Raw genomic sequence first — 57443 nt, 5'->3', positions numbered from 1 at the left:
AACCCGCGCAGTTCCTCTGTGAACCCGCGCAGCTCCGCGGAGAGTTCGCCTGCCACTGCCGTCATGCCACCGCCCCACACCCTGTCCACGCCGACCGCGGTACGTGTCCGTAACTTGACACTGGCGAATGTGACAGTAGTTAGAGGCTGCGTCAATAGCCGGGTGCGACGCCTGTGGACAACCGGTCCGTTGTGGACGGCCGGCACCCCCGGACGGGCGGCCCGGCCGGGCAGCGGCGAGAGACGGCATTCGACCTCAGGGGGACCCCTACGGGCCCGTACGACTGGAGTCTGACGCGGATCCAGCTCCGTGGTCTGACGACCGCTGTGGCATGCGCCACTACCTTCGAAACGTGACTGTGATCGCGACCGAAAGCCTGAGCAAGCGGTTCCCCCGGGTGACCGCGCTTGACCGGCTCTCCGTGGACGTCGGGCCCGGTGTGACCGGACTCGTCGGAGCCAATGGAGCCGGCAAGTCCACACTGATCAAGATCCTGCTGGGTCTGTCCCCCGCCACCGAGGGCCGCGCCGAAGTGCTCGGACTCGACGTCGCCACCAAGGGCGCCGCCATCCGCGAGCGGGTCGGGTACATGCCCGAGCACGACTGCCTGCCGCCCGACGTCTCGGCCACCGAGTTCGTCGTCCACATGGCGCGCATGTCCGGCCTCCCGCCGGCCGCGGCCCGCGAGCGCACCGCGGACACCCTGCGCCACGTCGGCCTGTACGAGGAGCGCTACCGCCCCATCGGCGGCTACTCGACGGGCATGAAGCAGCGCGTGAAGCTCGCGCAGGCCCTCGTCCACGACCCCCAGCTGGTCTTCCTCGACGAGCCGACCAACGGCCTCGACCCGGTCGGCCGCGACGACATGCTCGGGCTGATCCGCCGGATCCACACCGACTTCGGCATCTCGGTCCTGGTCACCTCGCACCTCCTGGGCGAGCTGGAGCGCACCTGCGACCACGTCGTCGTCATCGACGGCGGCAAGCTGCTGCGGTCCAGCTCCACCACGGACTTCACCCAGACCACCACGACCCTCGCCATCGAGGTCACCGACACCGACGAGCACCCGGACGGCACCCGCGCGGTGCGCGACGCGCTGGACGCGCGCGGGATCGAGACCCACGACGGCAGCGGCCTGCCGGGCGCCGGGCACATCCTGCTGCTGACCGCCGAGGGCGAGGAGACGTACGACCTCGTCCGCGACGTCGTCGCCGACCTCGGCCTCGGCCTGGTCCGCATGGAGCAGCGCCGGCACCACATCGCGGAGGTCTTCAAGGACAGCGACGAGCAGCGGAAGGAGGCGGTCGGCCATGGCGGTTGAGCAGCCCACGGCCCGGGAGGCCGAGCAGACCCGGATCCACAACATCGGCTACCGCAACTACGACGGACCGCGCCTGGGCCGCGCGTACGCCCGTCGCTCGCTGTACTCGCAGTCCCTGCGCGGTGCCTACGGACTCGGCCGCTCGGTCAAGTCCAAGGTGCTGCCGATGCTGCTGTTCGTCGTGATGTGCGTCCCCGCCCTGATCATGGTGGCGGTCGCGGTCGCCACCAAGGCGAAGGACCTGCCCGTCGACTACACGCGATACGCGATCATCATGCAGGCCGTGATCGGTCTGTACGTGGCCTCGCAGGGACCGCAGGCCGTCTCCCGCGACCTGCGATTCAAGACCGTCCCGCTGTACTTCTCGCGCCCCATCGAGACCGCGGACTACGTGCGGGCCAAGTACGCGGCGCTGGCCTCGGCTCTGTTCGTCCTCACGGCCGCGCCGCTCGTCGTGCTCTACGCGGGAGCGCTGCTGGCGAAGCTGGACTTCGCCGACCAGACCAAGGGATTCGCACAGGGGCTGGTCTCCGTGACACTGCTGTCGCTGCTCTTCGCCGGGATCGGCCTGGTGATCTCCGCGGTCACGCCGCGCCGCGGCTTCGGCATCGCGGCCGTCATCGCCGCCCTGACCATCTCCTACGGGGCGGTGTCCACCGTCCAGGCCATCGCCTTCGAGCAGTCCAGCACCGGCGCCGTCCCGTGGCTCGGCCTCTTCTCGCCGATCACGCTGATCGACGGGGTGCAGACCGCCTTCCTGGGCGCCACCTCCGCGTTCCCCGGAGGGGAAGGACCCTCGTCCGGGCAGGGCCTCGTCTACCTCATCGTCGTCCTGGGGCTCATCGCCGGCTGCTACGGCCTCCTGATGCGCCGCTACCGAAAGGTCGGGCTGTGACCACGCTCAACATCGACCACGTCTCACGCTGGTTCGGCAACGTGGTGGCGGTCAACGACATCACGATGACGATCGGCCCCGGAGTCACCGGCCTGCTCGGCCCGAACGGCGCGGGGAAGTCCACCCTCATCAACATGATGGGCGGCTTCCTGGCCCCCTCCACGGGCACCGTCACCCTCGACGGCGAGCAGGTCTGGCGCAACGAACAGATCTACCGGCACATCGGCATCGTCCCCGAGCGCGAGGCGATGTACGACTTCCTCACCGGCCGCGAATTCGTCGTCGCCAACGCCGAGTTGCACGGCCTCGGCGACAAGGCAGCCCAACGCGCGCTCGCCACGGTCGAGATGGAGTACGCGCAGGACCGCAAGATCTCGACGTACTCCAAGGGCATGCGGCAGCGCGTGAAGATGGCGTCCGCGCTCGTCCACGACCCGTCGCTGCTGCTGCTCGACGAGCCGTTCAACGGCATGGACCCGCGTCAGCGCATGCAGCTCATGGACCTGCTGCGGCGCATGGGCGACGAGGGCCGCACGGTGCTGTTCTCGTCCCACATCCTCGAAGAGGTCGAGCAGCTCGCCGCGCACATCGAGGTGATCGTCGCCGGACGGCACGCGGCGAGCGGCGACTTCCGGCGCATCCGCCGCCTGATGACCGACCGCCCGCACCGCTATCTGATCCGGTCCAGCGACGACCGGGCGCTCGCCGCGGCGCTGATCGCCGACCCGTCGACGTCGGGCATCGAAGTCGACCTGGCCGAGGGTGCGTTGCGCATCCAGGCGGTCGACTTCGGCCGGTTCACCGCCCTGCTCCCGCGCGTGGCGCGCGAGCACGGCATCCGGCTGCTCACGGTCTCGCCGTCCGACGAGTCCCTCGAGTCCGTCTTCTCGTATCTCGTCGCGGCGTAGGAGGCCGAAGATGTACGACCCCACAGTCGCCCGGCTCACCTACCGTGGCCTGCTCGGCCGGCGCAGGGCCCTGATCCTGTGCGCCCTGCCCGTCCTGCTCATCGTGATCTCCGCCGCCGTACGCGGCTTCACCGGCGCCGACGACCAGGTGGCCTCGGACGTGCTCGGCGGTTTCGCGCTCGCGACGATGGTCCCGATCATCGGCGTCATCGCGGGCACCGGAGCGATCGGCCCCGAGATCGACGACGGCTCGGTGGTGTATCTGCTGGCCAAGCCCCTCAAGCGGCCCACGATCATCTTCACCAAGCTGATCGTCGCCATCGCCGTCACCATGGCGTTCTCGGCGGTGCCGACGTTCATCGCGGGCCTGATCCTGAACGGCAACGGCCAGCAGATCGCCGTCGCCTACACCGTCGCCGCGCTGGTCGCCTCGATCGCGTACGCCGCCCTGTTCCTGCTCCTGGGGACCGTGACCCGGCACGCGGTGGTCTTCGGACTCGTCTACGCCCTCGTCTGGGAGGCACTCTTCGGGTCGCTGGTGTCCGGCGCGCGCACGCTGAGCGTCCAGCAGTGGGCACTCGCCGTGGGCCACAAGGTCACCGGCGGCGACCTCGTCACCTCCGACGTGGGCCTGCCGACCGCGACGGTGCTGCTGATCGCGGTCACCGTGCTGGCCACCTGGTACGCGGGGCAGCGGCTGCGGTCGCTGACGCTGGCCGGCGAGGAGTGAGCGGGTTCCACGCGCGCGTGCCGGCCGTCACGGTGCACGCGCGCGTGGAACCCCGCCGAGGCCGCCCGTTCACCGGGCGGCCTTTTCTTGACATCGGCTTCACCTGCGCCCGGGCACACTGGGCCGAGGGGATGCGTTGCTAGGAGGACGGGGATGTCCGCTGAGGAACTGAAAGGCGACGGGGAACCCGGGGACGTCTGGGACGACCTCGTCCTGGACGAGGACTTCATACGGTCCGCGGATGCGGCCGAGCCCTCGGCCCGCGCCCGTATGCTGGCCGCCCGCTGGCGCGAGGGAGGGCCCGACCCGCAGCCCTGGCGGTCCGACGAGCCGCCCGCGGGATGGTTCTTCAGCAAGGCGCGACGGCGCAGGTGGCGCCGCCGCTGACCGCGTCTTCCGGCGGCCGCCGCGTACCGGGCCGCCGCCGGGGGTCGGGTGGCCCTGGATCCAGCACTGGGTGCGAGCCCGGCATTTATTCGGTGGCGTCCAAATCGACGCCGGGGCACAGTAGTTGTGTCCACGCCGCCGCATCGAGCCGGCGCCATGTTCTGGGAGAGGAGCGCGACGATGTTCATCAGGAGCAGTTCGTCGAGCTCCCGACAGGGCAGCCCGCGGCGGGTTCCGGAGTAGTTACCCCTCCGTCGAACCCACCCCGCACGGGGGGCTGCCCGGGGCGGCCGCTTCGAGCGCGCGTCACGCGCGGGCCGCCCACCCGGAGGATTGGCCGAGAGGTAAGGCACCGGCTTGCTAAGCCGTGGTCGGGGTCGTCCCCGCGCGCGTTCGATCCGCGCATCCTCCGCAAGAACGCACCGGCGGACGGCTGATGCCGCCGCGTCACGGCCGGCACGACAGCGGACGGCCGATGCCGTCTCCCCGGCCGGCCGGCCGGTCGGTCGGCGTCGGTCAGCGCCCGACCTGCAGCGCGGACCTCGCCCCTGCCGCGCAGCTCCTGGCTCCGCGGCGCAGGTCCCGCTCCCGCGTTCGGCAGGAGCTGGGACCGGACCGAGGACGGGCCTAGCCCAGCAGGCGTTCCAGGACCACCGCGATGCCGTCCTCCTCGTTCGAGGACGTCACCTCGTCCGCGACGGCCTTGAGATCGTCGTGGGCGTTGGACATGGCCACCCCGTGCGCCGCCCAGGCGAACATCGGAATGTCGTTGGGCATGTCGCCGAAGGCGATCGTGTCGGCCGCCTTCATGCCGAGCCGACGGGCCGCCAGGGACAGCCCGGTGGCCTTGGAGAGGCCGAGGGGCAGCAGTTCCACTATCCCCGCACCCGCCATCGTGACGCCCACCAGACCGCCCGCGACCTCCGTGCCGACGGCGGCGAGCTCGTCGTCGGAGAGCGTCGGGTGCTGGATGTACACCTTGTTCAGGGGAGCCGACCAGAGGTCCGCCGCGTCCCTGATCGGCACGGTCGTCAGCGGGCCTTCCTGCACCCGGTAGCCGGGGCCCACGACGACCTCGCCGTCGAGCCCGTCGCGGCTCGCGGCCAGCAGGAGCGGCCCGACCTCCGCCTCGATCTTGGCGAGCGCCAGACCGGCCAGCTGCCGGTCCAGCGTCACCGACGTGAGCAGCCGGTGCGCCCCCGCGTCGTAGACCTGCGCGCCCTGGCCGCACACCGCGAGGCCCTCGTAGCCGAGGTCGTCGAGGATGTGCCGGGTCCAGGGCACCGCGCGTCCGGTGACGACGATGTGGGCCGCGCCCGCCGCGGTCACCGCGGCGAGCGCCTCACGTGTGCGCCCGGACACCGTCTCGTCGGCACGCAGCAGCGTGCCGTCGAGGTCGGTCGCCACGAGCTTGTACGGGAACGACCCGCTCGGTCCGTCCGGCTCGTGCGACGCCCGCGGCGCGGTCGAGCCGTGCGGCGCGGTCGAACCGGTCGCTCCAGATGTGCCGGTCACTTGGAGATCGGCTCCAGGACCTCACGGCCGCCCAGGTACGGGCGCAGCACCTCCGGCACCCGGACGGAGCCGTCGGCGAGCTGGTGGTTCTCCAGGATCGCGACGATGGTGCGGGGGACGGCGCACAGCGTGCCGTTGAGCGTGGCGAGCGGCTGGACCTTCTTGCCGTCGCGCATGCGGACGGACAGGCGGCGGGCCTGGAAGCCGTCGCAGTTCGACGCCGAGGTCAGCTCGCGGTACTTGCCCTGCGTGGGGATCCACGCCTCGCAGTCGTACTTGCGGGACGCGGACGCGCCCAGGTCGCCCGACGCCACGTCGATGACCTGGAACGGCAGCTCAAGACCGGTCAGCCACTGCTTCTCCCAGTCCAGGAGGCGCTTGTGCTCGTTCTCCGCGTCCTCCGGGTCGACGTACGAGAACATCTCGACCTTGTCGAACTGGTGCACGCGGAAGATGCCGCGGGTGTCCTTGCCGTAGGTGCCGGCCTCGCGGCGGAAGCACGGCGAGAAGCCGGCGTAGCGCAGCGGCAGCTTGTCGGCGTCGAGGATCTCGTCCATGTGGTACGCCGCGAGCGGGACCTCGGAGGTGCCGACCAGGTAGTAGTCGTCCTTCTCCAGGTGGTACACATTCTCCGCGGCCTGGCCGAGGAAGCCGGTGCCCTCCATGGCGCGCGGGCGGACCAGCGCGGGCGTCAGCATCGGGGTGAAGCCGGCCTCGGTGGCCTGCGCGATCGCCGCGTTGACGAGGGCGAGTTCCAGGAGCGCGCCGACGCCGGTCAGGTAGTAGAAGCGCGAGCCGGACACCTTGGCGCCGCGCTCGACGTCGATGGCGCCCAGCGCCTCGCCGAGCTCCAGGTGGTCCTTGGGCTCGAAGCCCTCGGCGCCGAAGTCGCGGATGGTGCCGTGCGTCTCCAGGACGACGAAGTCCTCCTCGCCGCCGACCGGGACGTCGGGGTGCACCAGGTTGCCCAGCTGAAGGAGGAGCCGCTTGGCCTCCTCGTCGGCCTCGTGCTGCTCGACGTCGGCCGCCTTGACGTCGGCCTTGAGCTGCTCGGCCTTCTTCAGCAGCTCGGCGCGCTCGTCGGGGGAGGCCTTGGGGATCAGCTTGCCGAGCGCCTTCTGCTCGGAACGCAGCTCGTCGAAGCGGACGCCGGACGACCTGCGCCGCTCGTCGGCGGAGAGGAGGGAGTCGACGAGGGCGACGTCCTCTCCACGGGCGCGCTGGGAGGCGCGAACACGGTCGGGGTCCTCACGGAGCAGGCGAAGGTCAATCACCCCTCAAGGCTACCGGTGCGCGGTTCCGGCCAACGACTCGATATTCCGGTCCGCCGGTTCTGTGGCGTTATGAGGGGAATGCCGGACTGAATCTTTTGATCATGAGTCGGCGTCAAGGAAAAGGGTCGTACTCCCTGAAAGGGGGCAGGTGGCGGCTCGTCGGTTGACCGGATTTCCTTGTGGTGGCAGGGACTTGGTGCCTGGTTGTCCACAGGAATCCACAGCCCGCCAGAGTTATCCACAGGCTGTGCGGAAGATCTGTGGACTTCGGAAATGATCATTCCGAGGGGTGGGCACGGGTTGAGGAATTCCCGGTTCAAACCCTGCGTACACGCACTTTCGGGTGTAAATGATTCGCTCCATAGAGTTGATCAATGGAAAAGGGTGGACGAAGGGTGACGTGCGGGACTGTGGAAGAAGTTGGGGCCTGTAGGCCGATTTGTCGACGATGCAGTATTTCGTTGTCGACTTGTCCCCAGGTCGAGAACCGTGCCTGTGGATAACGTCTGTGGATGACGAAAATCTGCAGGTAGGACGAGTGATCAAGGGCGCACGGGCCGGTGGACAGGGATGACGTCGGGAGCGGGCGGGCCGCCGGGGGCGCGCCGACGGCCAGGAGCGATCGGCTCTCGCGCACCGAACCGGTGGAAATGAGCCGCACGGACTGTTTACGGCGTGTTCGGGAACGATTCGTCCATTCGATTCCCGGCATCGGCCCACGGCCTTTGGCCGCCCTGGCCCGAACCCGCGCTCCCAGTGGCCGCCCGCGGAACGGCGCCTTTCAGAAGCGGCCGTCCTGGCAGCGCGCCAGCCAGTCGGAAGCGGCGGAGAATTCGCTGTCCGACGTGCCGGCCCGGGGTGCGCGTACGTCCTTGGGGTCGACTTCCGCCCGGGGGTACGAACCGAGGAAGCGCACCTGCGGGCAGACCCGCTTGAGCCCCATCAGTGCCTCGCCCACCCGCCGGTCGGAGATGTGGCCTTCGGCGTCGATGGCGAAGCAGTAGTTGCCGATGCCCTCACCGGTCGGCCGGGACTGCAGCAGCATCAGGTTGACGCCGCGCACCGCGAACTCCTGGAGGAGCTCCAGCAGGGCGCCGGGGTGGTCGTCGCGCTGCCAGATGACCACGGACGTCTTGTCCGCGCCGGTCGGTGCCGAGGGCCGGGCCGGCCTGCCCACCAGCACGAAGCGTGTCTGCGCGTTCTCCGCGTCGTGGATGCCGGTCTCCAGCGGCTCCAGGCCGTACGTGGCCGCCGCGAACTCGCCCGCGAAGGCCGCGTCGTACCTGCCCTCCTGGACCAGGCGCGCGCCGTCGGCGTTCGACGCGGCGGACTCCCACAGGACGTCGGGCAGGTGCGTCCTGAGCCAGTTGCGCACCTGCGGCTGTGCGGCGGGGTGCGCGGTGACCGTCTTGATCTCCGACAGCTTCGTGCCGGGCCTGACCAGCAGTGCGAAGGTGATCGACAGCAGCACCTCGCGGTAGATCATCAGCGGGGCGCCCGCGACCAGCTCGTCGAGGGTCGTGGTGATGCCGCCCTCCACCGAGTTCTCGATGGGGACGAAGGCGGCCTCGGCCTCGCCGTTGCGGACGGCGTCCAGCGCGGCGGGAACCGACACCACAGGGACCAGTTCCCGGGTGGCAGCCTCCGGGAGCGTGCGCAGGGCGACTTCGGTGAAGGTGCCTTCGGGACCGAGATACGCGTAGCTGGCTGGCATGACCTCACCCTAATGGGCCTTGAACAACCAGGACGACGCGTGTGGAAACGGGACCCCCAGGGGTGATCAGCCACCCCCAGGGGCGCAGCCACCCCCAGAGGTGATCCGGGACCTCTGACGGCGATCCGGAACCCCTATGGGCGATCCGGGGACGGCCGGGCGGTCAGCCCTCCAGCAGGCGCTGCCCCACGTACTCGCCCGTCGCCGCCCCGCCGGGCACCGCGAACAAGCCGCTCGACTCGTGGCGGACGAAGGTGGAGAGCGCGTCACCGCGGTCGAGCTTGCGTTGGACGGGCACGAAGCCGCGCAGCGGATCGGCCTGCCAGCAGACGAAGAGCAGGCCCGCGTCGGGCACCCCGTCCGTGTCGATGCCGTCGTGGAAGGAGAACGGGCGGCGCAGCATCGCGGCACCGCCGTTCTGGTCGGGCCGGGTGATCCTGGCGTGCGCGTTGATCGGGACGACGAGATTGCCGTCGGCGTCGGTCTTGTCCAGGTCCATCGGCGTGGTCTCGGTGCCGCCGCTGAGCGGGGCGCCGGTGGCCTTCTTCCGTCCGATGACGTCCTCCTGGGCGCCGGGCGAGAGCTTCTCCCAGTCGTCGAGGAGCATGCGGATACGGCGGACGACGGCATAGGAGCCGTTCGCCATCCAGGCCGGCTCGCCCGCGTCGGGCACGAAGACGCGGCGATCGAAGTCGGACTCGGACGGCTTCGGGTTGCGGGTGCCGTCGACCTGCCCCATCAGGTTGCGAGCCGTCATGGGCCGGCCGGTCGCGCCGGGCGAGCGGTTGAAGCCGTTCATCTGCCAGCGCACCCGGGCCGCGCTGCCCGCGTCCTTCTGGACGGCGCGCAGGGCGTGAAAGGCGACCAGGGCGTCGTTCGCTCCGATCTGCACCCACAGGTCGCCGTTGCTGCGCGCCTTGTCGAGGTGGTCGGAGGAGAAGTCGGGCAGCGGGTCGAGCGCCACGGGGCGCTGCTTCTCCAGGCCCGTACGCGCGAAGAAGCTGTGGCCGAAGCCGAAGGTGACCGTCAGGGAGGAAGGGCCGGCGTCGCGTGCGACATCCGTGTCGTCCTGGGCGGCAGGCTCGCCCGCCATCAGCCGCTGGGCGGTCGCCGACCAGCGGCGGAGCAGCGCGGCGGCCTCCTTGCGGCCCGCGCCCGCCGCCAGGTCGAAGGCGACGAGGTGGCCGCGTGCCTGGAGGGCGGTCGTGATGCCCGGCTGATGTTTCCCGTGAAACATCACCGCGTCCGAGCCGACCGAGGTCAGCGGCGCTGTCGACGCGGCCTTCTCGGCGCTCGGAGCGGCCGCGTATCCGGCGGCGCCCCCGGCCGCGCCCAGGGCGAGACCGGTGGCGCCGGCGGTGCCGAGCAGCCGGCGCCGCGAGACGCCGCCCTTGGCGGCAGCCTCGGGGGAGGAGACGGCGTCGGGAGTGGACTGGTCGGGCATGGTGGGGTTCAGCCGATCTGCGCGTTCTTGTTCACGGTCGCCTGGTCGATGTCGGAGGTGCGCACGGTCACCGCGATCTTCCAGTCGCCCGCCATGGGGATCTGTACTCCGCTCGCCGACCAGTGTCCGGTGGCGATGCGGTCGGGGGTCACGGGCAGCGGGCCGATGTCCTTCGCCGCGAGGGTGAAGGCGACCTTCACCTCGGGGACGTCGAAGGCCTTGCCGTTGGGCCGCTGCACGAAGACGTGCATCTCGTTGCCGCCGACGCGGGCCGGGTCGAGGGTGAGCTCCACGGTGCCCTTGCCGTCCTCGCCGCCGGTGTCGAACGGGATCTTCAGGGACAGCGGGCCCGAGCGCTGGGACGCGGAAGCGGTGGCCTGCTGGGCCGCCTCCTCCGTACGCCCGGGCTCGGTGGAGGTCAGCACGGTCGTGACCGCGAGCAGGACGACGGCGACACCCGCCTCCGCGAGCACCGAGCGGCGCAGACCCGAGCGGTGCGGGTCGGCGTCACGGAGGCGCTTGTCGCGCGCGGTGGCGACGGCCGCCCGCTGCCGGGCGAGCTGCGCGGCCCGCCGGGAGTCCGCCGGGACCGTCTCCCGCGTCTCCTCGCGCTGTTCGGCCACGTCCTCGGCCGCCGAGCCTCGTTCCTCCGAGGCCGGCGCCTCGGACAGCCGGCCGGTCCAGCGGCGTGAGATCCAGGCGATGCCGACGAGGACCGCCACCAGTGCGATCTTGACGAGCAGCAGTTGTCCGTACCTGGTGCCGGTGAACGCGGACCAGGAACCGAGCTGGCGCCACGACTGATAGATCCCGGTGGCGACCAGGGTGACGACGGCGCCGAACGCGAGGCGGGAGAAGCGCCGCACGGCGGCCGTGTCGATCGCGTCCTCGGCCGGAGCCCGGAACAGCGCCGTCAGCAGGGCCGAAAGCCCGCCGAGCCATGCGGCGACGGCCAGCAGGTGCAGTACGTCGACGGGCATCGCGATGCCCGGCTGGAGGCCGGTCGAGGCGTGCTCGGCCATCGCCCAGGTCGCGGCCAGGCCCGCCGCGACGACGGTGCCGCCGATCGCGAGGCCGAAGGTGAGGTCCTTCTTCTCGGCGGCTCTGTCCGCGGCCTCGGCGGCCCGGGCGGCCGCCACGGTGGCCTCGTCGTCGCCCTCACTGGATCCGTCGGTCCCGTCGGCCGCGCCGGACGCCCCGGCCTCGGGTTCGTCCCGCTTGACGTACGCCCCGAAGAGCACCGCGATGAACAGCGCCGCGGCGGCGAGCAGCAGCAGCCGGGACACCAGGGCCGCGCCCGACTTGGTCTGGAGCACCTGACCCAGCAGGCTCAGGTCGAAGATGTCGCCGATCCTGCCGGAGCCGACGTACGAACCGCGCAGGAGCAGCAGCGCGAGCGTGGCGCCGGTGAGGGCGAGCCAGCCGGTGACGACGAGCCGCTGGACCGGCCGGACACCGGCACCGCGCTGCCAGCAGGCCAGCACGAAGGCGGCTCCGCCGACCAGGAGGACGAAGCCCGCGTAGGAGACGTAGCGCGCGATGCCGTAGAGCACGCCGACGGTTCCGCCGCCCGCGCCCTGGTCGGACAGGGCGACGGAGGTCTGCGAGGGCGCGCCGACGGAGAAGGTGAAGGCGCCGGAGACGGGGTGACTGTCCTCGGACACCACCTGGTAGGTGACGGTGAAGGTGCCGTCGGGCAGCCCCGAGTGCAGCTTCACGCCGTACGTGGTGCCGCTCAGGTTCGTGGCCCGGCCGGTGTCGACCCGCTTGCCCTTGGGGTCGAGCACGCGGAGCGAATCGTCCGAGAGGGCGACCTTCTCGGAGAAGGTGAGCGACACCTGGGTGGGCGCCTGGTCGACCACCGACCCCTGCTTCGGGTCGCTCCCGGTCAGCGCGGCGTGCGCGGAGGCGGGCGCGGCCCCGGCCAGGAGCGCGCCGGTGACGGCGAGGAACAGCAGCAGGAGGGTCCGGAAACGGGGGGCGATGGTCTGCGTCAAGGTGGTCGCTCCCTCAGTGCCCGGTCTTCGGTGTGTACGTCGCGGACTTCACCGGCATGGATATCTTCACTGTGCCGGATTTGGCGAAGTGCAGTTCCACGGCCACCTTCTCGCCCTGCTCCGGCTTGCGGGTGAGCTTCTCGAACATGAGGTGGTTGCCGCCGCTCGCGAAGTTCAGCGTGCCCTTGGCGGGCACGGCGAACGACTTCTCCTCCTCCATCGCCCCGCCCTGGGTGGAGTGCAGTGTGACGTCGTCCGAGAGGCTGCTGGTGACCGAGGTCAGGGTGTCGGCGCCGCCGGTGTTGCTGACGGTGAAGAAGCCGGCCGCCATGGTGGCCATGCTCGGGGCGGGCATGTACGCGCCGGTGACCTTCAGCTCGGGCCTGCCCGCCGAGGAGCCGCCGTCGCCCGAGCCGCAGCCCGCGAGCGTGGCCGCGGTGGCCACGAGGACCGCGCACGCGGCGAGCGGACGCGAGGCCCGGCCGGGACGGCTCACGGGTTCTCCCCCTTGATGAGCTCGGGCAGGTCCTTGGTGTAGTCGTCGACGGTGGCGTCCTCGCCGTACAGCACATAGCCGCCGTCGGTCTTCGGCGAGAACGCGATGACCTGGGTGCCGTGCACGGAGACGAGCTTGCCGTTCTTGTCCTTCGACGTCGGCTCGATGGAGATGCCCAGGGTGCGCGCGCCGGCCTGGATTGTGGCGAAGTCGCCGGTGAGGCCGACGAAGTCGGAGTCGATGCCCTTGAGCCACGTACCGAGGGCGGTGGGGGTGTCGCGGCCCGGGTCGGTGGTGACGAACACGACGCGGAGCTTGTCCTGTTCGGCCTTGGGCAGCTGCTTCTTGGCGACGGCCAGGTTGTTCATCGTCAGCGGGCAGACGTCGGGGCAGTGCGTGTAGCCGAAGTACACGAGCGTCGGCCGGCCCTTGGTCTGCGCGCGCAGGTCGTACTTCTTGCCGTGCGTGTCGGTGAGCACGAGGTCCGGCTTCTCGAACGGCTTGTCGAGGATCGTCGCCGCCTTGGCGGAGCCGGTCTCGGCGGACACGTCGGCGACGGGCTTGTTGCCGTCGTCGCCGCTGCCGCAGGCGGAGAGGGTCAGGGTGGCGGCGGCGAACAGGGCGGCCACGGCATACGTCTTCTTGCGCATAGAAAAATGTCCCAGATGTGTGCGCTCCGGCGCGCACCGGGGGGTCGTACCGGGCCCGAAAGCCCAGGTCGTACGACGTCCCGATGCGCACCGAAGGGATGAGCCTCGGTACCGCGCGCCGTCTCAGGCGGCGGTGCGGCGGCGGCCGGCCATCACGCCGTACGCCACGCCCGCCACGCCGACGACGATGCCGACGATGCCGAGCACGCGCGCGGTGGTGTCGCTGCTGTCGGACGACGCCTCGGTGGTCTTCTCGGACTCCGCCTTCGCGTCGGACGAGTGTGACGCGTCGGAGGCGTCCTCGGCGTCGGCGGAGCCGTGGTGGCCGCCCTCGGACGCGGCGGAGAGCGCGAGCACCGGAGCCGGGTTCTCGGGCTCCTCCTGGCCTTCCTGCTGCGGCTCGATCCAGCGCACGACCTCCTTGTTGGAGTACGTCTGGACGGCCTTGAAGACCAGTTCGTCGGTGTCCTCGGGCAGCGCGCCGATGGAGAGCGGGAACTTCTGGAAGAAGCCCGGCTCGACGCCCTTGCCGGTGGCGGTCCAGGTGACCTTGGTGACGGCCTCGTCGATCTTCTGGCCGTGCACGGTCAGCGGCTTGTCCAGCTTGGACTTGGTGACCTTCACGTCCCAGCCGTCCAGCTTCTGCGGCATGACCGAGGCGAGCGGGTGGTCGGTCGGGAAGTTGACCTCGAGCTTGGTGGTCGAGGCGTCGTCGCGCTCGTTGGGGACCTTGAAGTTCACGACCGCGTAGTCGCCCTTGGCGGCCGTGCCCTCGGGCTGGACGCTGACGTGCGCGAAGGCGGGCACCGACAGGGTGAGGACGGCCGAGGCGGCGACGGCAGCGGCGGCGGCGATACGGGAAGGCTTCATAGCAGGGGACACTCCACTTTCAGTCCGTTGGCAAGGGGGTGCGCGTGCGCGACGGGCACGCGCGCGCGTGCCGCACGACGGCGTGGCCCCTTGGCGGAGTGACGCGTCGTGTCAGGCGGCGAGGACGAGTGCGGTGGAGGACGGTGGTCCGCGCCGGACGACGGTGTGCTGGAGTGCGCTCGCCTGCGGCTTCAGGGGCGCGAGCAGCGCGGTGCGCGGTGCGCGGACCGCTTCGGGCGCTCCCGGAAGACCCGCGCGCAGGGCGCGTACGAGCGCGAACGCGGAGCGCAGGGACCGTACGAGCGCCGTCTCCGCGACCCCGTGGGCGGACAGCCGCATGAGACGCAGCAGCGCCAAGTCCCCGCGGCGCAGCACCCATCCCGCGGCGACGGCCGCGAGGACGTGGCCGAGCAGCATCGGCAGGGAGGGCAGGACCGACATCGATGAGCCGGCCGTGGCCGCCATGGCGTCCGCCGGGTGGTGCATGGACGGGCTCATGCCGGTCGTCGTGCCCGTGTCGATCCGCGCCTCGGCGAGGATCCGCTGGGCCTGTGCCGGACTGATCGCCGCCGCGGCCGTGCCGCACACGAGGCGCGCGGCCCGCTCGACGAGCGAGGCGTCGGACATCGGCATGCCCGACATGGCGTCCGTGGACGTCGCGCCGGCGTGCTGACCGAGTCCGAACAGCGTGTGCAGCGCGGTCTGTCCGGCCGCGAGGACCGCGGCGATGCCCGGGAGTGACCGCTCGCGTCCCGCCAGTGCGGCGGCGACCGCGAAGACCGCGAGGAAGCCGGCCCCGAGCGTCCACAGGGGGACCGAGGCACAGGAGGCGAGACCATGACCGGCCGCGGCCAGCGCGACGCAGACCGCGGCGAACACCGCGGCCCTGAGCATCCGGAGGTCGAGTCCGGAGCGTGCCGAGCGCTTGTGGGGGGCAGTCATGGCGGGCTCATCATCCCACTGGCCCGGCCCGTTCGGTACGGCAGGTCCGCCAGGTGGTGTTCGACCGGTGGGTCACCGTGTGCGGGTTCTTGGACGCACATACACCGATCCTCGGCACCCGCGCGTCCGCCGTATGGGCGGTATCACCTCGTGCAGGCGATTGCGTGCGCGTGCTTGCGGCAATACGTAACGGTATGTCGAGCCGCGGCCGGGAGGCTGGAGCATGAGCATCTGGTGGTCACTCCATCTGCGGCGCGAAGCTGCGAGTGTTCCGCTCGCCAGACGCCTGCTGCTCGGCACGATGGAGAGCGCGGGAGTCGACCCGGACATCTCGTACGACCTCTCCGTCGCCCTCACCGAGGCCTGTGCCAATGCCGTCGAGCACGGCGGCGGCACCGCGAACGGCCCTTCCTCCGAGGCCTACCGGGTGACCGCCTATCTCGACGGCGAGCGGTGCCGCATCGAAGTCGCCGACTCGGGCCCGGGTTTCCCCGGCGGCCGTGTTCGTCCTCCGATCCGTCCGGCGCGCGGTGACAGCGAGCACGGGCGGGGGCTGTGCCTGATCCATGAACTCGCGGACCATGTCGAGATCGACAGCAGCCCCGGCAGGGCAGGCGCCGTCGTCAGCTTCGACAAGATCCTCAAGTGGAAGAAGGACCCCTCTTTGCTGCCGGCGTAGCGCCGGGCGCGGCGGAGCGGCGCGTGCCCCGCCCCGGCTCGTGACGCATCCCCCGGCCCGAGCCTCCCGAAGCGGGCATGTCCCGCCCGGGAAATCCCGGAGTCCACAGCGCGGTCACAGCTCTCCCCCAGGTCCCTGACGGCCGGCGTTCCTAGATTCCCGGCATGAGGGGAAGCCGCCAGGACGAGACGCTCGCCGAGGCCGCGGTGGCGGCGCTGACGCGACAGCTGGAGCTGGCACCCAAGCCCGGACTGCCCGACCCGCGCGATCTGCGCGCCCGAGCCACCCGGCAGGACCACCGCTCCCTGCGCTGGTCGGCCAAGGCGCTGGCGCCCGGCCTCGCGGCCATGGCGGCCGCCGCACGCCGTACCGGCCGTGCCACCCCCGGACTCCGCGCGGAACTGGGCGCGATCGGCCGGTCCACGGAACACTCGGTGGCCCTGGCCGGCGGCGGGCACCGGGGCGCCCTGTGGGCGCTCGGGCTGCTCGTCGCGGCAGCCGCCCTGGAACCCGGCGCCACCGGGACGGAGGTCACGGCGGTGGCCAAGCGGATCGCGGCGCACGCCGACCGGCGGGCACCGCGGCGGCCCTCCCGGGGGTCGACCGTCTCCGCGACGTACGGGGCGGCCGGCGCACGGGGCGAGGCACGCGCCGGATTCCCGCACGTCCGCCGGGCGTTGGACGCGCTGTCCGCCACCCGTTCGGCCGGTGCGCCGGAACCCCGCGCCCGGCTCGACGCCCTCCTCACCGTCATGTGCACGCTCCAGGACACGGAGCTGCTGCACACCGCCGGACCCCACGGCCTGCGGCACGTCCAGGCGGGCGCCCGCGCGGTGCTGGACGCCGGCGGCACGTCCACGGAGGCGGGCCGTGCGGCCCTGGCCGCCTTCGACGCCGACCTGCACGCGCGCGCGTGGAGCCCGCGAGGCAGTGGAGCGCTCCTCGCGGGTGCCCTGTTCGTGGACTCGCTGCCCGTGACCGTCAGGTCGTGACGCCCGTGACCGTCAGGTCGTGACGCCCGTGACCGTCAGGTCGTGACCGGGACGCCGCGCCCGCCCGCGGCCGGATCGGGGCATGCGTCCGACGCCGGTTGCCGCGGGCGGCGGGAGCGTGCCGCGGGTCCCATCGCGTACGACGCCCCGGCGATCAGTCCGCCGAGCAGCAGCCATCCGGGCGTTCCCCAGCCCACCAGCAGGGCCGTCAGGACGAGCGGACCCATCGTGCGGGCCACCGTGACACCGGTGCCGAAGAAGCCCTGGTACTCACCCATGCGGTCGGCCGGGGCGAGGTCGAAGGCCAGTTGCCAGGAGCCCGCCGACTGCTGCATCTCGGCGACGACCTGAAGGAGCGCGCCCGCCACGAGGATCCCGGCCGCGACCCACGGGGAGGCCCCGGACGACAGGGCGAACACCGCGCAGGACGCCAGCATCACCAGTCCGGACCGGCGGATCGCGCGCGTGGCGGCCGTGAGGCCCGTGACGCCCCGCGCCATCCGCACCTGGAAGACCATCACCGCGCCCGTGTTGAGCACGAACAGCGCGGAGACCAGCCAGGCGGGCGCCTCGGTGCGCTCGGTGATCCACAGCGGGACACCGAGGCTGAGCAGCGGCATCCGCAGCAGCAGCACGGTGTTGAGGAACGTGACCAGCACGTAGGGGCGGTCGCGCAGGACACCGAGCCCGTGACCGCGCCGCACGGTCACCGGCTGCACCGTAGGCAGGCGCAGCAGCAGCCCGGCGCACAGCAGGAAGGTCGTCGCGTCCAGAGCGAACACCCCGGAGTAGGCGGCCCGCGTCCCGGCGTGCAGCGCGAGCCCGCCGAGGCCCGCGCCCACCGCCAGACCGGCGTTCAGCGTCGACTGGAGGTGTGCGAGCAGTCCGGTGCGCCGCCCGGCCGGCACCAGTCCCGCGAGCAGCGCCTGCCGGGACGCCGCGAGCCCCGACTGCGCGGACGCGTACGCGCACGCCGCGAGGACGAAGGGGACGAAGCCGCGGACGACCAGGAAGGACGCCACCGCCGTCGCCGTCGCGAGGGCCAGCAGCGCCGCCGTGCCGCGCGGCCCGCGCCGGTCGGCGAGCCGGCCGAGCGGCACGCCCACCAGTGAACCGACGGCCCAGGCGACGGTCAGCCCCAGTCCCACGTGCTCGGGCGCGAGACCGACGACGTGCGTGAAGTAGAGGGCGGAGGTCACGTAATAGGCGCCGTCGCCCACGGAGTTGGCCAGCTGGGCGAGGGCGAGCACGCGCTGCGGGCCCGCGGGCGGGAGGAGACGGTGCTTCGTGGCGTGCGCCGCGGCTGCCTGGTTCGTCATGTCACTGACGCTACGGACGTATTGGCTCCCCGGGCAGCTCCAATCAGCACACCTCTTGTTGGCCCAATTCGACGACCCGTCACCGGCACGGCCCACGCCGGATCCCTCTGTCACGGGGGCGGACCGGCCCGCAGCCCACCGCGGGCTCATGCCGGCCGTCCTCCGCCGCCGGGGCGGATCGGCCCACAGGTCACCACCGGCACGGCCCCTGCGCGCGGCCTCTGCCACCGGTGGGTGCCGGCCCGCAGCCCACCACCGGCAAGGCCCACGGTGGGTGCCGACCCGCAGCCCACCATCGGCAAGGCCCATACGGGCGGCCGCTGCCGCCGGGGCGGACCGATCCGCACCGGCGGGGCCCTCAGCCCGTCCCCCGCACCCCGTCCAGCACCCGCCCCAGCGCCTCCAGGGCCTCCGGATAAGCGCGTTCCCGGGGTGTCCCGTACCCGACGACGAGTCCCTGCGGGCGGTCCGCGGCCGGTGCGTGCCAGTGATCTCCCAGGTGGCCGATCGCGAGCCCCTCCTGCGCGGCGCGCGCCAGCACCTCCGCCTCGTCGTCCACCTCCACCAGGGCGTGCAGCCCCGCGGCGATCCCCCGGACGCTCCTGCGCATCCCCAGCCGGTCGAGCAGCCGGTCCCTGCGGCGGCGGTAGCGCAGCCGGCACGCGCGCACATGACGGTCGTACGCGTGGCTGTCGATCATCTCGGCGAGCGCCAACTGGCCGATGGACTCGGTGTGGTGGTCGCTGTGCAGCTTGATGTCGGCGACCGCGTCGACGAGGTGCGGGGGCAGCACCATCCAGCCGAGCCGCAGGGCGGGACCGAGCGTCTTGGAGGCCGTGCCCAGGTAGACGACCTGGCCGGGCGCCATCCCCTGGAGCGCGCCGACCGGCTGCCGGTCGTAACGGAACTCCCCGTCGTAGTCGTCCTCGACGATCAGTCCGTCACGCGCGCGTGCCCAGTCGGTGAGGGCGCGCCGCCGCTCCGGGTGCAGGGTGACGCCGGTCGGGAACTGGTGGGCGGGCGTGACGACGACCGCGTCCGCCTCCGCCGCGGCGTCCGCGCGGGCGCCGCGTTCGTCCACGGGCAGCGGGACGACGGTTCCGCCGCTCTTGCGCACCACCTCGCGGTGGAACGCCAGGCCGGGGTCCTCCATGGCCACCGTGCCGCCGTCCAGCACACGGGTGAGGAGCGCGAGACCCTGCACATACCCCGAAGTGATGACGATCCGTTCGGGCGGCGCGATCACTCCCCGCGCCCGCCCCAGGTAACCCGACAGCGCGGTCCGCAGCTCGATACGGCCGCGCGGGTCCCCGTAGTCGTACGCCAGGGACGGCGCCGTCGCGATCGCGCGGCGCAGCGCCCGCAGCCATGCCGCCGCCGGGAAGGTGCCGACGTCCGGGCTGCCCGGACGCAGGTCGAAACGGGGTGCACGCGCGCGTGGCGCCCGCACGGCCGCCGCCGCGCCGTCCGTGGGCAGCGGTGCCACCTCGGTGCCGGAACCCTGCCGGGCCGTCAGATAGCCCTCCGCGACCAACTGGTCGTACGCGGCTTTCGCCGTGCCGCGGGAGATGCCCAGTTCGGTCGCGAGCCGGCGGGTCGCCGGCAGCCGCGTGCCGGGCGAGAGCCGTCCCTCGCGCACGGCGTCCCGCAGGGCGCGCTCGAGCCCCGCCCTGCGCCCCGCCCCGGCGTCCGGCTCCAGATGCAGGTCCACCCCGACACCGGACCAGAAGTCGTCCACGAAAAGCCGCCCCCCTAGGCACACCGGAAAGCCCGGGAGCGCCGAAGTCCCCCGGGCACGCCGATGGCCGGGCACCCAGGAGGGCACCCGGCCATCAGTCTTGTCATCAGCCCTCGCGGGGCACTATGTCAGCCCTTCAGGGACGCCATCCAGGCCTCGACCTCGTCCGAGCGGCGCGGCAGGCCCGCGGACAGGTTCCGGTTGCCGTCCTCGGTGACGAGGATGTCGTCCTCGATGCGGACGCCGATGCCGCGGTACTCCTCCGGGACGGTCAGGTCGTCCGCCTGGAAGTACAGGCCGGGCTCGACGGTCAGGCACATGCCCGGCTCCAGCGTGCCCTCGACGTACGTCTCGGTCCGCGCGGCCGCGCAGTCGTGCACGTCCATGCCGAGCATGTGGCCGGTGCCGTGCAGGGTCCAGCGGCGCTGCAGACCCAGCTCCAGGACGCGCTCCACGGGGCCCTCGACCAGGCCCCACTCGACGAGCTTCTCGGCGAGCACGCGCTGCGCGGCGTCGTGGAAGTCGCGGTACTTGGCGCCCGGCTTCACGGCCGCGATACCGGCCTCCTGGGCCTCGTACACGGCGTCGTAGATCTTCTTCTGGAGCTCCGTGTACGTGCCGTTGATCGGCAGCGTGCGCGTCACGTCGGCGGTGTAGAGCGTGTGGGTCTCGACACCCGCGTCCAGCAGGAGCAGGTCGCCGGCGCGGACCGGGCCGTCGTTGCGCACCCAGTGCAGCGTGCAGGCGTGCGGGCCCGCGGCGCAGATCGAGCCGTAGCCGATGTCGTTGCCCTCGACGCGTGCGCGCAGGAAGAACGTGCCCTCGATGTAGCGCTCGCTGGTCGCCTCGGCCTTGTCCAGGACCCGGACGACGTCCTCGAAGCCGCGCACGGTCGAGTCGACGGCCTTCTGCAGCTCGCCGACCTCGAAGTCGTCCTTGAGGAGCCGCGCCTCGGAGAGGAAGACCCGCAGCTCCTCGTCGCGCTCGGCGGTGACCTTGTCGGTCAGGGCGGACTCGATGCCGGCGTCGTAGCCGCGCACGACCCGGACCGGGCCGGTGGCCTCGCGCAGCGCGGCGGTCAGCTCGCGCACGTCCGAGGCCGGGATGCCGTACAGCGCCTCGGACTCGGTGAGGGAGTGGCGGCGGCCGACCCACAGCTCGCCCTGGCCGGACAGCCAGAACTCGCCGTTCTCGCGGTCGGAGCGCGGCAGCAGGTAGATCGTCGCCTTGTGGCCGCCGGACACCGGCTCCAGGACGAGGACGCCGTCCTCGGTCAGGTTGCCGGTCAGGTACGCGTACTCGACCGAGGCGCGGAAGGGGTACTCGGTGTCGTTCGAGCGGGTCTTCAGGTTGCCCGCGGGGATCACCAGGCGCTCGCCCGGGAAGCGCGCGGAGAGCGCGGCGCGGCGGGCGGCCGTGTGCTCGGCCTGGGCGATGGGCTTCAGGCCGCGCAGCTCGGTGTCGGCCCATCCCGACTTCATGCTCTCGGCCAGCTCGTCGGACACGCCCGGGTACAGGCCGTTCTTGCGCTGCTTGATCGGCTCCTCTTCGCCCGCTTCGTCAGCGGCATCGTCAAGCACGGCTTCCGGGGTCTCCGGGGTGAGCGCCTCCGACACGGTCTGCCTCCTAGATACGACATTGGACCTCCCCCATCGTACGGTCGTACTGAAGGGGGCCCAGGGCCGGAAGGCCTGTTACGTACGGCTCACCGTGAACGGCGACCGCGGGCACCGCGGGTCGGCCGTCCGGGGCGGCTGCCCGGGGCGGCGGCGCTCGGGGCGCTCACTCGAAGCGCGCCGCGAGAAGGACGACGTCCTCCTTGCTGTCGGCCTCGTCGAGTCCGTCCGGCAGCACCGTGCGCAGGACGTGGTCGGCGACCGCGCCGGGATCGTCGCGGACCGCCCGGGGCACGCTCGCCGCCGCCGCGTGCAGCCGGGTGAAGGCCCGGTCCATGGGGTCGCCGGTGCGGTGCAGCAGACCGTCGGTGTACAGCAGCACGGTCTCGCCCGGCTCCGTGGTCAGCTCGACGCTCGGCGCCTCCCAGCACGCGAGCATGCCGAGGGGGGCCGACAGGGAGGTCTCCACGAACTCGGTGCGCCGCGGCCCGATCACCAGGGGCGGGCTGTGTCCGGCACCCGCCAGCGTGAGCTTGCGCAGCGCGGGCTCGCAGTAGGCGAACAGCGCGGTCGCGGAGCGGGCGGGCTCGGTCAGCCGCAGCAGCAGTTCGAGGTCGGACAGGACCGCGACGGGGTCCTCGCCCTCCATGACGGCGTACGCCCTCAGGGACGCCCTCAGACGGCCCATCGCGGCGACCGCGCTGGGCCCGCATCCGGTGACGGAGCCGACCGCGAGGCCGAGCGCGGCGTCGGGCAGCGGCAGCGCGTCGTACCAGTCGCCGCCGCCGCGCGCGCTCGTGCGGTGCCGTGCGGCGAGCTGGACGCCGGCGACCCGGGGGAGCCGCGGGGGCAGCAGCTCCTCGGAGATCGTCGTCATGCACGCGCGCGTGCGCTCCAGTTCCACCAGGCGGGCCAGGTGCTCGGTGGCGTAGCGGGCGTAGAGGCCGACGAGGTGGCGCTGGCGCTCGACCGGTTCGGCGGGTTCGTCGTAGAGCCAGACGGCGGCGCCCAGCCGGCCCGCCGCGCCGGTGGACAGGGGGAGTGCATAGCTCGCGGCGTAGCCGAGCCGGGCGGCCACCTCGCGGTGGCGGGGGTCGAGCCCGTCCTCGGAGAAGAGGTCCGGCTGGGCGATCTCGCCCTCACCGCCCGGAAGTCCGTCCAGGATCTTCCCGTACGACATGGCGCTGCGCGGGACGGTCTCGATGTGGCCGAGATCCGCACGGGCCAGCCCCAGGCCGATCGTCGTGTCGGGGCCGAGTCCGTCGCCCGGCTCCAGGACGAGGAGGCCGCGTCGGGCGCCCACGAGGGCGGCTCCGGCGCGCAGCGTCTCCTGCAGGGCGTCGTCGAGCGCCGAGGTGCGCGCCAGGCGCTCGGTGAGCTCGTGGAGCGTGGTGAGATCCGAGACCCAGCCCGCCAGACGATCTTGGAGAACGGCGCCGGGACCGATGGGGGAAGTGGCCGAAGGGGCACCCGTGGGGGCAGACGTCGGCGCGACAGTGTGTGCGGGCGAAGGAACCGTTGAATCGATTCCGGCCACTTTCGGAATGTGAGGGGCGTTCATGGCGTCCGGCTTTCCGACCGGTGCGTATTGCTCAATAGCATCGCAAACCCCCATGTCGTTCTGCGCCGCTAGCGGTGTCTCCACATGTACACGCACTCGTGAGGGGATGTCCAGCATTGTCCTGCTGGGATTCCTGGTGTCCGTGAGACTGTCGGTAACCCTTGCGGGAAAGCAAAGTTGGCTTAAAACTGACTCGGGCAACGGCTTATTGAGGTCGACTGGCCTCGTTCGACGGAGCGTCACAGCGGTCGTGATGGGTACGTACTCGGTGAAGGCCAGGGGTGGTTGAGATCCGCCCGGAACCTGGCGACGGACCCGGGCGTCTTAGCCACCGACGACCGTGCCCCATCCTCCCGTGGCGGAGGCGGCAAGAAATACACGGGACGGCAAATCGCCAGGCGCCGCCACCCCACGCCATGCCCATGCTTTTGATAGACGCAGTATGGACGCGGACGCAGCCAAACGCTCGGCCCATAGGGGTTCCCCTTGTCTCCAGCAGGGGTGTGATGCGCCAGTAGGTACGCACAGTGAAGTGATCGACACATGGTGTGATGTGGTCCACGGTGTTGCCAGGCGTGCAACGGAAAGGAACGAGCGCTCATGCGCGAGATCCTCGGAAGGCGACGCAGGCTCCTGTCCAGGCGGAACAACGGGAGGCCTGAGATGCTCAGCGCGGCCCTGACCTTCGCGACCGAATGGCAGTGGCCCGTACTCCCGGGAGTGGCGGCGGACCCGCAGGGGCGTGCCCGCTGCGCGTGCCCCGACCCGGAGTGCACGGTGCCCGGTGCCCACCCCTTCGACCCCGGCCTCCTCGCGGCCACCACCGACGAGCGCATGGTGCGCTGGTGGTGGACCAACCGGCCGTCGGCACCCGTCGTGCTGGCCACCGGCGGCAAGGCCCCGTGCGCGGTGAGCCTGCCGGCTCTCGCGGCGGCCCGTGCCCTCGACGCACTCGACCGCAAGGGCATGCGCCTCGGCCCGGTCGTCGCGTCCCCCACGCGCTGGTCGATCCTCGTCGCGCCCTACTCCATGGAGCAGCTCGGCGAGCTCCTCTATGCGAAGGACTTCGTCCCCGGTTCCCTGCGCTTCCACGGCGAGGGCGGTTATCTCGCCCTGCCGCCGTCCGAGACGGGCCAGGGCCAGATCCGCTGGGAGCGTGCCCCGCTGCCCGGCTCCGCCGCCCCCTGGGTGCCCGACGTGGAGGCCGTCGTGGACGCCGTCGTGGAGGCACTCACTCGTACGGGTGTGAGCGCGCCCGAGTTGTAGGAGCGCCCGGCGCGCGGTCGACCGCGCGCCCGCCCGCGCTCGTTATCTTCCCCTTCATGAACCTTCGCCTGCTCGCACTCGCGGGCGTAGTGGCGTTCACGGTGGCCCTTCCGCTCGCCGTGGCATCCGCGGGGCCCGTCGCGGACGCCGGAGATCCCGGCCGCGACGGCGCCGCGGCCGCAGGGGCCCCGGGGCGCGACGACAAGGGGACGGCGGCTCCCGTCCCCACCCGGTCGCCCCGGCTGCTGGGACTCGGCCTCGCCACGGCCGCCCGGTGCGGTCCCGAACTCTCCTCCCCCGACGGCATCGAGGCGCAGACCTGTGTCCTCACACAGGGTGAGGACACCTGGGCTCGCACGTACTACCGCAACGCGACCGGCGACGAGCTGAGCTCCGTGCTGACCTTGATGGGGCCCGGCGGGCGCACCGTGCAGATGAACTGCGCGATGGGCGCGGAGGACGATCCCGGCGTCTGTGAGACCCCCAGGGAGCGCACCGACGGCGACGTGGGGGGCTATTCGGCGGTCGCGGAGTTCGCGGAACGGACCGCGGCCGGAGGGCCTCTGTTGCTGCGCTCGGGGAGCAACTCGGGGCAGTAGCAAGGTGGTTGATGTCGCGCGCGATTGCGGACATGGAAAGACCCGGTTGCTGGCGACGGGGGATGCACCAGCAACCGGGCTACTCGAACGGTAACAAGAGATCGGCGGTTCGCAAATTCGATCTCGGCTATTCGGACACGGATTTACCTGTCACGACGGGGAGTTGTGACAGGAGTCACCCGTTCTGTGGGGCTCTGCCCAGCTGACCGGTCGGTCAGTTCGGCTTCCTGTGGGTCAGCTGAGTGTGACCTGTCGGTTGGTGAGGCCGCCGCGCGCCCTGCGCTCCTCCGCGGTGAGCGGTGCGTCGGTGGCCAGGGCGGTGGCGAGGCGCTCGGCGAACTCGGCCGCGGGCTTCTCGATGTCGTCCGCCGTGACGTTCGTCGGAAGGTCCCAGACCGGCACCGTGAGCCCGTGGGCACGGAAGGAACCGACCAGACGGGTGCCCTCGCCGAGGTTGGAGCGGCCGGCCGCGTGCAGCCGGGCGAGCGCGTCCAGAAGCTGCTCCTCCGGGTGCGGCATGACCCAGCGCAGGTGGTTCTTGTCGGGGGTCTCGCACCAGTAGGCGGCGTCGACCCCGGCGAGCTTCACGGTCGGGATGGCGGCGGCGTTGGCCCGCTCCAGGGATGCGGTCACGTCCGCCGTCGCGTTCTCCGCGTCCGGAACCCAGAATTCGAAGCCGCTGTGCACAACTGGCTCGAACGCGCCTTCGGGGGCGAGCAGGTCCTGGAGTCGCGGGCCCTCGGCGGGAGCGCGCCGGCCCTCGACCGGAGTGCCCGGCTTCGCGGTGAGCGCGCGCTGGAGGGTGTCGGCGAGGTCGCGGCTGATGTCGCCGGACGCCGTGTCGTTCTGCAGGCCCAGGAGCACCGAGCCGTCCTCGCGGCGCAGCGCGGGCCAGGCCATCGGCAGGACCGTGGCGAGGGTGACCGACGGGACGCCCTCGGGCAGGCTCTCCTTGAGCTTCAGCTCGACCGTCGCGGCGGGCACCAGCTCGCGCAGCGCGACCCAGTCGCACTCGCCGGGCAGTCCCTCGAAGGGGCGCTGCACCAGCTCGGTCACGGCGTGCGCGGCGGCCCGGCCGTGGCAGGCCTTGTAGCGGCGGCCGCTGCCGCAGGGGCAGGGCTCGCGAGCGCCCACAACCGGGACGTGCCCATCGGCGCCTGCGGCGCGGGCCCCGGCTTTCGAGGTGGGCTGCTTGGCCTTGGTGTGGGGTCGCTTCTTGGCCATCGTGGGTGTCTCCCGATCACGGCTCGTCTCGTACGGGCGCGAGCCTAGCCGTTCCTACGTGGGCTGACGGGACCCTGTGGACAACGCACCGGGTCGTCCCGGAGCCGGTGATTCGGCCCGCGCGCGCCACGACCGGCACGTCCCGCTCCGTCCGCTCCCCGTCCGCCGGTGTCGCCGGGTCGGCGTGTCCCCGTCGGTGGCCCCCGGGCGTGATCCCCGGCGGTGAACCCGAGGGTGTGTCTCCGGGGTGATGCCGAGGGCCTATGTACGACGGCGACACCCGGGAGCCCGACTCCGGAAGCCCGACTCCGAGAGCGTGTCCCCGGCAGCGACCGGGGGCGTGTGTCCCCGAAGGCGTACTCCGAGACGCGTCCCGGTGAGCGTGCTCCCGCCGACGCGGTCCCGGCGGCCCGCTTCCCGGGCGCCCCGGCGTGCCGGTGTCCTCAGCCCAGTTCGTCGAAGGCGTCCGCGAAGTCCAGTCCCGGTATCCCCGCCGACACGGTCGGTGACGCGACGCGCGTAGCGAAATCGTCATGCCTGCGCGCGGATTCCACGTCGTCCTGGACGACCACCCACACCGTGACCTCGCCGCGGACGTCGTCGCGCACGCCCCAGTCCTTGGCCAGTGCCGAGATGATGTTCAGCCCGCGGCCGCCGCGCGCGGTGACCGAGGGCGTGGCCGGGACGGGCCGGGTCGGACCACCGCCGTCCGTCACCTCGACGACGAGCCGTCCGGACGTGTCGACGCGCCACGCCGCACGGACGTCTCCGTCACCTGTCAGGGCGTCACCCAGCGGCCTGCCGTGCCGACAGGCATTGCTGAGCAGTTCGGAAAGGATCAGTACGGCATCGTCGATGACCGAGTCCGCCACGCCACCGGTACGCAATTGATCACGCATCCGGTGTCTTGCTTCCCCCACGCCCGCAGGACCATGGGGTACGGCCATGCTCGACGACGTGGGCACCTCCTGTGCCACCACCAACGCCACCCCCGAGACCTCCTTTGCCCCACGCCACGTTGTGGATGCCCCTTTGGACTGGACCGGAAACCGGCCAATCAACGTCTGCTGACGCACTCGTAACGATCGAATACGGAGCGAACGCGCCGGTGCACTCCCTGTAATCGCGTGACTGGATTTCGGTGGTGATGTCCGGGGTCTGCGAAGGTCCCTGCCTGGGGGAACGCGGCGGGATCAGCGGCCCAACCGGCGCAGGACGGCGCGCGGCCGGTTGGTGATGATGGCGTCGATGCCCAGCTCAACGCAGAGATCGACGTCCTCGGGCTCGTTCACCGTCCAGACGTGCACCTGGTGTCCGGCTCGTTTCAGCCGTTCGATGTAGCCGGGGTGACTGCGCACGATCCGCATCGAGGGGCCCGCGATCCGGACACCGGCGGGCAGCCGTCCGTCGCGCAGGCGCGGGGAGATGAACTGCAGCAGATAGACCGTGGGCATGTTCGGCGAGGCGGCCCGGACGCGGTGCAGCGAACGTGCGGAGAAGCTCATGACGCGTACAGGTGACTGGGCGGGGGTCTCGGGCGCGTCCAAGCCGAAACGCTTCAGCAGGACCAGCAGCCGCTCCTCGACCTGGCCGGCCCAGCGCGTCGGGTGCTTCGTCTCGATGGCCAGCTCGACGCGGCGGCCCGCGTCGGCGACGAGTTCGAGCAGCCGCTCCAGGGTCAGGACGGAGGTGTCCTCCGGGTCCCCGGGACCGTGCTCCCAGTCGGGGGCCTCGTCGCGGTTCTTCCAGGAACCGAAGTCCAGGGCGGCGAGGTCGGCGAGCTCCAGGGCCGAGACCGCTCCGCGCCCGTTGGACGTACGGTTGATCCGGCGGTCGTGCACGCAGACGAGATGGCCGTCGGCGGTCAGGCGCACATCGCACTCAAGGGCGTCCGCACCGTCCTCGATCGCCTTCCTGTACGCGGCCAGCGTGTGCTCGGGTGCCTCTTCGGAGGCTCCGCGGTGGGCGACGACCTGGATGGGGTGCTGTCGTGCGAGGGTCACCGCGTCATGGTGCCACCGTCGTGCGGCAGGCGTGAGGTCGAGGAGGCGGGGATCCGTCCGTTTCGCCAGACTGGTCCGATATAAAGGATGGTCGCGGACCCACAGCCACCGCTTATGGTGCTCTGACGGCCGGTGGGAAAAGCTGACGTCGTACAAAAGCGCATGCACAGCTGAATCGCGCCGGACCGTCGACAAGCGTGAGTGAGCGTGACCGAGTGCGACCGAGAACAACAGCCGTGGATCTAGGAGTAGAGCTGTGAGCACCGAGAACGAGGGCACCGCAGTACCCCCGGCCCCGTCCGCACCTCCCGTGCCGGTGGAAACTCCCGCTGCCTCCGCGCAGGCCGCTGCGCCCGAGGGGAGCGCACCGACCACTCCGCTTCCGGTGGTGCCTCCGAGCGCCCCCGGCGCGCCGGAGCAGGCGCCGGCGCCTGCGCAGCAGCCGGCGTACGCGCACGCCGGAGTCGGCCACGGCGCCGCCCCGCACGGGCAGGGCGCCGGAGTCCCCGGATCCGCCGCCGAGGCGGGCTGGCCGCCTCCGCCGCCGCCCACCCCGTCGTACGCGGACGGTGGCGGCTCGGGCCACGGCGGCTGGGGCTCCTCCTACCAGCAGCCCGCACCGAAGCCGAAGAACGGGCGCGGTGGCCTGGTCGCCGCCCTCCTGGTGGCCGCTCTGGTCGCCGGCGGCGTCGGCGGCGGCATCGGCTACTCGCTCGCGAAGAACAACGACGACTCCACCGACTCGACGACGGTCTCCGCCCCGAGCAGCAGCGGTGACGTCAAGCGCGCCTCGGGCACCGTCGCGGGCGTGGCGGCCAAGGCGCTGCCGAGCACCGTGACGATAGAAGCGCAGAGCTCGAGCGGTGAGGGCGGCACCGGCACCGGCTTCGTCTTCGACACCCAGGGCCACATCCTCACCAACAACCACGTCGTCGCGGAAGCGGTCGACGGCGGCAAGCTCACCGCGACCTTCCCCGACGGCAAGAAGTACAACGCCGAGGTGGTCGGCCACGCCCAGGGCTACGACGTCGCGGTGATCAAGCTGAAGAACGCGCCGTCGGGCCTGAAGCCGCTCGCCCTCGGCAACTCCGACAAGGTGGCCGTCGGCGACTCCACGATCGCGATCGGCGCGCCCTTCGGCCTGTCGAACACGGTGACCACCGGCATCATCAGCGCCAAGGACCGCCCGGTGGCGTCGAGCGACGGCAGCTCCGGCAGCAAGGCCTCCTACATGAGCGCCCTGCAGACGGACGCCTCGATCAACCCGGGCAACTCCGGCGGCCCGCTCCTGGACGCGCAGGGCGCGGTCATCGGCATCAACTCGGCGATCCAGTCGAGCAGCGGAGGCGGCCTCGGCGGCAGCAGCCAGTCCGGCTCCATCGGCCTGGGCTTCGCGATCCCGATCAACCAGGCGAAGAACGTCGCACAGCAGCTGATCAAGACCGGCGAGCCGGTCTACCCGGTGATCGGTGCTTCGGTCTCCCTGGAAGAGGGCACCGGCGGCGCGAAGATCACCGAGCAGGGCGCGAGCGGCTCCGACGCGGTCACCTCCGGCGGCCCCGCCGACAAGGCCGGCCTCAAGCCCGGCGACGTCATCACCAAGCTCGACGACCACGTGATCGACAGCGGACCGACCCTGATCGGCGAGATCTGGACCCACCGCCCCGGCGACACGGTGAAGCTCACCTACACCCGGGACGGAAAGACCCAGACCGTCGACGTCACCCTGGGACAGCGCGAGGGCGACAGCTGAGCGGTTAGTCTTGTCCCCGCGCCGTCGACGATCGTGGACGGCGCGGGGTGGGTTGCCCGAGCGGCCTAAGGGAACGGTCTTGAAAACCGTCGTGGCGCGAGTCACCGTGGGTTCAAATCCCACACCCACCGCAGCAGTTCGGCACATGTGCCGATCCGAAGGGGTGTCTCTCACCGAGAGGCACCCCTTCGGCCTGTGCGGGACGGTTCTCCGGCGCGAGGCGATGAGTTTTCCCCGCTCGCGCGGTCGTACAGGCAACCAGTCGGAGTGCGGCGGCGTGCCGGTGCTCCGAGACCGCTTCTCGCCCACGGATGGGACACCGCCGACATGACCGAAGCCGTGAAGGGCCCCGCCAGCTACTTCCCCTCCATCGAGAAGAAGTACGGGCGGCCCGTCGCCGAATGGAAGGACCTCATCCGGTCCTCGCCGCTGACCAAGCACATGGAGCTCGTGTCCTGGCTCAAGACCGAGCACGGGCTGGGGCACGGCCACGCCAACGCCCTGGTCGCCCACACGCTCGCCGAGGACAGCGGCAAGTAGACGCTCCGGCGCCGCCGTCAGCTTCGCCGCGGCGGTGACGGAGCCGTCATCCGCGCCGCCGAGGCGATCGTCGAGCGGGCCTCGCGTTCGGCGAGCCCCGTACGCACGGCGGCCTCCACGAGAGGGTCGGTCAGCTCGGCACCGATGCCGTTCTCGTACGCGCGGCAGGCGGCCCAGAACAGGCGGGTGTTGCGCTGGCCCTCATGGGCGGCGAGCACGAACTGGACGAGCCCCTGGCCCTGCCGGCCGGTCGCCGGGGGCGCGGGAGGGTGCCTTCGGGACGGCGGCGTGAGCAGGCGCAGGAGTTCGCTCGGGCAGGGCGCGGGCGCCAGATGGGCGGTGCCCGGCGCGGTGCCGTAGACGCCGTGGTCGGTGCGTGAGCCGGGGCCGACGAGGTAGCCGCCGGCGCCGCGGATGTCGATGCCCGGGGCCAGGCGGCCGGCGGAGTTGGGGACGACGAGGTCGGGCGGTCCGCTCAGCCAGAGGTGACGACCGCCGCTGGGGGTCAGGACGACGACGGTCTCCGGGATCGTGAACAGGTGGCGCAGGGCCAGTTCACGCAGGGCGGCCGACGAGTCCGTGCCGGATTTGGTGTCCAGGTCGATGCCGATGAGGTGGTGGGGGTGCAGCCCGCAGGCTATGCCGTAGCCGGTGGCCCAGGGGGCGGCGGCGAACAGTTCGCGGATGCGCCGGGGGTCGGTCGACGCGTCGTACACGCCGTGCCCGAAGCGGCCGCATTCGCCGTGGCAGGGGGCGGGGTCGGGGTCGTCACGGTGGGGGGAGCGCAGGGCCGGGAGTTTTGTCCGGGACAGCGGGATCACCGCCAGTCCGCGCTCGGCTGCGGACAGGGCGTGGGCCAGGGCCAGAGTCGTGGCCTGCCGGTCGGTGGTGGCCATGCCTCCATGTTCGTACGAGTGTTCGAAAAAAGGAAGGGCTTCCCGGACACGCGCGGGTGCGGGGTGGCCGACGGGTGTGATTGGCCGAAAACGTGCCGGAACGCTTCACCCCGTGCGGCGCCTGGGATTGAGCGGTCAGTCGCGGGCTGAGCAGGGAGTTCTCGGGTGGGAAGGGGGTTTATCGACATGTCCTCACGCTTGAGGGGGAATCAGGGCTTCCGGGGTGGTTCGCCGGGGATCCGCTGGGCAACTCTGGAGTCGCGACGTCGTGCACAGCGCCGAGGCGGTCGGCCAACCGCTTTGGAACAAGCCGCATTTCACGTACATCCCGGTTCATCGCCGGTGCGTACAACCGGTTCTGGAGGAACTCACATGGCAAGCATCCGTACCGCCCGCGTTCTCGCCGCCGTCGCCGCCCTGCCTCTCGCGGCCGCCCTCTTCACGGGCGTCGCGGCGGCGGACAACGGCGCCTTCGCGGACGACGGATCGAATGCGGGGGTGGCGACCATCGGTCGCAGCGGAGTCGGTCACGACAACTTCGGCAACTCCTCCACCACCCAGCAGCAGGCGGTCGGCTCCGGAGCCTCGAACCAGAGCAATACCGCCCAGGTGAACGGCTCGGCCTTCACCGCCATCGACCAGTCCACCGCCGTCATCAACTTCACCAACCTCTGGTGAGCCGGGGGCCGATGCGCTCCCGTCGGCCCGGAACATCCAGCGTGTGGTCGTGCTCTGTGGGGTGGTAACGCGTCTGCGCGACGGTGCTTCGGCGCCGTCGCGCAGACGCTTTTCGCGTCTCCCGGACGTCGTGCTCCCGGCCTTGACACCCCGCAGTATCTGACGGACAGTCAGAAACCCTTGTCCGTGCGAGGCCCGGGAGGGCAGCCGCCGTGCACCTCGCCCCCACCGAGCGCCAGCAGCGGCTGCGCGCCGAACTCCGCAGGTACTTCCGGGACCTGATGCCCGAAGGACCACCGCCCGCCGACGACCCCGGACGGCAACGGGCGGTCCTGCGCCGCATCGGAGCCGACGGACTGCTCGGGCTCGGCTGGTCGGCCGCGTACGGGGGGCAGGGGCGGGGCGCGGACGAGCAGTTCGTGTTCTTCGACGAGGCCTACCGCGCCGGCGCACCCGTGTCGATGGTCACCCTGAACACGGTCGGACCGACGCTCATGAAGTACGGGAGCGAGGAACAGAAGGCCTACTTCCTGCCGCGCATCCTGAGCGGTGACCTCGTGTTCGCCATCGGTTACTCGGAGCCCTCCGCGGGGACGGACCTCGCCTCCCTGCGCACACGGGCCGTGCGGGTGGACGGGGCCGGGAGCTCCGGACCGGGAGCCGGCGGTGTCCGTGCCGTCGGTGAGGGCGGTGTCCACGAGCGCGGTGAGGCCGGCCGTGACTGGATCGTCGACGGGCAGAAGATCTTCACCTCCAACGCCCAGAACGCCGACTGGATCTGGCTCGCCTGCCGGACCGACCCGGAGGCCCCCAAGCACCAGGGCATCTCGATCCTCCTCGTGCCGACGGACGCGCCCGGCTTCTCCTGGACCCCGATCGAGACGGTGGGCGGACAGACGACCACCGCCACGTACTACGACGGCATCCGCGTCCCCGCCGCGAACCTCGTCGGCGAGGAGAACGGCGGCTGGGCGCTGATCACCAGCCAGCTCAACCACGAACGCGTCGCGCTCGCCGCGATCGGGATGCAGGCCGAGGACTTCTACACGGCGGCGCTGGAGGCGGCCCGTACACCCGATCCGGTGACCGGTCGGCGCCGGATTGACGAGCCGTGGGTGCGGTCGAGGCTGGCCGAGGTGCATGCCCGGCTGGCGGCGACACGCCTGCTCAACTGGCGTCTGGTGGGGGCTGTGGGGGCGGGCGGACCGGCCCCCGGCGACGCCAGCGGCGTGAAGGTGATGGGAACCGAATCCGCGGTGGCGGTGTACCGAATGTGTCAGGAGATCGTCGGAGAGCGAGCACTCGTGCGCTCCGGCTCGCCAGGGGCCTTCGAGGACGGCGGGCTGGAGCGGATGAACAGGGCGGCGCAGATCAACACGTTCGGGGGCGGGGTGAGCGAGGTGCAGCGGGAGATCGTGGCGACGATGCGGCTCGGGATGAAGAGGGGGCGGCGGTGAGCGGGAAGCAGGTGAGCGGGGAACAGGGGCAGGGGAAGCGGGCCGAGTCGCCGGCAGGAGACCGGCCGGACGGGCCGCGGGCCGTCACACGGGCTCGGCCGGACGGTCCGAAGCCGGCCGCACGGGCTCCGTCGGACGGTCCGGAGTTCGTCGCACCGGCCCGGTCGGAGGGTGCGGTGCCGGCCGTCCCGGAGCGCGCGGACGGTCCGGACGAGCTGTACGGGCGGCTCAAGGCGTACGAGGGCCGGGTGGCCGCCGTCGCGGCCGTCGGCAAGGACCGGGTCAACGAGGCGATGATCCGCCACTGGTGCGAGGCGATGGGCGACACCAACCCTGCGTACGAAGGGCCCGGCGCCGTCGCGCCGCCCACCATGCTCCAGGCGTGGACGATGGGCGGCCTGTCCGGGCACACGGGCCGCTCGGAGGCGTTCGACGAACTGCTCGGACTGCTCGACGACGCCGGGTACACCTCGGTGGTCGCCACCGACTGCGAGCAGGAGTATCTGCGTCCGCTGCGCCCCGGGGACGAGATCACCTTCGACGCGGTGATCGAGTCGGTCTCCGAGCGCAAGACGACCAGGCTGGGGACGGGCCACTTCGTCACGACCAGGATGGATGTGAGGGCGGGAGGCGACCCCGCCGGGACACACCGGTTCCGCATCCTGAAGTACGCGCCCGCCCGCCGCACACCGAAGGGCCGGCGCCCCCGACCGGTGGTGAACCGGGACAACGCCGGTTTCTGGGAGGGCGTCGGGCGCCACCGCCTGCTGATCCAGCGGTGCACGGGCTGTCGCGCGCTGCGCCTCCCCTGGCTGCCGGGATGCAACGCGTGCGGCTGCCCGGAGTGGGACACGGTCGAGGCGAGCGGCGAGGGGACCGTTTATTCGTACGTCGTCATGCACCACCCGCCCTTCCCGGCCTTCGACCCTCCCTATGCGGTCGGCCTGATCGAGCTCGCCGAGGGAGTACGGATCGTCAGCAACGTGGTGGGCGTGCCGCACGACCAGGTGCGGATCGGAATGCCCGTACGGCTCGAGTTCCAGCGCTGTGACGAGGAGCTGGAGCTGCCGGTCTTCCGGGCCGGCGCGGACGACGGCACCGTGGCCGGCGACGGGGCGGTCCGTGGCGCCGTGACCGCCGGCGGAGGGAGCTGACATGGACTTCGCGCCCACCGAGGAGCAGACGGCCGCCCGTGACCTGGCCGCCCGGATCTTCACCGACCTGTCCACCCCCGAGCGGCTCGCCGCGGCCGGGACGGCAAGCGATCCCGAACTGTGGAAGGAGCTGTGCGCGGCCGGACTGGTGGCGGCCGTCGGGGACACGGGACTGCTCGGCCTGGTGCTCCTGCTGGAGGAGCAGGGACGCACCACGGCCCAGGTGCCGTTCGCGGCGAGCTGTGTCCACGGGCTCCTCGCGGTCACGGCACACGGTTCGAGGGAACAGCGCGACCGTCTGCTGCCGGCCGTCGCCGACGGGACGGTGGTGGTGACCGGCGCGCTCTCCGGGCCCTCGGCCGTGCGGGAGGCCGCAGGACGGCTCACCGGGGTCGTCCCGGTCGTGCCCTGGCTGCGGGACGCCACGCATGCCCTGCTCGCCGACGACCGGCGCCGGTTGTGGCTGGTGCGCACCGCAGACGCCCGGTGTCTTCCCGTGGAGCTGACGGCGCCCTGGTCGGCGGGGCGGCTGACCCTGGACGGCACCCCGGGCGAGCGACTGGGCGGCGAGGGCGCGTACGACGACGTGCTCGCCACCGCCCGCACCGCCTTCGCCGGGCTGCAGGCCGGGGTCTGCGCGGGGTCGCTCGCTCGTGCCGTGGAGCACACCAACACGCGCGAGCAGTTCGGTCGCCCGCTCGCCGCCAGGCAGGGCGTGCAACTCCGCGCGGCCGACGCCCATATGGACACCGAGGCGATACGGGTGACGGCGTACGAGGCGGCCTGGCGACGGGACGCGGGGCTGGCGTACGCCACGCACGCCCTGACCGCCGCCTGGTGGGCGTCCGAGGCGGGCCACCGGGTCGTGCACACGGGCCAGCATCTGCACGGCGGGGCGGGGGCCGACGTGGAGCACCCCGTGCACCGGCACTTCCTGTGGGGGCGCCAGCTGGACGCGTATCTGGGGTGCGGCGGCGAAGTGCTCCAGGAACTGGGTGAGTTGATCGCCACCGAGGGCGTGCGGGCCGCGCCTGCGGTGGGAGACGGGGAGGGAGAGGGATGAAGAGCGGCGACCGACTGCCACCGTTGGAGATCGACATCACGCGCACACTGATCGTCGCGGGCGCCATCGCGTCCCGCGACTACCAGGACGTGCACCACGACGCGGAGCTGGCGAGGGCGAAGGGCTCGCCGGACATCTTCATGAACATCCTGACGACCAACGGCCTGGTCGGGCGGTACGTCACGGACCACTTCGGCCCGTCCGCCGTCCTGCGCAAGGTGGTCATACGGCTCGGCGCGCCCAACTATCCGGGGGACACCATGGTGCTGACCGGCACGGTCGAGGAGGTGGACGGCGACACCGCCACGGTCAAGCTCGTCGGAGCCAACGGCATCGGCAAGCACGTCACCGGCACGGTGACCGTGACACTCCCCGAGACCGGCTGCCAGGGCACGGGCACCGGTGCGACCTCGGGCACCGACACCGCCTCGGGCGTCGGCATCGCCCCGGACGCCGGACCCGGCCGGGACGCCGGACCCGGCCGGGACGCCGGACCCGGCCCGGACCTCGGCCCCGGATCCGCCGGTGCCCCGGTCACCGAGGGAGGCGTGTCGTGAGCGTGCGCGGACGGGACGGGCTCGGCGGCCGGGCGGCGATCGTCGGGATCGGGGCCACCGAGTTCTCCAAGAACTCGGGGCGCAGTGAGCTGAGGCTCGCGGTGGAGGCGGTGCGGGCCGCGCTCGACGACGCCGGCCTGACGCCCGGCGACGTGGACGGCCTGGTCACGTTCACCATGGACACCAGCCCGGAGATCACCGTCGCGCAGGCGGCCGGCATGGGAGAGCTGTCCTTCTTCTCGCGGATCCACTACGGCGGCGGAGCGGCCTGCGCGACCGTCCAGCAGGCGGCGCTCGCCGTGGGGTCCGGGGTGGCCGAGGTGGTCGTCTGCTACCGGGCGTTCAACGAGCGGTCCGGCAGGCGGTTCGGGTCCGGGGTGCAGCAGCGGGAGCCCTCCGCGGAGGGGGCCGCGCTGGGCTGGTCCCTCCCGTTCGGACTGCTCACGCCCGCCTCCTGGGTGGCGATGGCGGCCCAGCGGTACCTGCACGCGTACGGGCTGACGCCGGAGGCGTTCGGACATGTCGCCGTGATGGACCGCAAGTACGCGGCGACGAACCCCGCGGCGTACTTCCACGGCAGACCGATCACCCTCGCCGAGCACGCGGCCTCGCGGTGGATCGTCGAGCCGCTGCGCCTGCTGGACTGCTGTCAGGAGACGGACGGCGGCCAGGCGCTGGTGATCACCTCCGTGGAGCGGGCCCGCGACCTGCCGCGCCCTCCGGCGATCATCTCGGCCGCCGCCCAGGGCGCGGGCCGGGCCCAGGAGCAGATGACCAGCTTCTACCGGGACGACCTGACGGGGCTGCCGGAGATGGGCGTGGTGGCCCGGCAGTTGTGGCGGACGGCCGGGCTGAATCCCGCGGACATCGACGTGGGGATCCTGTACGACCACTTCACGCCGTTCGTGCTGATGCAGCTGGAGGAGTTCGGGTTCTGCAAGCCGGGTGAGGCGGCGGACCTCGTCGCCGAGGAGCGGCTCCCGCTGAACACGCACGGGGGACAGCTCGGGGAGGCGTATCTGCACGGGATGAACGGAGTGGCGGAGGCGGTCCGGCAGGTGCGGGGCACGTCGGTGAACCAGATACCGGGGGCGGGCCGTGTCCTGGTCACCGCCGGGACCGGGGTCCCGACCTCGGGGCTGATCCTCAGTACGGACACCTGAGAGTTCCGCCGGGGCAGGCCCCGCGGTGGGGGTGCCCGGGCGGGGCGGTGACAGGGGACACCGCCGCGTCGAGACCGGTCCGCTCCGAGGAGGTCCCGGGTCCGGAGCGGGGCGGGGGCGGCGTCGGGGCAGGTGCTCGGGAGGCAGGTCGGGGTTGCGGCGCGAAGTGGGGTCGGGGCAGGTCGGGAGTGCGGCGCGAGGGTGCCATCGGGGCAGGTCCGGGGCCCGGCGCGAGGTCCACGAGCGCGGGCGCGCACCGCGCTCCCGTACCGCGGAGGGAGGCGTCCCTCAGGGAAGAACCCTCAGGGGGCGTGCGCGCTCGTCCACCTTCAGGAGGTGAGGTCAGCCCCACTCCTACAACCTGAGGCGGACACGGCTTCGGGACCTGCGGCCGATCCGCGGGAGTAGGGGGCGAACCTAGCGTGGAGCCATGACCACACCCGTCTGCACCAGCGCTTCGGACGCCGCCACACCGGCGAGGCAGACCCGTCCGTACGCGCCGTACCCGTCGTTCGCGTCGTACGTGAAGGCCCGCCAGCCGGTGCTGCTGCGTACCGCCCGCTCGCTGACCGCGAACCCGAGCGACGCCGAGGACCTGTTGCAGACCGCCCTGACGAAGACGTACGTCGCCTGGGACCGGATCGAGGACCACCGGGCGCTGGACGGCTATGTGCGGCGCGCGCTGCTGAACACGCGGACGTCGCAGTGGCGCAAGCGCAAGGTCGACGAGTTCGCCTGCGACGAGCTGCCGGAGCCGGAGGTGCTGCCCACCGGCGACCCGGCCGAACAGCAGGCGCTGCACGACGCGATGTGGCGGGCGATCACCAAACTGCCGGCGCGGCAGCGGGCGATGGTCGTCCTGCGGTACTACGAGGACCTGAGCGAAGCCCAGACGGCGGAGGTGCTCGGGGTCTCCGTCGGGACGGTCAAGTCGGCGGTGTCGCGTGCGCTGGGCAAGCTCCGTGAGGATCCCGAGCTCAGCCCGGTGCGCTGAGAGGCGGCGCGCGACCAATACGTGACGCGATCGATCGCCCGGACCTAGTGACATACCGCGCGGTATGTGCGCAGAATCAGCGCAACCCTTACTGCCGCGTAGGCAATGTCGCCCCCGGGAGGACGCCGTGCTGAGCACGATGCAGGACGTACCGCTGACCGTGACCCGCATTCTCGTGCACGGAGTGCTCGTGCACGGGACGTCGCAGATCACGACCTGGACGGGGGAGGGCGAACCCCAGCGGCGCAGTTTCCGTGAGGCCGGTACGCGTGCCGTCCAGCTCGCCAACGCCCTGCGTGACGACCTCGGTGTGACGGGCGACGAGCGGGTCGCGACGCTGATGTGGAACAACGCCGAGCACGTCGAGGCGTACTTCGCGATCCCCTCCATGGGCGCGGTCCTGCACACGCTGAACCTCCGCCTCCCCGCCGAGCAGCTCGTCTTCATCGTCAACCACGCCGCCGACCGCGTGGTCATCGTCAACGGCTCGCTGTTGCCGCTCCTCGCCCCGCTCCTCCCCCACCTGCCGACCGTCGAGCACGTGGTCGTCTCGGGTCCCGGCGACCGCTCGCTGCTCGACGGCGCGAACGTGCGGGTGCACGAGTACGAGGAGCTGATCGCCGGGAAGCCGACCACGTACGACTGGCCGGAGATCGACGAGCGGCAGGCCGCGGCGATGTGTTACACCTCCGGCACCACCGGGGACCCGAAGGGCGTCGTCTACTCCCACCGTTCGATCTACCTGCACTCCATGCAGGTCAACATGGCCCAGTCGATGGGGCTCACCGACCGCGACACCTCGCTCGTCGTGGTCCCGCAGTTCCACGTCAACGCCTGGGGCCTGCCGCACGCCACGTTCATGACCGGCATCAACATGCTGATGCCGGACCGCTTCCTCCAGCCGGGTCCGCTCGCCGAGATGATCGAGAGCGAGAAGCCGACGCACGCCGCGGCCGTCCCCACCATCTGGCAGGGCCTGCTCACGGAACTCCGGGCCAAGCCCCGCGACGTCTCCTCGCTGACCCAGGTCACGATCGGCGGCTCGGCCTGCCCGCCCTCCCTCATGGAGGCCTTCGACGACCTCGGCATGCGGGTCTGCCACGCCTGGGGCATGACCGAGACCTCGCCGCTCGGCACGATCGCCCGTCCCCCGGCGCACGCCGTGGGCACGGACGAGGAGTTCGGCTACCGGCTCACCCAGGGCCGCTTCCCCGCCGGTGTCGAGGCCCGCCTCACCGGCCCCGGCGGCGAACGGCTCCCCTGGGACGGCGAGTCCGCCGGCGAGCTGGAGGTGCGGGGCCCCTGGATCGCGGGCGCGTACTACGGCGGACAGGGCGCCGAACCGCTGCGTCCCGCCGACAAGTTCAGCGCGGACGGGTGGCTCAAGACCGGTGACGTCGGCACGATCAGCGCGGACGGCTTCCTGACCCTCACCGACCGGGCCAAGGACGTCATCAAGTCGGGCGGCGAGTGGATCTCCTCGGTGGACCTGGAGAACGCCCTCATGTCCCACCCGGACGTCGCCGAGGCCGCCGTCGTCGCCGTCCCCGACGAGAAGTGGGGCGAGCGGCCGCTGGCCACCGTCGTCCTGAAGGCGGGTTCGACCGCCGACTTCGAGACCCTGCGCGGCTTCCTCGCCGAGGAGGCGAAGATCGCCAAGTGGCAGCTCCCCGAACGCTGGACGATCATCGAGTCGGTCCCGAAGACCAGCGTCGGCAAGTTCGACAAGAAGGTGCTCCGCAGGCAGTACGCGGAGGGTGAGCTGGACGTGACCAAGCTCTGACGGACACGGCACGGGCCGGGCCGGGAGTCACGACTCCCCGCCCGGCCCGTGCCGTTTCCCGGCCTGCGTATGTCCCGGCCGGCTCGGCGGCCCGTCGCTGCGGGCCGCCGGACGGTCAGTTGGTGCCGATCTTCGCGAGGAGGTCGACGATCCGGTCCTGCACCTCCGCGCTCGTCGAGCGCTCGGCGAGGAACAGCACCGTCTCGCCCGCGGCCAGGCGCGGCAGTTCGGCCTGGTCGAAGGCGGCGGTGTAGACGACGAGCGGAGTGCGGTTCAACTGGCCGTTGGCGCGCAGCCAGTCGATGATCCCGGCGCGTCGCCGCCGTACCTGCATCAGGTCCATCACCACGAGGTTCGGCCGCATCTGCGAGGCCAGCGTGACGGCGTCCGCGTCCGTCGACGCCCGGGCGACCTGCATGCCGCGCCGCTCCAGCGTCGCGGTCAGCGCCAGCGCTATCTCCGCGTGCTCCTCGATCAGCAGCACGCGCGGCGGGTGCTGGTCGGAGTCCCGGGGCGCCAGCGCCTTGAGGAGTACGGCGGGATCGGCGCCGTAGGCCGCCTCGCGCGTCGCCTGGCCGAGCCCCGCCGTCACGAGGACGGGAACCTCGGCGGCGACGGCCGCCTGACGCAGCGACTGCAACGCCGTCCGTGTGATCGGCCCGGTCAGCGGGTCCACGAAGAGCGCGGCCGGGAAGGCGGCGATCTGCGCGTCGACCTCCTCCCGGGAGTGCACGACGACGGGCCGGTAGCCGCGGTCGCTCAGCGCCTGCTGGGTGGTGACGTCGGGTGCGGGCCACACGAGCAGCCGGCGCGGGTTGTCCAGCGGCTCCGGGGGCAGTTCGTCGTCCATCGGCCGCGGCTGCGGCGGGTCGGCGACCTCGACCGCACCGCCCGGGCCGTCGAGCGGCTCGGGGCCCTCGTCGGCGTTCTCGTCCGGTGCTCCTATGGCGTACGACCGTCCGGCGCCCTCGGTGGCTCCGGGCCGCCGGGACCCCGCCGCCTGGCCGCCCTGCGGGTGCGGCCGTGCGCCCGTCTCCGGACGCTCCGCGGCGGGCTCGGGCGGTGTGCCGAGCTTGCGGCGGCGGCCCGAGCCGTTGGTCTGGTGCGGGGGCGGCGTGGCCGTCTGGGACGGTGCCGGCGCCTGGGGCCCCGGCTGGCTGGGCGCGGGCTGCCGGGTGAACGGGACGCCCTGACCGAGCGTGCGCACGCTTATGGCGCGGCCCTGTGTCGAGTTGGGGTCGACCGGTGCCGCCGACTCGGCGGGCAGCGGCTGGGCGGCGCGCGGCTGGACCGGGCGCTCAGGGGGCAGCGGGGTGCCCGCGGCGGGGGTCGCACGGGCCGCGTCCGGCGCGGGGAGCGCCGCGGTCGCCGGCTGCACCGGGGTGCCGCCGGCCGGAGTGCCCGCGGCCGAGGCGTCGTCGGCGTGCGCGTCGGGCCACGCCTGCGGGGCAGCGGCCGGCACCGCCGCGGCGGGCTGCGGCCGGTCCGCGGTGCCCGCGGCGGGAGTGCCCGCGGCGGGAGTGGCCTGGGCGGCAGCGGTCTGCGGCAGCCGTGCGGGAACCGGCTGCCCGGCCGCGTCGGCAGCCACCGCCCCGGAAACGCCCTGCACAGGAGCACCGGGCACCGGCACGGCCTGCCCGGGAGCCACCTGTGCCGGAACGCCCTGTGCTGGAACGCCCCGTCCAGGAGTTCCCTGCGGCGGAACGCCCTGTGCGGGAACACCCTGCGCAGGGGTCCCCGTCGGCTCCGGGCGGGCCCGCCGCCGGCCCGTGGGCGCGGAGACGGGGTGCGGCTGCGGCGGCGTGTGATCGTCGGCCGGGTCGTGCGCCATGACGTCATGACGGCCGTCGTCGGCCTGTCCGTGACCGGCGGCGACACTCGCGGCGTACTGCGCCTGGGCCTGGGCCTCGGCCTGGACGTACTCGGGAGAGCGGTCCGCCTCCGCGGGCGGCAGCGCGAACACCGTACGGGCGCCCGCGTCCTGGGCTGCGGCACGCTCGGCCGCGGCGGCCAGCGCACGACGGCGCCGCCCGGTCGGGTGCGCCGCGTCCGTGGCCGCCGGCTCCTGCGCAGCCGCCGCGTCGGGCGCGCTCGGTGCCGCGGGCAACGCGGCGGGAAGCGCGTGCTGTTCACCGTCCCGGCGCGCGCGCCGCCCCGCGGGCACGGGCACACCCTGCGGAGGGACCGTCCCGCCCAGGCCGGTGCCCGCGGCGGCGGTCCCCGCCGCGTGCTCGGCCGCGGTGACGACCGCGCCCTCCGGGACGTCGTCCGTAGCGCCCGGGCCCGTGCCCTCGGCGGGACTCGGCCGGCCGCGTCGCCGTCCGGTACCGCCGGAACCGGCCGCACCGGCGTCACCGGGACCCTCGACCGCCGTCCCCTGCGCGGGAACGGACACCTCGTCGACCGCCTGCTCCTCGGCCGCACGCCGCCGGCGTCGACCGGTGGGCGCGGACTCGCCGGCCTCGGTGGCCGCAGGTGCGGAGCCCGCCGCCACCTCGCTCTCCAGGAAGGCGTCCACGGAGGACCGCCGGGCCCGCCGCCTGCCGCCGCCCTGGGGCGCGGCCTGCTCGGGAATGGCGATCTCGGTGCCGGGCGCGTCCTCGGCCCGTGCGGCCGGAACCGCCCCCGCGCCGCCGCCGATCGGCACCTCCAGGACGAACGCGCTGCCGCTCATCCCCGGTACCTCGTGCGTCTGGAGCACACCGCCGTGCGCGCGGACGATGCCGCGGACGATCGGCTCGTGCACCGGGTCTCCCCCGGCGTACGGGCCGCGCACCTCGATGCGGACGACCTCGCCGCGCTGCGCCGCCGCGACCACGACGGTGTTGTCCATGTAACCGCCCGCCGACACCGGCGCGTTGCCCGTCGCGTCGACCCCGGCCACATCGGCGACGAGGTGCGCGAGGGCGTTCGCCAGCCGGACCGGGTCGACCTCCGCCTCGATGGGCGGCGCGTGCACGGCGAACTGGACGCGGCCGGGCCCGATCAGGTCCACGGCGCCCTCGACCCCGGCCGCGACGACCGCGTCGAGCATCACCTTCGTACGGGCGACCTCCTCGGCCCCGGAGTCGAGCCGCTGGTAGCCGAGCACGTTGTCGACGAGCGTCGTGATCCGCGAGTAGCCCGCGGCGAGATGGTGCAGGACCTGGTTGGCCTCCGGCCACAGCTGGCCGGCGTCGTCGGCGGCGAGCTTGGACAGTTCGCCGCGCAGCTGGTCCAGGGGGCCGCGCAGGGACTGGCCGAGCACAGCGAGCAGCTGCTCGTGGCGGGCGGCCAGCGCCTCGTACCGGTCCTTCTCGCGCTCGCCGAGCGCGGCGTAGCGCTCGTCGCCCGCGGCCAGTTCCTCCGCGTGCCGCTCCTGCTGCTCGGCCAGCTCGGCGGCGTGCTGCTCGCGCAGCGTCCCGAGCTCCTCGGCGTGCTCCTCGGCACGCTGTGCGAGCTCCTCGGTGTGCCGGGTGGCCTCGGCGTCCTTCTCCTCGGCGAGCGTGTCGTAGGGCCGCCGGTCGGTGAAGGTCATGACGGCGCCGACGAGCTGGTCGCCGTCGCGCACCGGAGCGGTCGTCAGGTCGACGGGCACCTTGTTCCCGGACTTCGACCACAGCACCTGCCCGCGCACCCGGTGCTTGCGCCCGGAGCGCAGGGTGTCGGCGAGCGGGGACTCCTCGTACGGGAAGCTCTCGCCGTCGGAGCGCGAGTGGAGGATGAGGGCGTGCAGGTCCTGGCCGCCGAGGTCGCTGGCCCGGTAGCCGAGGATCTGGGCGGCGGCCGGGTTGACGAGGACGACGCGGCCCTCGGTGTCGGTGCCGACCACGCCCTCGGCCGCGGCCCGCAGGATCATCTCGGTCTGCCGTTGCGAACGCGCGAGTTCGGCCTCGGTGTCGACCGTGCCGGACAGATCGCGGACCACCAGCATGAGCAGCTCGTCGGCGGTGTAGCCGTAGCTGTCGTAGGCCTGCTGGCCGTTCTCCAGATTCGCACTGGTGACTTCGACCGGGAACTCGCTCCCGTCGGTCCGCCGCGCGATCATCCTGGTCGGCTTGGTCCGCCCGCTCTGGTCGATGGTGTCGGGCCGCCGCATCGAGCCGGGGATCAGCCGGGAGTCGAACTGCGGCAGCAGGTCGAGCAGTCCGCGGCCCACCAGAGCCGTGCCCGGGGCCTCGAAGGCCTCCAGGGCGATGGTGTTGGCGTTGACGACGGTCCCATTGGCGTTGACCAGCACCAACGCATCGGGCAGCGCGTCCAGTATGGCTGCGAGGCGAGCAGCGCCTCGGGATGGCCTGCTGCTCACGAGACGCTTCCTCCCTGTTACCGCACCTTGCCGACCGCGGGTGCCATCTTGCCAACCGTCCCGCAGCGTGTCACGCGAGGGAGTCTACGGGCAGTGGTTGCGCTCGCGACGCCGGATGAGAGGGAGGTCGCACGCAGAACAGACGCAGAAGAGACGTAGAACCTGTGACCACGCATTTCGTCCCCGCTCCACCGGCGCGCCCGCTCCGGTCCCGGGCTCCGGTCGTCCCTCGCCCGCCCGGACCGGTCGTGGGTCCGGGCGGATGCCGGACCCGGGTTCCGGCTAGGGCCCCAGGCTGGGCAGCAGCGGTACGAGACCGTCCCAGCGCGCGATCTCGCAGCCGTCCGTGCGGTCGAAGCGCGCGTCCACGGGGCGCCCGGCCCAGGTCCCGGTGACGTGCGCGGTGGCGGGACCGCCGTACAGCATCGTGCACATCGTCCCGGGCGGCACGGGGGCGAAGGGGTCCTTGCCCCACGTGGTGTTCCGGTCCAGCTCGGCGCAGGCCTCGGCCGCGTCCGGATGGCTGCCGCCGCTGGGGTGGCAGCGCAGTTCGTACGTCCCGTCCGTGTCGCCGCCGGAGCCGTGGACGGTCACGGTCAGCCGGTCCCCGGAGTCGTCGTCCCGGGCGGGCGGGGGCATGAGGAGCGGCCGCGCGTGGACCGGCGTGCCGTGCGAGACCGGGCCGGGCGCGGACGCGACGGCCGGCACGGCGGACACCGCGGGCACGGCCGGTACGGCGGCGGAGGCGGCCGGTGCGGTGGAGAGCGCGGCGGCGGACGCCGCGGCGGTGAGAACGATTCGGTGGAGCATGCCCTGTCTAACGCCGGGCGCCCCGCACGGTTGCGCGCCGATCCGGTCACGCGTCCGCCCGCCACCCGGCCGGGCGTCCGCGGCCGGCCCCGCAAGGCGTCCGTTCCCGGCCCCGCCCGGTGCTTCGCCGCGACACCCGGGTCCACCTCGGACGGGCTTTGCTCTGCGGCCTGCCTGCCTAGTACCGTGGGGGGCGATTGGTGACACCGCGCTCGACTGTGTCATCATCTGCACGCACCACTCGCGCTCGCGCGGGCGGCTGTGCGGGAGGCGTCGCCTAGTCCGGTCTATGGCGCCGCACTGCTAATGCGGTTTGGGCCTTAAAGCCCATCGAGGGTTCAAATCCCTCCGCCTCCGCCTCAAGATCCGAAGCCCCGGTCCAGTTGGACCGGGGCTTCGGCGTTCATGCGCCCCGGACCATGGCCCCGGCGTGCCGGCGAAAGGGCCCGGAAGGGCGTTTGCCCAGCTCACAAGCGGTGCGGCAAACGGATTTCACATGGCGGCGGCAGTCATGTAATGTTCTTCCTGTCGCCGCGAGCGGGCCGAAAGGCCGGGGAGCGGAGGCGAAAGCACAACAGAACAAGCACTCGTAGCTTAACGGATAGAGCATCTGACTACGGATCAGAAGGTTGCAGGTTCGAATCCTGCCGAGTGCACATGGACAAGAGGCCCCGGAGAGATCCGGGGCCTCTTGCGTTTCGTCGATACGCCGCGCGGTGACCCGGCGCGGAAGTGCGCGGGCCCGCGGGAAAGCGCGACCGGAACCGCCGAGACCGTGGCGCCCGAATACGGAGCGGCGGAATACGGGGCGCTGGTGCGGACCCCTGGCGGTGCCGGTGCGCTCAGGGGAGTGTCGGTGCGGGTCCCCGGACGGGTGGCGCCGAGCCGTGGAGGCAGGGCCGCACTGCTCGTACGCTGAAGTCATGACGAGGCTGATCGTCGCAGCGGGAGGCGGGGGTGACGCCGTCGCCGCCGCGATGCTCGACGGCGCTCTGCACGGCGACGGGGACCGGACCGTGATCCTCACGTACGCCTGGGACCGCCTGCTGAGCGACGCGGTGCCGGGCCCCCGCGGGCCGGACCGCTTCACCGGCCTCGAACGGCTCACACCGGCGGTCCGGACCGTGCCGGGCGGGGCCCGCCCGATCGCCCCGGCGGGTTCCACGCTGCCGCGCCTGGCGGCCGCGCTCCCGCAGACGTTCGCGCTGATCGACCCGGACCACGGAGCCGAGGGCATCACCCGCCAAGTCGAAGAGCTGATCAGCCACTTGGAGCCGGACTTGATCGATCTTCTGGACGTCGGCGGGGACATCCTCGCCCGCGGCGACGAGCCGACGCTGCAGAGTCCACTCGCGGACGCGCTGACCCTCGCGGCGTGCTCCCAGGTGAACGCGTCCGTACGGCTCCTGGTGGCGGGCCCCGGGCTGGACGGCGAACTCCCGCCCGACGAGCTGCGCGGTCTGCTCGGCCCTGTCGTCCACACCTTCACGGCCGAGGACGTCGAGGCGGTCGGCACGGTCCTGGAATGGCACCCCTCCGAAGCGGCCGCGATGCTCGCGGCGACCGCCCGCGGAGTGCGCGGCGTCTGTGAGGCGGCGGGCGGCGGGCGCGCCGTGCCCCTCACGGACGAGGGTCCGACGGTGCACGAGGCGGACCTGGACGCCGCGCTCGCCCGCAGTCGGCTGGGCAGCGCGATCATGGAGACGGAGTCCCTGCGCGAGGTCGAGGCGAGCAGCCGGGAGATCTGCGGTTTCTCGGAGATCGACCGTGAGCGGGAGAGCGCCGCGCGGCGCGGCGAGGAGCCGGCGGAGGAGCTCGACGCGCGCGCCCTGCTCGGCCGGCTGGACCGGTTCGAGGCGGGGGCGCGTGACCGGGGGGTCACGCACGCGACGTTCGGCCGTCTCGCCGAGGTGCTCGGCCTGGGTGGCGCGCGGCACGACGAGCTCCGGCGGCTTCTGGCCGAGGAGCGTCCCGGGCGGTACGCGCCGCCGTTGTGGCCGCTGGCGTCGTAGGAGCCGTCAGCCGTTCGGCTCGCGCAGCTCTTCCAGGTAGTCGCTCATCAGCTCGCCCGTGCGGGTGAACAGGCCTTCGAGCAGGGACAGTTCGTTGGGGGTGTACTCGGCGAGGAGCGCGCTCAGGCGGGTGTAGTACGGCTCGTAGAGCGCCGTGACGCGGGCGACGGCGTCGGGCTGTGCGGCGATGCGGACGCGGCGGCGGTCGGCGGGGTCGGGGCGGCGGGCGACGTAGCCGACACGTTCGAGGCGGTTGAGGATGCCGGTGACGGCGCCGGTGGTGACATGAGCGCGTTCCGCGAGGTCGCCCGCCGTGAGCAGGTCGTCGCCCGCCTCCAGGACGAACCCGAAGCACGTGAGGTCGGTGACGTTCAGGTTCAGCCGCTGGGCCATCTCCTGCTGGCCGAACATGCTCGTCGCGATCAGGTGATCCATCGCGGAGAGGGTCCGGGCCGGTGTCGCGGGCGGGCGCGGCGTGCCCTGAGCCATCGATATTCCCTTACGTCGTGAGAGGTTTAGGTGCTAAATTGCTTAGGTAGTGAGGTAGGTGTGAGTTTAGTCGTCACGGCATGAGGGGGTTGCGGATGAGCCAGTGGGACGAGGGGCACACGCTCGCGGGATGGACCGGGTTCGCCATCGCCACCGTGGGCGCGACGGGCAGCGGGCTGGGCCTGTGCACCGGGAGCGCCCTGGGGCTGTGGGGTGGGCTGGGCGTCGTACTGATCGGCGCGCTGACCACGTGGGCGCTGCATCTGGCCGGCTGGGGCAAGCCGCCCGGCCGTCGGCCCGTCGACGAATGGGGCTGGCGGGTCAGGGACCTCGGCGCGCGGGAGGGGCACCCCGGGTGTCTCGGCTGCCGGCTGGCGGGACGGGGGCGGCCCGCCGGCGTCCCCGCGCGGGCGAGCGGCGACGCGGGCCGGGACGGCACCGGCACGGGTGAGGCCGTGACCGAGTCCGCTCTCTGACGGACGGGCCGGGGCCGGTGTCAGTGGCGGCCTCTACTGTCGTCGGTGTGCGGCGGGTGTGGAGATGTTCGGGTCTGCGGTGGTCGGCGGACGGGCCCGTGCTGATGTGGGGCGGCGGGCAGGGGAGCCCGCTGGTCCGCGGTCGGCGGGTGGCGTTCGCCGTGCCGGACGGCGCCGCGCGCACCTGCGTGGGGGCCCGGGGCCACGCCTGCCCGGTGCGGGCGGTCGTGCCGGGGCGGAGCACGGGCGCCCGGTGCGAGGAGTGCGCCCGGTTGGAGCGGTCGCACTCCGTGGCCGCGGACACGATGGCCGACGACCCGCGGCCGTACCACGTGTATCTGGCGTGGTTCGGTCCCGGACTCGTCAAGGTGGGGATCACCAGGGTCGAGCGGGGCACCGCGCGCCTCCTGGAGCAGGGCGCCGTCACGTTCGGATGGCTGGGGCAGGGACCCCTGATGGCCGCGCGCCGCTCGGAGGAGCTGCTGCGGGCCGCGCTCAAGGTGCCCGACCGGATTCCGTACGCCGAGAAGCGGGCGGTGCGGTCGGCGCTGCCGGGGCCCGAGGAGCGGGTGGCCGAGATCCGCGCGCTGCACGAGCGGGCGGGGCGGCTCGACGCCTGGCCCGAGTCGCTCCGGCGCCTGCCGTTCGAGCCCGTCGACCACACCGGTGTGTTCGGGCTCGCGGGGCTGCCGCCCGCGGAAGCCGTCGTGCGCGGGCTGGTCGCCGGGGGCGTGGTGAGCGGTGAGCTGCTCGCCGCCGCCGGGCCCGACCTGCATCTCGCGACGGAGCGCGGGGTCGCCGTGCTGGACACCCGGCTCATGACCGGCTGGGAGCTGACCGCCGCTGCCGACGGGGAGACGGGACTGCGCGTTCCCGTGCGGGAGTTGAAGGACGACGGGGTGCAGGACGGCCTGTTCTGACGCGCGGCGGAGCGGTGCTCTCACGAGCGGCGGAGGGGAGCCGGGGAGGGGCGGAGTCGGAGCGGACGAGCGGTGGAGCCGGAGCCGACGAGCAGCGGGGCGGGAGCCCAGGAGGTGGAGCGGGATCCCGGAGGGGCGGGACTCGGGTGGATCCGGCAGGGGCGGGACGGGGGCGGACCGGGCGGGTCCGGCAGGGGCGGGACGGGGGGCGGACCGGGCGGGGGAATGGTCAAGACTTCGATCCCTTTTGGGTCCCGTACGGAAAGGCGCTGGACGGAGCCGGGCGCCCGACCCGAGAGTGGCGACATGAGCGATCACTTCGTTGCGCCTGTCGCGGCACATGAACCTCCTTACTACGCCGTCGTGTTCACCTCCGTGCGCACGGAGGACAACGACGGTTACGACGAGACCGGTGAGCGGCTGAGCGAGCTGGTGAAGGAGATCCCCGGCTTCCTCGGCGAGGACGCCGCCCGCACGCCCGGCGGCCTCGGGGTCACCGTCGCCTACTTCCGCGACGAGGCGGCCATCGACGCGTGGCGGAACCACATGGAGCACCGGGCGGCGAAGAAGCGTGGCCGCGACCACTGGTACACGCGCTACACCCTGCACATCGCCAAGGTCGAGCACAGCCACGGGTTCGAGCGTGCCGGGCGGTAGCGGGCAGCGGACCGGCGACGGCACACCGGGCGACGGCACGGCCGGCGACAGCGGACTCCCGGTAGCCGGCCCCGGCGCCGCCGCCCCGGCCGACGCCGCCGACGTCACACGCTTCTGGCGGCGCCTCGGCCTGCCCGGCCTCGTCGACGTGCACACCCACTTCATGCCCGACCGCGTGCTGCGCAAGGTGTGGGACTACTTCGACGGACTCGGCCCGCTGACCGGCGGCGTCGAGTGGCCGATCACCTATCGCGCGGACGAGGACGAACGGCTCGCGGTGATCCGGGCGTTCGGAGTGCGGGCCTTCACCGCGATGCTCTACCCGCACAAGCCCGGCATGGCCGAATGGCTCAACTCATGGGCCGTCGGCTTCGCCCGCCGCACCCCCGACTGCCTGCACACGGCGACCCTGTTCCCCGAGCCGGGCGTGGAGAGGTACGTACGGGAGGCGGTGGACGCGGGCGCACGGGTCTTCAAGGCACATGTGCAGGTCGGGGCGTACGACCCGGGCGACCCGCTGCTCGACCCGGCGTGGGGGGCACTGGCCGAGGCGGGCGTGCCCGTCGTGATGCACTGCGGGTCCGGGCCCTCGCCCGGCAAGCACACCGGACCCGGTCCGGTCGCGGACGTCCTGGCGCGCCATCCGCGACTGCGGCTCGTCGTCGCGCACATGGGCATGCCGGAGTACGAGGACTTCCTCGACCTGGCCGAGCGGTACGAGGAGGTGCGGCTCGACACGACCATGGCGTTCACCGACTTCGCCGAACGGCTCGCACCCTTCCCGGACCGGGCACGAGACCGGCTCGCCGCCCTCGGCGACAGGGTGCTGCTGGGCAGCGACTTCCCCAACATCCCTTATCCGTACGCCCATCAGCTGCACGCCCTGGAACGGCTCGGACTGGGCGACGCGTGGCTGCGCGCGGTCTGCTGGGAGAACGGCGCACGCCTCTTCGCGATCGACGGGTGAACCGCGCCGCCCGGAACAGCCGATGATCTTCCCAGGAGTTCCCTGAGAGACTCCTGTGGGTTTCTCAGACAAATCACAGGTTCCCGAAAGGATGCTCTCAGCGGCGCCCAGCAAGGTGTCCGCTATGACCACGACCTCGCCCCAGGGGCGCACCGAACTGCTGAGGCCGGACGGGAGCCCCGTCCGCGTGCTTGTGGTGGACGACGAGTTGTCGATCACCGAGCTGCTGTCCATGGCCCTGCGCTACGAAGGCTGGCAGATCCGCAGCGCGGGCGACGGACAGGGCGCGGTGCAGACCGCGCGCGAGTTCCGGCCCGACGCCGTCGTCCTCGACATGATGCTGCCCGACATGGACGGACTGGCCGTCCTGGGCCGGCTGCGCCGCGAACTGCCCGACGTGCCGGTGCTGTTCCTCACCGCGAAGGACGCCGTCGAGGACCGCATCGCGGGCCTGACCGCCGGTGGCGACGACTACGTCACCAAGCCGTTCAGCCTCGAAGAGGTCGTGGCGCGGCTGCGCGGACTGATCCGCCGTTCCGGCGCCGCCGACCGCCGCTCCGACTCCGTGCTGGTGGTCGGCGACCTCACCCTGGACGAGGACAGCCACGAGGTGTCGCGGGCGGGCGAGAACATCCACCTCACCGCGACCGAGTTCGAACTGCTCCGCTTCCTGATGCGCAATCCGCGCCGGGTGCTCAGCAAGGCGCAGATCCTCGACCGGGTGTGGTCCTACGACTTCGGCGGGCAGGCCAACGTGGTCGAGCTCTACATCTCCTACCTGCGGCGCAAGATAGACGCGGGCCGTGAGCCGATGATCCACACCCGGCGTGGAGCCGGCTATCTGATCAAGCCCGCCGCGTCATGAGCGGACGACGACGGCCGCGTACGCAGAAGAGGCGAGGACAGCCGCGCACCCTGCGGACGCGGCTCGTCGTCGCGTCCGTGACGCTGATCGCCGTCGTGTGCGCGGTGATCGGCACCGTCACCACGATCGCGCTGCGCTCGCACCTGTACGACCAGCTGGGCGACAAGCTGCGCGAGACCGCCATGCGCGCGGCGGGCGGCCGCCTGCCGGACAAGATGGGCAGCGGCCCCGGAGCCCCCATCGGGGACACCGGCGCCCTCGACGACAGCACCACACCGAGCGGCAAGGTCCGGACCTTCGTCACCAATGGCCCGACCCAGCCGAGGACCGTCGCCGCGTACGTGGCGGACGGCGAGATCACCAGCGCGGCGGTGGCCGAGCAGAAGAACGACACCAGCGGCATCTTCAAGAGGATGAACGCCACCGAGCTCACCACGGCGCAGAAGACGGCGCTCGCCACCGTGCCCAAGGACGGCAAGGGGCACTCCGTGGATCTCCCGGGCCTCGGGAGCTACTTCGTCGAATACACCACGAACCGGGACGGCAGCGACTCGTACTACGTCGGCCTGCCGACCGCGGACACCGACGAGAACGTCAACACCCTGATCCTCGTCGAGATCAGTGTCACCGCCGCCGGTCTGGTGGCCGCCGCCATCGCCGGCTACGTCCTGGTCGGCTTCGCCACCCGCCCCCTGCGCAAGGTCGCCGCCACCGCCACCCGCGTCTCCGAACTCCCCCTGCACAGCGGCGAGGTGAACCTCAGCGAACGTGTCCCGGAGTCCGAGACCGACCCGCACACCGAGGTCGGCCAGGTCGGTGCCGCGCTCAACCGGATGCTCGACCACGTGCACGGCGCGCTGCACGCCCGCCAGCAGAGCGAGACGCGGGTACGGCAGTTCGTCGCGGACGCGAGCCATGAGCTGCGCACCCCCCTCGCCTCCATCCGGGGCTACGCCGAACTGACCCGGCGCGGCCGGGAGCAGGTCGGGCCCGACACCCGGCACGCGCTCGGCCGGATCGAGTCCGAGGCGGGCCGGATGACGCTGCTCGTCGAGGACCTCCTGCTGCTCGCCCGCCTGGACGCCGGCCGCCCTCTGCAGTTCGAGCAGACCGACCTCGTCCCGCTCGTGGTGGACACCATCAGCGACGCGCGCGCGGCCGGCATGGACCACAACTGGCGCCTCGACCTGCCCGACGAACCGGCCCTGGTGGCCGGGGACGCGGCACGCATCCAGCAGGTGCTGGTCAATCTGCTGGGCAACGCCCGCAAGCACACCCCGCCCGGCACGACGGTCACGGCCCGCGTCCAGCGGCGCGGACCGTGGATGTGCATCGACGTCGAGGACAACGGCCAGGGCATCTCGTCCGAACTGCTGCCGCACGTCTTCGAACGGTTCGCGCGGGGGGACTCCGCCCGGTCCCGGGCCACCGGATCCACCGGTCTGGGGCTCGCCATCGTGCAGGCGGTCGCGACCGCGCACGGCGGTGCCGTGACCGTCGACAGCGTGCCCGGCAGGACCGTGTTCACGCTGCATCTGCCCGCGCTCGGCCCCGCCGTGCCGCGGCCCGCCCCCGAAGCGGCGTGGTCATCGCACTCACAGGCACAGCACAGCACCACCACATGGGCGCAACAGGGCGCTTGACGAGAGTCGTTCGCATGCGAACCGACCCTTCTCCCGGCAATCTGCCGGCGCGGGAGCACCTCCCGGCCACAGACGCCGGTACGCCTGTCCTGGACGTAGTGATCCCCGTCTACAACGAGGAGAAGGACCTCCAGCCCTGTGTGCTCAGACTGCACGAGCACCTGGAGCGCACGTTCCCGTACGCGTTCCGCATCACGGTGGCGGACAACGCGTCCACGGACAGCACCCCCCGGGTGGCCGAGCGGCTGGCGGCGGAGATCCCCGAGGTCCGGTCCTTCCGGCTGGAGCAGAAGGGCCGCGGCCGGGCGCTGCGGGCCGTGTGGTCGGCGTCGGACGCGCCGGTCCTCGCCTACATGGACGTGGACCTGTCCACCGACCTCAACGCCCTGCTGCCGCTGGTCGCGCCGCTGATCTCCGGCCACTCGGACCTGGCGATCGGCTCCCGGCTGTCGCGGAGCTCCCGGGTGGTGCGCGGCGCCAAGCGGGAGTTCATCAGCCGCTCGTACAACCTGATCCTGCGCGGTTCGCTGCAGGCCCGCTTCTCGGACGCGCAGTGCGGCTTCAAGGCGATCCGCCGTGATGTCGCCCAGGCGCTGCTGCCGCTGGTCGAGGACACCGGCTGGTTCTTCGACACGGAGATGCTGGTGCTCGCCGAGCGGGCCGGACTGCGCATCCACGAGGTGCCCGTCGACTGGGTCGACGACCCGGACTCGACCGTGCACATCGTGAAGACCGCGACCGACGACCTCAAGGGGGTGTGGCGGGTGGGACGCGCCCTCGCCACCGGTTCGCTGCCGCTCGACCGGCTCGCCCGGCCCTTCGGGGACGATCCGCGCGACCGGGACCTCACCGACGTGCCGGGCGGCCTGGCCCGCCAGCTCGTCGGGTTCTGCGTCGTCGGCGGCCTGTCCACCCTGTTCTACCTGCTCCTCTACAGCGCCTTCCGTTCCTTCTCCGGGGCACAGATCGCCAACGCGCTGGCCCTGCTCGTCTCCGCGGTCGCCAACACGGCCGCCAACCGGCGGCTGACCTTCGGGGTGCGCGGCCGGGGCGGCGCCGTCCGCCACCAGGCGCAGGGCCTGGTCGTCTTCGGCATCGGCCTCGCCCTCACCAGCGGCTCCCTCGCCGCGCTGAAGGCGGCGAGCAGCGACGCCTCGCACTCCACCGAGCTGGCCGTGCTGATCGCCGCCAACCTCGCGGCGACCGTGCTGCGGTTCCTGCTCTTCCGGGCCTGGGTCTTCCCGGACCGGCGCGACGAGCGGACGTCGCACGTCGTGGCCTCGCACCGTCCGGCCTCGAACGGCCCGGCCTCGCACGGTCCGCTCGCCCCGTGCGGCCCGGTGTCGCAGGTACCGGCCCCGCACGGCCACGGCCCGCACGACCAGACCCCGCACGACCAGACCCCGCACGACACGACCCAGTTCCGCGCCGGTGAGGCCGCGGACCGCACCTGGGGGGACTCGACCATGCAGTTGCAGGCGGTGCGCCCGCACGATCACGACCCGAGGAACGCACGATGACCACTCAGCCCGACACGACCCGTCCACAGGGTGTGAGTCCCTCGTGGGAGCCGCCCACGGCGACGGCCCCGCGGCAGCCGGGCCTGCCCGCCGGCGCTCCGCCTCCCGCTCCCGGCCCGGGCTCCGACTCCGGTGAGCCCCGGCAGCCGTTCCACCGGCGCCTCTGGCGAGGCCGGCCCGAGGACCCGCGCTGGGCGCGACCCGCACTCCTCGGCCTGCTGGCCGCCACCGCGCTCCTCTACCTGTACAACCTGAGCGCCTCCGGATACGCCAACTCGTTCTACTCCGCGGCCGTGCAGGCCGGCAGCCAGAGCTGGAAGGCCTTCTTCTTCGGCTCGCTCGACTCCGCCAACGCCATCACCGTCGACAAGCCCCCGGCCTCGCTGTGGCCGATGGCCCTGTCGGTCCGGATCTTCGGTCTCAGCTCCTGGGCGATCCTCGTGCCCGAGGTCCTCATGGGCGTGGCCACGGTCGGCGTCCTGTACGCGGCCGTGCGCCGTCGCTTCAGCCCCGCCGCCGGCCTGATCGCGGGCGCGGTGCTCGCGCTCACCCCCGTCGCCGCGCTGATGTTCCGGTTCAACAACCCGGACGCGATGCTCGCGCTACTCATGACCGTCACCGTCTACTGCGTCATCCGCGGTCTTGAGGACGGCCGGACCAAGTGGCTGGTGTGGGCGGGCGCCGCGGTCGGCCTCGCCTTCCTCGTCAAGACGCTCCAGGCCTTCCTGATCCTGCCGCCGCTCGCGCTGGTGTACGCGGTCTGCGCACCCGTCTCCCTGAAGAAGCGGTTCGGGCAGCTCGGTCTGTCCGCGCTCGCCATGGTCGTCTCCGGCGGCTGGTGGGTCGCGATCGTGGAGCTGTGGCCCGCGTCCTCCCGCCCGTACATCGGCGGCTCGCAGAACAACTCCTTCCTGGAGCTGACCTTCGGCTACAACGGCCTCGGCCGCATCAACGGCGACGAGACCGGCAGCGTCGGCGGTGGCGGCGGAGGCGGTGGGACCGGTCAGTGGGGCGAGACCGGCTGGGACCGGATGTTCAACTCCGAGATCGGCGGCCAGATCTCCTGGCTGCTGCCCGCCGCGCTGATCCTGCTGGTCGCCGGGCTCGTGCTCACCCGCTCCCGGTTCCGTGCGGGCGACGGGACCGCCGCCCGCGCCGGGCGTACCGACCTGGCCCGCGGGTCGTTCCTCGCGTGGGGCGGTGCGCTGCTGATGACCGCGGTCGTCTTCAGCTACATGGCCGGCATCTTCCACCAGTACTACACGGTGGCCCTCGCCCCCTACATCGCCGCCGTCGTCGGCATGGGCGCGACGGTCCTGTGGGAGGAGCGGTCCAGGATCTGGGCCTCGCTCAGCCTGGCCGGCGCGGTCACCGCGACCGCCGCCTGGGGGTACGTCCTCCTCAACCGCACGCCCGACTACCTGCCCTGGCTCAAGTGGCTGGTCCTGGTCGGCGGACTGGCCGGTGCGCTCGGCCTGATCTTCGTCACCCGGATCGGACGCCGGCTCGCCCTCGCGGCGGTGGGGCTGAGCGTGCTGGCCTCGGTCGCGGGTCCGACCGCGTACACGCTCTCCACGGTGGACACCGGGCACACCGGTTCCATCGTGACGGCCGGTCCCGCCGGCGCGAGCATGATGGGCGGGCCCGGTGGCGGCCGTGGCGGCGGTGGCATGCGCGGCGGCTTCGGCGGCGGCATGCCGGGCCAGAACCAGCAGAACGGCAACGGCAACACCCAGCAGGGCGGCGGCATGGGACAGCCTCCGACCGGCGGCTTCCCCGGCGGCGGCATGCCGGGCCAGAACGGCAACACCCAGAACGGCAACGGCACGGGCGGTCAGGGGCAGAACCAGCAGGGCGGTCCCGGTGCGGGCGGCATGGTCCGCGGCGAGGGCTCGATGGGCGGAGGCGGCGGTGCCGGCGGGCTGCTGAACGGCGCGAACGTCAGCTCCGCGGCCAAGAAGCTGCTGGAGAAGAACGCGGACGACTACACCTGGGCCGCCGCGGCCATCGGCTCCCAGAACTCCGCCAGCTACCAGCTCGCGACCGGCAGGCCCGTGATGGCCATCGGCGGCTTCAACGGCACCGATCCGTCTCCGACCCTGGCCCAGTTCAAGAAGTACGTGGCGGCAGGAAAGATCCACTACTTCATCTCCGGCGGTGGCATGGGCGGCGGCATGGGCGGTGGCTCCGGCTCCTCGTCCCAGATCAGCTCTTGGGTCACGGCCAACTTCAAGAAGGTGACGGTGGGGTCCGCGACGTTCTACGACCTGACACAGCGCAACGGCTGATCGCGGGCCGATTGCGAGGGTCGGGCGGTGGCCCGGGGCGGTTCTGCTCCGGGCCACCGGTCTGTGTGGGGGTGGGGGAGGGGGCGGGGCTGTGTGGTGGGTTCGGGCCGGTGGGCTGGGGGTGCGTCGTGGGTTCGGGCCGGTGGGCTGGGGGTGCGTCGTGGGTTCGGGGCACCGGTCTGTGTGTGTGGTGGGTTCCGGCCCGGGGGCCGCAGGGGGCCGCGGGGGGCTTCGTGGTGGGGCGGGAAACCAGCTGTACGCTGTATGAGTCTTGTTCTACGGTGTAAAGCATGTCAACCGTTCCGGCTCCCCAGGGCCACCCCCAGCGAT

The 57443-nt window shown here is 72.4% G+C and carries 49 protein-coding genes, 4 tRNA genes and 1 pseudogene (2 of these 54 only partly in view); 33 read left to right on the top strand and 21 right to left on the bottom strand.

Annotation, left to right across the window (positions count from 1 at the left end; translation table 11 throughout):
• Positions 1-65 carry the beginning of a M24 family metallopeptidase gene (locus ACSYGO_RS23875; RefSeq protein ID WP_460387562.1) on the bottom strand. Its footprint begins 796 nt before the window's first position, so only the first 65 of its 861 coding nucleotides appear in the window; the start codon lies at positions 63-65; its stop codon lies beyond the left edge, outside the window.
• Positions 66-358: 293 nt separating this feature from the next.
• Between ACSYGO_RS23875 and ACSYGO_RS23870 the strand changes: the two genes are divergently transcribed.
• From ACSYGO_RS23870 to ACSYGO_RS23845, 6 genes are all read left to right on the top strand, one after another.
• On the top strand, positions 359-1321 hold the full coding sequence (locus ACSYGO_RS23870; RefSeq protein ID WP_426677223.1) for an ABC transporter ATP-binding protein: 963 nt from the start codon (positions 359-361) through the stop codon (positions 1319-1321).
• Entirely contained in the window at positions 1311-2216 is a 906-nt protein-coding gene (locus ACSYGO_RS23865) for an ABC transporter permease subunit (protein ID WP_432175518.1), read from the top strand. Before ACSYGO_RS23870 ends, ACSYGO_RS23865 begins: the two co-directional genes overlap by 11 nt.
• Positions 2213-3124, top strand: a complete 912-nt coding sequence (locus ACSYGO_RS23860) for an ABC transporter ATP-binding protein (RefSeq protein WP_028804041.1) — start codon at positions 2213-2215, stop codon at positions 3122-3124. The genes ACSYGO_RS23865 and ACSYGO_RS23860 overlap by 4 nt, the downstream gene beginning before the upstream one ends.
• A gap of 10 nt (positions 3125-3134) precedes the next feature.
• The gene (locus ACSYGO_RS23855; RefSeq protein ID WP_028804040.1) at positions 3135-3854 is read left to right on the top strand and encodes an ABC transporter permease; all 720 of its coding nucleotides are present in this window, start codon (positions 3135-3137) and stop codon (positions 3852-3854) included.
• A gap of 153 nt (positions 3855-4007) precedes the next feature.
• On the top strand, positions 4008-4241 hold the full coding sequence (locus ACSYGO_RS23850) for an SGM_3592 family protein (RefSeq protein ID WP_432175517.1): 234 nt from the start codon (positions 4008-4010) through the stop codon (positions 4239-4241).
• 327 nt (positions 4242-4568) lie between these two features.
• Positions 4569-4653: transfer RNA gene (locus tag ACSYGO_RS23845), tRNA-Ser, on the top strand.
• Between the two features lie 215 nt (positions 4654-4868).
• On the opposite strand, the gene ACSYGO_RS23840 is transcribed toward ACSYGO_RS23845, so the two are convergent.
• The 9 genes from ACSYGO_RS23840 to ACSYGO_RS23800 form a co-directional block, all read right to left on the bottom strand.
• The gene (locus ACSYGO_RS23840) at positions 4869-5648 is read right to left on the bottom strand and encodes an HAD family hydrolase (RefSeq protein WP_426677224.1); all 780 of its coding nucleotides are present in this window, start codon (positions 5646-5648) and stop codon (positions 4869-4871) included.
• A 104-nt stretch (positions 5649-5752) separates the two neighbouring features.
• Entirely contained in the window at positions 5753-7030 is a 1278-nt protein-coding gene (gene serS / locus ACSYGO_RS23835; protein WP_426677120.1) for a serine--tRNA ligase, read from the bottom strand.
• 781 nt (positions 7031-7811) lie between these two features.
• Entirely contained in the window at positions 7812-8744 is a 933-nt protein-coding gene (pheA, locus tag ACSYGO_RS23830; protein ID WP_426677121.1) for a prephenate dehydratase, read from the bottom strand.
• Between the two features lie 163 nt (positions 8745-8907).
• A complete protein-coding gene (gene efeB / locus ACSYGO_RS23825) occupies positions 8908-10188 on the bottom strand; it encodes an iron uptake transporter deferrochelatase/peroxidase subunit (protein ID WP_460387560.1) in 1281 nt (426 codons plus the stop codon).
• A gap of 8 nt (positions 10189-10196) precedes the next feature.
• Positions 10197-12185, bottom strand: a complete 1989-nt coding sequence (locus tag ACSYGO_RS23820) for a copper resistance CopC/CopD family protein (protein WP_460387559.1) — start codon at positions 12183-12185, stop codon at positions 10197-10199.
• A gap of 13 nt (positions 12186-12198) precedes the next feature.
• The gene (locus ACSYGO_RS23815) at positions 12199-12681 is read right to left on the bottom strand and encodes a copper chaperone PCu(A)C (RefSeq protein ID WP_426677124.1); all 483 of its coding nucleotides are present in this window, start codon (positions 12679-12681) and stop codon (positions 12199-12201) included.
• Complete coding sequence (locus ACSYGO_RS23810) at positions 12678-13331, bottom strand: SCO family protein (RefSeq protein ID WP_435225273.1); 654 nt, start codon at positions 13329-13331, stop codon at positions 12678-12680. Before ACSYGO_RS23810 ends, ACSYGO_RS23815 begins: the two co-directional genes overlap by 4 nt.
• 123 nt (positions 13332-13454) lie before the next feature.
• On the bottom strand, positions 13455-14201 hold the full coding sequence (locus ACSYGO_RS23805; RefSeq protein WP_432175514.1) for a YcnI family copper-binding membrane protein: 747 nt from the start codon (positions 14199-14201) through the stop codon (positions 13455-13457).
• 111 nt (positions 14202-14312) lie between these two features.
• Positions 14313-15143: a hypothetical protein gene (locus tag ACSYGO_RS23800; protein ID WP_426677127.1), complete on the bottom strand. Its 831-nt coding sequence runs from the start codon at positions 15141-15143 to the stop codon at positions 14313-14315.
• A gap of 223 nt (positions 15144-15366) precedes the next feature.
• Between ACSYGO_RS23800 and ACSYGO_RS23795 the strand changes: the two genes are divergently transcribed.
• Both ACSYGO_RS23795 and ACSYGO_RS23790 read left to right on the top strand, forming a co-directional pair.
• Complete coding sequence (locus ACSYGO_RS23795) at positions 15367-15822, top strand: ATP-binding protein (protein ID WP_426677128.1); 456 nt, start codon at positions 15367-15369, stop codon at positions 15820-15822.
• A 164-nt stretch (positions 15823-15986) separates the two neighbouring features.
• Positions 15987-16814 (top strand): triphosphoribosyl-dephospho-CoA synthase, encoded by an 828-nt coding sequence (locus ACSYGO_RS23790; protein WP_432175513.1) that lies wholly within the window; start codon positions 15987-15989, stop codon positions 16812-16814.
• Between the two features lie 35 nt (positions 16815-16849).
• Here ACSYGO_RS23790 and ACSYGO_RS23785 read toward each other — a convergent pair whose 3' ends face one another.
• The 4 genes from ACSYGO_RS23785 to ACSYGO_RS23770 form a co-directional block, all read right to left on the bottom strand.
• Positions 16850-18133: an MFS transporter gene (locus tag ACSYGO_RS23785; RefSeq protein WP_460387556.1), complete on the bottom strand. Its 1284-nt coding sequence runs from the start codon at positions 18131-18133 to the stop codon at positions 16850-16852.
• Positions 18134-18491: 358 nt separating this feature from the next.
• Positions 18492-19871, bottom strand: a complete 1380-nt coding sequence (pdxR, locus tag ACSYGO_RS23780) for a MocR-like pyridoxine biosynthesis transcription factor PdxR (protein ID WP_460387555.1) — start codon at positions 19869-19871, stop codon at positions 18492-18494.
• Between the two features lie 128 nt (positions 19872-19999).
• Complete coding sequence (locus tag ACSYGO_RS23775; RefSeq protein WP_426677132.1) at positions 20000-21487, bottom strand: aminopeptidase P family protein; 1488 nt, start codon at positions 21485-21487, stop codon at positions 20000-20002.
• 166 nt (positions 21488-21653) lie between these two features.
• On the bottom strand, positions 21654-23165 hold the full coding sequence (locus ACSYGO_RS23770; protein ID WP_426677133.1) for a PP2C family protein-serine/threonine phosphatase: 1512 nt from the start codon (positions 23163-23165) through the stop codon (positions 21654-21656).
• A gap of 483 nt (positions 23166-23648) precedes the next feature.
• Here ACSYGO_RS23770 and ACSYGO_RS23765 point away from each other — a divergent pair, with 483 nt between their 5' ends.
• Complete coding sequence (locus ACSYGO_RS23765) at positions 23649-24314, top strand: bifunctional DNA primase/polymerase (RefSeq protein WP_345640382.1); 666 nt, start codon at positions 23649-23651, stop codon at positions 24312-24314.
• 56 nt (positions 24315-24370) lie between these two features.
• Positions 24371-24913: a hypothetical protein gene (locus ACSYGO_RS23760; RefSeq protein WP_432186206.1), complete on the top strand. Its 543-nt coding sequence runs from the start codon at positions 24371-24373 to the stop codon at positions 24911-24913.
• A gap of 234 nt (positions 24914-25147) precedes the next feature.
• On the opposite strand, the gene ACSYGO_RS23755 is transcribed toward ACSYGO_RS23760, so the two are convergent.
• The 3 genes from ACSYGO_RS23755 to ACSYGO_RS23745 form a co-directional block, all read right to left on the bottom strand.
• On the bottom strand, positions 25148-26137 hold the full coding sequence (locus tag ACSYGO_RS23755; protein WP_460387553.1) for a DUF5926 family protein: 990 nt from the start codon (positions 26135-26137) through the stop codon (positions 25148-25150).
• 443 nt (positions 26138-26580) lie between these two features.
• Positions 26581-27213, bottom strand: a complete 633-nt coding sequence (locus ACSYGO_RS23750) for an ATP-binding protein (RefSeq protein WP_435225261.1) — start codon at positions 27211-27213, stop codon at positions 26581-26583.
• A 117-nt stretch (positions 27214-27330) separates the two neighbouring features.
• Entirely contained in the window at positions 27331-28140 is an 810-nt protein-coding gene (locus tag ACSYGO_RS23745; protein ID WP_426677137.1) for a glycerophosphodiester phosphodiesterase, read from the bottom strand.
• A 256-nt stretch (positions 28141-28396) separates the two neighbouring features.
• Between ACSYGO_RS23745 and ACSYGO_RS23740 the strand changes: the two genes are divergently transcribed.
• From ACSYGO_RS23740 to ACSYGO_RS23730, 3 genes are all read left to right on the top strand, one after another.
• A complete protein-coding gene (locus ACSYGO_RS23740; protein WP_426677138.1) occupies positions 28397-29893 on the top strand; it encodes a S1C family serine protease in 1497 nt (498 codons plus the stop codon).
• Between the two features lie 46 nt (positions 29894-29939).
• A tRNA-Ser gene (locus ACSYGO_RS23735) sits at positions 29940-30024 on the top strand.
• Between the two features lie 196 nt (positions 30025-30220).
• A complete protein-coding gene (locus ACSYGO_RS23730) occupies positions 30221-30433 on the top strand; it encodes a DUF4287 domain-containing protein (protein ID WP_426677139.1) in 213 nt (70 codons plus the stop codon).
• A gap of 17 nt (positions 30434-30450) precedes the next feature.
• Here the strand turns inward: ACSYGO_RS23730 and ACSYGO_RS23725 are convergent, their stop codons facing one another.
• Positions 30451-31329, bottom strand: coding sequence for a bifunctional DNA primase/polymerase (locus ACSYGO_RS23725; protein ID WP_460387550.1), 879 nt, complete (start codon positions 31327-31329; stop codon positions 30451-30453).
• A gap of 372 nt (positions 31330-31701) precedes the next feature.
• Between ACSYGO_RS23725 and ACSYGO_RS23720 the strand changes: the two genes are divergently transcribed.
• The 8 genes and pseudogenes from ACSYGO_RS23720 to ACSYGO_RS23685 all read left to right on the top strand — a co-directional run bounded on the left by ACSYGO_RS23720 (position 31702) and on the right by ACSYGO_RS23685 (position 40178).
• Complete coding sequence (locus ACSYGO_RS23720) at positions 31702-32007, top strand: hypothetical protein (protein WP_345640417.1); 306 nt, start codon at positions 31702-31704, stop codon at positions 32005-32007.
• Positions 32008-32219: 212 nt separating this feature from the next.
• Entirely contained in the window at positions 32220-33464 is a 1245-nt protein-coding gene (locus ACSYGO_RS23715) for an acyl-CoA dehydrogenase family protein (RefSeq protein WP_460387548.1), read from the top strand.
• A 176-nt stretch (positions 33465-33640) separates the two neighbouring features.
• Positions 33641-34618, top strand: coding sequence for a bifunctional MaoC family dehydratase N-terminal/OB-fold nucleic acid binding domain-containing protein (locus tag ACSYGO_RS23710; protein WP_460387546.1), 978 nt, complete (start codon positions 33641-33643; stop codon positions 34616-34618).
• A 1-nt stretch (position 34619) separates the two neighbouring features.
• Positions 34620-35681 (top strand): acyl-CoA dehydrogenase family protein, encoded by a 1062-nt coding sequence (locus ACSYGO_RS23705; protein ID WP_435225253.1) that lies wholly within the window; start codon positions 34620-34622, stop codon positions 35679-35681.
• Positions 35678-36055, top strand: a pseudogene (locus ACSYGO_RS23700) (MaoC family dehydratase); the annotation flags it as partial. The gene ACSYGO_RS23705 and the pseudogene ACSYGO_RS23700, both read left to right, overlap by 4 nt.
• Before the next feature lie 179 nt (positions 36056-36234).
• Positions 36235-37401 (top strand): lipid-transfer protein, encoded by a 1167-nt coding sequence (locus ACSYGO_RS23695; protein WP_460387544.1) that lies wholly within the window; start codon positions 36235-36237, stop codon positions 37399-37401.
• A 430-nt stretch (positions 37402-37831) separates the two neighbouring features.
• Complete coding sequence (locus tag ACSYGO_RS23690) at positions 37832-38395, top strand: SigE family RNA polymerase sigma factor (RefSeq protein ID WP_095935351.1); 564 nt, start codon at positions 37832-37834, stop codon at positions 38393-38395.
• A 127-nt stretch (positions 38396-38522) separates the two neighbouring features.
• Complete coding sequence (locus ACSYGO_RS23685) at positions 38523-40178, top strand: long-chain fatty acid--CoA ligase (protein ID WP_426677145.1); 1656 nt, start codon at positions 38523-38525, stop codon at positions 40176-40178.
• 115 nt (positions 40179-40293) lie between these two features.
• Here ACSYGO_RS23685 and ACSYGO_RS23680 read toward each other — a convergent pair whose 3' ends face one another.
• Both ACSYGO_RS23680 and ACSYGO_RS23675 read right to left on the bottom strand, forming a co-directional pair.
• A complete protein-coding gene (locus tag ACSYGO_RS23680; protein ID WP_460387541.1) occupies positions 40294-44466 on the bottom strand; it encodes a hybrid sensor histidine kinase/response regulator in 4173 nt (1390 codons plus the stop codon).
• 282 nt (positions 44467-44748) lie between these two features.
• Positions 44749-45276 (bottom strand): SSI family serine proteinase inhibitor, encoded by a 528-nt coding sequence (locus tag ACSYGO_RS23675; protein ID WP_432175504.1) that lies wholly within the window; start codon positions 45274-45276, stop codon positions 44749-44751.
• A gap of 266 nt (positions 45277-45542) precedes the next feature.
• On the opposite strand from ACSYGO_RS23675, the gene ACSYGO_RS23670 reads away from it, so the two are divergent.
• From ACSYGO_RS23670 to ACSYGO_RS23660, 3 genes are all read left to right on the top strand, one after another.
• Positions 45543-45633, top strand: a tRNA-Ser gene (locus ACSYGO_RS23670).
• Between the two features lie 226 nt (positions 45634-45859).
• Positions 45860-45932, top strand: a tRNA-Arg gene (locus ACSYGO_RS23665).
• A gap of 267 nt (positions 45933-46199) precedes the next feature.
• Complete coding sequence (locus tag ACSYGO_RS23660) at positions 46200-47288, top strand: DUF1152 domain-containing protein (protein WP_460387539.1); 1089 nt, start codon at positions 46200-46202, stop codon at positions 47286-47288.
• 6 nt (positions 47289-47294) lie between these two features.
• Here ACSYGO_RS23660 and ACSYGO_RS23655 read toward each other — a convergent pair whose 3' ends face one another.
• Complete coding sequence (locus tag ACSYGO_RS23655; RefSeq protein ID WP_460387537.1) at positions 47295-47723, bottom strand: MarR family transcriptional regulator; 429 nt, start codon at positions 47721-47723, stop codon at positions 47295-47297.
• 149 nt (positions 47724-47872) lie between these two features.
• Here ACSYGO_RS23655 and ACSYGO_RS23650 point away from each other — a divergent pair, with 149 nt between their 5' ends.
• The 9 genes from ACSYGO_RS23650 to ACSYGO_RS23610 all read left to right on the top strand — a co-directional run.
• Positions 47873-48253, top strand: a complete 381-nt coding sequence (locus tag ACSYGO_RS23650) for an HGxxPAAW family protein (protein ID WP_426677150.1) — start codon at positions 47873-47875, stop codon at positions 48251-48253.
• A gap of 47 nt (positions 48254-48300) precedes the next feature.
• Complete coding sequence (locus tag ACSYGO_RS23645) at positions 48301-49173, top strand: DUF2797 domain-containing protein (RefSeq protein WP_426677151.1); 873 nt, start codon at positions 48301-48303, stop codon at positions 49171-49173.
• 306 nt (positions 49174-49479) lie between these two features.
• Entirely contained in the window at positions 49480-49830 is a 351-nt protein-coding gene (locus ACSYGO_RS23640; protein ID WP_426677152.1) for an antibiotic biosynthesis monooxygenase family protein, read from the top strand.
• Positions 49831-49960: 130 nt separating this feature from the next.
• Entirely contained in the window at positions 49961-50797 is an 837-nt protein-coding gene (locus tag ACSYGO_RS23635; protein WP_432188942.1) for an amidohydrolase family protein, read from the top strand.
• A gap of 124 nt (positions 50798-50921) precedes the next feature.
• The gene (locus tag ACSYGO_RS23630) at positions 50922-51662 is read left to right on the top strand and encodes a response regulator transcription factor (protein ID WP_179332490.1); all 741 of its coding nucleotides are present in this window, start codon (positions 50922-50924) and stop codon (positions 51660-51662) included.
• Positions 51659-53305 carry an ATP-binding protein gene (locus ACSYGO_RS23625; RefSeq protein ID WP_460387534.1) on the top strand — a complete coding sequence of 549 codons (1647 nt, stop codon included), beginning with the start codon at positions 51659-51661 and terminating at the stop codon, positions 53303-53305. Before ACSYGO_RS23630 ends, ACSYGO_RS23625 begins: the two co-directional genes overlap by 4 nt.
• A gap of 14 nt (positions 53306-53319) precedes the next feature.
• On the top strand, positions 53320-54825 hold the full coding sequence (locus ACSYGO_RS23620; RefSeq protein ID WP_460387533.1) for a bifunctional glycosyltransferase family 2/GtrA family protein: 1506 nt from the start codon (positions 53320-53322) through the stop codon (positions 54823-54825).
• Positions 54822-57113, top strand: a complete 2292-nt coding sequence (locus tag ACSYGO_RS23615; RefSeq protein WP_460387531.1) for an ArnT family glycosyltransferase — start codon at positions 54822-54824, stop codon at positions 57111-57113. Before ACSYGO_RS23620 ends, ACSYGO_RS23615 begins: the two co-directional genes overlap by 4 nt.
• Positions 57114-57403: 290 nt before the next feature.
• Positions 57404-57443: the beginning of an MFS transporter gene (locus ACSYGO_RS23610; protein ID WP_460387530.1), read on the top strand. 1448 nt of this gene lie beyond the right edge of the window; only the first 40 of its 1488 coding nucleotides appear in the window; it begins with the start codon at positions 57404-57406; its stop codon lies off the right edge, out of view.

It is taken from the genome of Streptomyces krungchingensis (assembly GCF_054729265.1).
The sequence above is the reverse complement of the archived record's forward strand: the minus strand, read 5'-3'. Positions and strand labels throughout refer to the sequence as shown.

Bases quoted from the DNA above. Each gene is read 5' to 3' on its own strand.
- ACSYGO_RS23800 (WP_426677127.1), bottom strand. From the start codon at position 15,143: ATGACTGCCCCCCACAAGCGCTCGGCACGCTCCGGACTCGACCTCCGG.
- ACSYGO_RS23760 (WP_432186206.1), top strand. From the start codon at position 24,371: ATGAACCTTCGCCTGCTCGCACTCGCGGGCGTAGTGGCGTTCACGGTG.
- ACSYGO_RS23650 (WP_426677150.1), top strand. From the start codon at position 47,873: ATGAGCCAGTGGGACGAGGGGCACACGCTCGCGGGATGGACCGGGTTC.
- ACSYGO_RS23720 (WP_345640417.1), top strand. From the start codon at position 31,702: ATGGCAAGCATCCGTACCGCCCGCGTTCTCGCCGCCGTCGCCGCCCTG.
- ACSYGO_RS23865 (WP_432175518.1), top strand. From the start codon at position 1,311: ATGGCGGTTGAGCAGCCCACGGCCCGGGAGGCCGAGCAGACCCGGATC.
- ACSYGO_RS23655 (WP_460387537.1), bottom strand. From the start codon at position 47,723: ATGGATCACCTGATCGCGACGAGCATGTTCGGCCAGCAGGAGATGGCC.
- ACSYGO_RS23810 (WP_435225273.1), bottom strand. From the start codon at position 13,331: ATGCGCAAGAAGACGTATGCCGTGGCCGCCCTGTTCGCCGCCGCCACC.
- ACSYGO_RS23755 (WP_460387553.1), bottom strand. From the start codon at position 26,137: ATGGCCAAGAAGCGACCCCACACCAAGGCCAAGCAGCCCACCTCGAAA.
- ACSYGO_RS23855 (WP_028804040.1), top strand. From the start codon at position 3,135: ATGTACGACCCCACAGTCGCCCGGCTCACCTACCGTGGCCTGCTCGGC.
- ACSYGO_RS23675 (WP_432175504.1), bottom strand. From the start codon at position 45,276: ATGCTCCACCGAATCGTTCTCACCGCCGCGGCGTCCGCCGCCGCGCTC.
- ACSYGO_RS23770 (WP_426677133.1), bottom strand. From the start codon at position 23,165: ATGCTGGACATCCCCTCACGAGTGCGTGTACATGTGGAGACACCGCTA.
- ACSYGO_RS23850 (WP_432175517.1), top strand. From the start codon at position 4,008: ATGTCCGCTGAGGAACTGAAAGGCGACGGGGAACCCGGGGACGTCTGG.
- ACSYGO_RS23725 (WP_460387550.1), bottom strand. From the start codon at position 31,329: ATGGCCACCACCGACCGGCAGGCCACGACTCTGGCCCTGGCCCACGCC.
- ACSYGO_RS23730 (WP_426677139.1), top strand. From the start codon at position 30,221: ATGACCGAAGCCGTGAAGGGCCCCGCCAGCTACTTCCCCTCCATCGAG.
- ACSYGO_RS23790 (WP_432175513.1), top strand. From the start codon at position 15,987: ATGAGGGGAAGCCGCCAGGACGAGACGCTCGCCGAGGCCGCGGTGGCG.
- ACSYGO_RS23620 (WP_460387533.1), top strand. From the start codon at position 53,320: ATGCGAACCGACCCTTCTCCCGGCAATCTGCCGGCGCGGGAGCACCTC.
- ACSYGO_RS23640 (WP_426677152.1), top strand. From the start codon at position 49,480: ATGAGCGATCACTTCGTTGCGCCTGTCGCGGCACATGAACCTCCTTAC.
- ACSYGO_RS23785 (WP_460387556.1), bottom strand. From the start codon at position 18,133: ATGACGAACCAGGCAGCCGCGGCGCACGCCACGAAGCACCGTCTCCTC.
- pheA (WP_426677121.1), bottom strand. From the start codon at position 8,744: ATGCCAGCCAGCTACGCGTATCTCGGTCCCGAAGGCACCTTCACCGAA.
- ACSYGO_RS23705 (WP_435225253.1), top strand. From the start codon at position 34,620: ATGGACTTCGCGCCCACCGAGGAGCAGACGGCCGCCCGTGACCTGGCC.
- ACSYGO_RS23615 (WP_460387531.1), top strand. From the start codon at position 54,822: ATGACCACTCAGCCCGACACGACCCGTCCACAGGGTGTGAGTCCCTCG.
- ACSYGO_RS23660 (WP_460387539.1), top strand. From the start codon at position 46,200: ATGACGAGGCTGATCGTCGCAGCGGGAGGCGGGGGTGACGCCGTCGCC.
- ACSYGO_RS23630 (WP_179332490.1), top strand. From the start codon at position 50,922: ATGACCACGACCTCGCCCCAGGGGCGCACCGAACTGCTGAGGCCGGAC.
- ACSYGO_RS23795 (WP_426677128.1), top strand. From the start codon at position 15,367: ATGAGCATCTGGTGGTCACTCCATCTGCGGCGCGAAGCTGCGAGTGTT.
- efeB (WP_460387560.1), bottom strand. From the start codon at position 10,188: ATGCCCGACCAGTCCACTCCCGACGCCGTCTCCTCCCCCGAGGCTGCC.
- ACSYGO_RS23625 (WP_460387534.1), top strand. From the start codon at position 51,659: ATGAGCGGACGACGACGGCCGCGTACGCAGAAGAGGCGAGGACAGCCG.
- ACSYGO_RS23690 (WP_095935351.1), top strand. From the start codon at position 37,832: ATGACCACACCCGTCTGCACCAGCGCTTCGGACGCCGCCACACCGGCG.
- ACSYGO_RS23805 (WP_432175514.1), bottom strand. From the start codon at position 14,201: ATGAAGCCTTCCCGTATCGCCGCCGCCGCTGCCGTCGCCGCCTCGGCC.
- ACSYGO_RS23765 (WP_345640382.1), top strand. From the start codon at position 23,649: ATGCGCGAGATCCTCGGAAGGCGACGCAGGCTCCTGTCCAGGCGGAAC.